Source organism: Lactococcus formosensis, assembly GCF_018403745.1.
Taxonomy (GTDB): Bacteria; Bacillota; Bacilli; order Lactobacillales; family Streptococcaceae; genus Lactococcus; species Lactococcus formosensis.
In genome coordinates this window covers 1-57,671 of sequence record NZ_BOVP01000009.1, presented here as the reverse complement: position 1 = coordinate 57,671, position 57,671 = coordinate 1, and the positions used below count along the sequence as shown (strand labels likewise).

Sequence of the window (57,671 nt, the reverse complement as noted above, 5' to 3'; positions counted from 1 at the left end):
TTCTTGTGGCATTTGAACATGAATTTTGACTTGCTTTTGACTTTTTGCAGGAACAGTCACTTCTTTTTCTGTTGTCGCAATATCTTTAAAGCCTGTCTTTAAGCTACTGTCACGTTTCGTCTTCGTATCGTTATATTCCACAATACCATTTTGATTGGTAATGGCAGTATTAGGATTCACTTCAACCGTCACTTCCTTAGAAGTATCATTGCGCATCTCCACCATTAAATCCTGAGATTGTCCTGGTTTCATACGTAGATCAAAATAAGATTGAGATTTATCCACTTGATTTTCTGGAAGTACTGCCTGAACAGAAAATTTCATTTCTGCCGCAGATACTGTCCTAAAACCAGAGAAAAGAAGAACTATACCTATAAAAAAGAGAAATAAACTTTTCTTTTTCACTCTCTTCTCCTTATTACGCTGGTGTATCTGTCAATGTCCAAGTGAGGCTAGTTTTATACTCCCCTTGAACTTTTTTGGTTTTACCAGGTACTGACAATGAAACACTTGATTTTCCTTCTTCTTCATCTGCACCAAAACGGTTCAACCATGTCCCTGTCCCTTGGTCTTCTTTCGCATCCAATACATCTGAAGAAACTCCCGGCGTCAAAGAAATCCCTTGGTTAGCGGTTGGTTCAATCCCGTCATTTGGTGTAGACAAGCTCGCATGATCCAATTTAAGTACCGCTCCAGCTAATTCATCTTCACCACTTTTAAACTGTCCATCTTGGGTCACAGTTAAATGCCATCCAGCATTAGAACCACGTTTATCTGTCACTTGAACAAAGTTTGGACGACTAATTTCTGTACCATCTGATGCAATAATATTATCCAATTGAGCATAATATGTCATATCTGTCCCTGTAGTTTTTTGTTCACCAAAGCGTAGATTAGAAACATAATCAATACTCAATGGACCTGATGTTGGTTTTTCATGATCCCCTGGGTCTGTTGGAGTAATTGGCTTTTCAGGGTCTGGATCCATAGGATCAATAGGATTTACTGGTGCATCATCTGTTACATAAGAGATTGTCCCTACAGATTTCATTGATGCGCCATCTGCTTCCACAGGCTCCTCTGCCAAAGCACGAGAAGCACCAAATGCAAATCCTGTTAAAAGTACTGTTGTAGCCAAAGCTGTGTATGCTGTTTTTTTCATAATTTTTTCCTTTTCCTTATCAATCTATGCATTCCATTACGCTGGTGTATCTGTTAACACCCATGTTAAATCAGTCGTGTATTTCCCATCTTTTACCTTTTCAGAAACTCCGGGAACGCTCAATGAAATACTCTTATCTCCGTTGCTTTCGTTACCAAAACCATCTAACCATGTGCCCATCCCTTGATCTTGTTGGGCAGTCATGACATCTTGGGCTGCGCCTGCAGCACCGTCTGCACCTGGAATTAAAGTAATCTCAGAGTTTGCGGTAGGAGCAGTTGCTTGGTTATCAGGTGTTGTTTTTACAATAGGATTGATAATTTTAATTTCTGCACCTTTGAGTGCCTTGGCACTCTCGCCTTGTTTTGTTGTAAATTGTGTCCCTTGTTGGACTTGCAATTTCCAGCCCGCATTTGTACCACGTTTATCTGAGACTTGGACCCAGTTGGGTTTATCTATTGTTTGACCTTCTTCTGCACCTTTAATTTTATCAAAGACCGCATAATATGTTTCATCCTTAGCAGAAATCTTTTGTTCACCAAAGTGGAAACTTGACGCATAGTCAAGACTTAATGGTCCATTCGTAGGCTCAATTGGATCAACCGGATTTACTGGATCCTTTGGATCTGTCGGATCTAATGGATTTGTTGGATCTGTATCTTCCACAAAACTTACATCCCCTGTAGTATTCACAGAATTATCATCTGCGTGAACAACAGATGCAAAATTTAACATTGAACTACTTGAAAGTAAGACTACTCCTGCCATAAGTAAGTGATTCATTTTCATTATGTTTTCTCCTAATATTCTTTTTTTATTTTTTTTGTTGTAAGAGTTATTAAGCTTGTGCTTAAGAATAAGAGCCCAAGCATTTGCCAAGCTTGACTACTTGATTCCCCTGTTTTAGGGAGAATAGTCTTTCCAGTATAAACTGGAAAAGAGGTATTTCCACTGGGAATGAGGGGATCTACTTCTGGGGGGAAGTAAGATTGATCAAAATGAATAGATGCTTGGCTTTCCATATTGGCGGTTATATCCGCATGCACAATTTGATTGTTTCCTACCATGTAAAGGGCAACAATACTAAAGAACAATCCTTTTTTTAAAATCCTTTTCAAATTTTTCACCTCCTTTCTCTTATACAGGTGCATCAATCAGTTTCCAATTAATAACACCTGTATATTTCCCAACTTTTACAGTCCCTGGGGCAACTTGAAGGAGAAGACCTTCTTGAGTGGGCCATAAAACATCGTATAAATCATCAGTTTCAGTACTTGTGCCATCAAATACGTTCATTTCACTACTCGAGGTAATCCATTGATCCGATTGATTGCCCTTACGGAAAAGCAGTATATCATCTTTTAAAGGTTGTCCTGAACTGTCTTTAAATTGATCCACAAGTTGTGCAGTAACACGCCAGTTGCGTTTACTCAACCGTGTGTCTTCTACAATGATTTTCCAATTTGGATCTTTTCTTGAGATGGTTTCTGTATGAGATGATATTTTAGTTTCATTGAAACTGAGTTCACTTGGAACATCATAAAAGCGAAGAACATCAGATGTATAGGTATAAGTAACGGCTTGAGGTTGATCTGTGAACTTTCCTGTTGTAGGGCCTTCCACTTTTTTGAAAGTGTAGCCAGGGATGTCTTTTTGTTCTATTGTATAAGATTGTCCCATAGGGCCACTGCTATGAACATCTTCTGAAATTTTATTGTTATAGGTATCTATATATTTTGTAGTAACTGCTTGAGGGATATTTGCAGTATACGTATTTTGAGAGGATTCTTCTGTTTGATCCCCATACTCACTAAATTCTACGTAATAACCTTGCACAGAATTAAACGGTCTAGGAGGCTGATAATAATCGTGCATATCATTCCACAGATCGTTCAAATTAGCAAACTGGAGCACACCCTCTTGTCCATTTGTATTATTGGGCTCTTCTGACTTAAAATGATTATACACCCCAGGTACCGGTCCCTTTATTGGATCATATGTTTTAGTATTATAAAATACTGTACCAGCCTCTGGGCCATCTAGCCAATACCACTGTTCTCCTTGTTTATAATCAACATTCTCATGTTCAAATAATGTATTTTCACTAATTACCTGTTCATCATTAATTCGATTCCCATTTGAAAAAACGTAGTGTGTACCTCCTAAGTATCCTGGTTCTTTTGCGATTGAATTATAAATGAAGTCTTGTTCTTCTTGTGAGGTAATCGTAGCTAAATATCCTGTTAACCCTTTATAAGTGGTTTGTTTTGCTTGATTATATGATTTTTGAAATGTGACAATTTCATCTTGCAGATAAGGTACAAATAAATAATAATGGTGTTTCCCTGAAGGATCAACCCAATTAGATATTTTGTTCTGCTCAACTGTAATAGATACCGCACCCGGGGCTTTGTATTCTGTATTCGTCATAAATCTTAAGGTAGACAAGAAATTTTTAACAGCTGTTGTAGAAGCACCAGGATTAATGATAATACTGTATCCTGAAGAATTAAGATTCAATTCCCATCCCTCTGGCATCATAGCCTCATTTATATTACTAGACATCCCATTTGGAATTCCAATACTAAGTGAACCATATCCTTCAGAATTATCATCTAATATAATATTTTGTATAGAAAACTCTGTTCCTTCATTATTTTCAGGAGAAAGGGTATAAGAAAAATTATAACTTTTAGACGCTAAAACTTTATTTCGTTCAACTGAAGTAGTCTCACTCACATCTGTATCTAAATTTTTAATATCATCTTCTGTCCCGGATAACTCTGGAGTATCATTATTATCTTCTGTCCCAGACTCTTCTTGACTTTCTTCATTCTCGTTTTCTGGAGAAGAGGTTTGTTGGTCTTCCTCCTCTGTACTCACATGGGGCGCTTCACTTGAGGAAGGGGGCGTTACTTTAACCGTAACTGAACATGGTGAAGAAGTAACCGGCTCACCTTCACGTACAGTACGTGCGGTGAAATCATAACTCCCCTCTTCCTTAGCCTCAAGTTGTAACGTGACTTGTTTCTCTTGTCCCTCCACCCAGTCAATAACCAACTGATTATTGACTGTATCCTGTGTCACACCAATACTCGAATTGGAATTCGACTGATAAGTGACGCCTTCTGGAAGAGGAACAACTATTTTGGTATCCTCTTGATTACTGTCTGTCACTGTTAAAGCGATTGATTTGTCCTCTGTCTCTGCTTGAAGAACAAGATCAGAGACAACCGTATCCCCTGCCATAATTTTAGGAATAACAAGACTTGATAGTGTGATAAGAAGTCCTAAAACCGTGAGGACACTCAAAATAGTAAAGCTTATTTTTCTCTTCCTAAGCCATTGTTTTAATTCCATTTTCATTTTATTAATACTTTCCCTTTCACTTCTTTTTGATCCACAAAGCCATAATTACGGCTATCTGTGGAGTGGGAACGATTATCACCCAAAACAAATAGTTTTCCTTCAGGTACTGTTTCTCTTCCACTTATTTCTTTCAAAGTAAAGTCCTCCGTGACTGGTTCTGTATAATTCGTAGACGATAAACGATTATTCACATAAAGCTTCCCTTGCGTCGCATATACTGTATCCCCTGGTAAAGCAATTATTCTTTTCACAAACTCTTTATTGGCCATCTGAGGGACATTAAATGCAATAATATCTTGGCGCTTTAATGTACTGGGATGTTTCTCTAAGACAATAATTGCCTTGTCATTTAATAGAGGTTTCATTGAATTACCTTCTATCGTACGTATGCCATAAAATTGCAAAAGAACAAATAAAAGAAGAACAATAAAAGTGACTATCCCGCCAGCTAAGCACATCATTTTTAACCGAGGCCTTTTCTTTTTTTCTTTTCTTTTTTCGTGTTTATTTTTATTTTTTTGATATGAAAGTTGTTCTTTATCTTGATCTGATACTTGCTCACTACTTGTTTTTTTTACTTTTTCCTGTAGACTCCTCAAGCGTTGCAAAATAATATCTGTATCTTTTTCTTTTATGTCAGATTCAAGCACTTCATCTTCTTCATTTTTTTTTACTTGTTTGTCAAAAGAAGGATGAAATTCATATGAAAGGTTTCTCTTATATTTATTGAACACCTCTTCAACTTTCATACGAAAAGTTGGAATGAGGTTGGAAGCATGATAGCCCATTTCTTCCAAACAATCCGCCAAAACCCCATCTTCCTCTCCTTGTCTATGATTGTAAAAAGAAACGGGAATGAACTCAACTTTATAACGATGAAGCGGACTCTTCATTATCTTCGTCCAAATAATTTGAGGAAAAACACTTTCAAGTTCTTCTAAAAAATTTAATACAGGGAAGGTAGAAAAGTTTGAGGCTAGGTCAGTGTTTTGAAGCGTGAAGTAATATTTTTTATTTAAAAGAGAAACATCAAAATCATCATACAGTCTGCCTTGCTTTTTCATTAATTCTTGTAGGACTTGTGAGGGGCCAAAAGAATCTAACATAAACAGACATATTTCCTCTGCTTCTTTACGACTTTCTCCTCTATAAAGTTTAATCATTTTCTCTTACCTCATGAGCGAAAGATCGAATACAGTGAATATTATTGTTCAGAACTTCCAATAAGTACCTCTAAACTTTTAATCCATTCGTTAAGATCTTGATCAGCTTTCATTTTAAAATTCACAATATCTTCTCGTAAAAGTTGTCCTTCTTGTCTCATACTGTTAAGTGCAGCCTGTTTTTGATGTTCAAAAGTCTTGACCTCTTCCTTTGCTTTTTGAACAATATCATTAGCTACACGCTTAGCATCCAGCATAACCTCTGCCAAGTCTTTTTCAGAAAGTCCAATTGGATTCTGTTTCTCTAATTCTTGAATTTTCAATGTATTTTGTTTTAAGGTATTGATATAGTTGATTTCATTTTTTTCTAAATTCGCGTTCTTCAAACGCAATTGTTCATTTTCTTTTGCCAAAAATTCAAGCTTCTTTTTATTTTCTTCTACTTCTTGAATAATTCCACTCAATTCTGTTTCAAAACTACTCAAATCTCTTTGATTGGTTTCGCTATAGTTTCCCATGTTTTCTCCCTTTTTATATAATGTGACGTTATGACAATAAACTTTCCGAAAAATTATTATTTGTATTAAAAAAATTAGTCATTTGATTTATATCTTCAATACTATTATTACCACCAGAAGTAGTGAATGAACTGACAGCTGGATTTAATATGTTATCTGCCCAAAAAAGAGAAACTTGGAATAAGATTATATTTTTTCATCTATCATTAAATACCTTTTCTATATGTAATTTTCATACAACAATTTATTCTACATTATTATTCCCCATAAAGATATATATATTTTACGGCCACTGTTATACAGTTTTTGTATGCTTTTTTTATTTGGTATTTTATATTTTTATTTATATAATATATTTAGAGAAGTTTAAAGGAAAACATTATGGAAAATTTACTACCAAATTATTTACAAAGAGAATTAAGAATAATTTATTTTATCTTAGGAAAAGACTCTACAAGTATTTCCGAAATATCCAAAAAATTTTCTATTTCGAAACGACTTGTAAAACATTCCATTATTAATATTAATTCTCATTTTACAGATTTATTGCATAAAAAATTCTTTATCCAATCAAATAATTTAGGAATCATATCAATTAATCCTCACTATAAAAAAACTTCATTACTTGATGTCAATACTTTAAAACTAAAACTATTAAAAGAAAACTCTCTTTTTAAATTATGCTTAATATTAATTACAAATACCAGTATTTCTAGGGAAAAAATTATAAAGAACCTATATATTTCTGATATCTATTTAGATAAATTGATACATTCACTCAGAAAATATCTACTTACTTATAATATATTCATAAAATCTACAAAAAAAGTTTTTTATCTAACAGGAGAAGAAATATATATAAGAATTTTTTCTTACATTTTTTTATTTACTTCTTTTAATGAAATAGAATGGCCATTTGATAGTCTTTCAAAACCTTTTATAGAAGAAAAAATATCTGAACTAAATATTTCATCAGAGATTGTTTCCCAAAACAATCCCTCATTACTTTATTTATACTCAATATTTTATCTAAGAAATTCTAATGGAAGAATACTCAGTAGATATATTTCTATTGAAGAGGAATATATTTTAAATGATATCTATCAACTATTAAGTGAAGTTAATTTAGATAAAAAATTTAATTTAAATTTTTCAATCAATACTAATAGTGTAGAAATTAATTATTTTATTTTTTTACTACTACTTACTAGTTCTGATATTTTAACTTCTACTCTAAAGAAGAAATTAGGGAGTTTTTTCTTAAACTCAAATCATCCCTATTGTATATTAACTAAGAATATAATGACAATCAATCTCAATAAAGATATATCCCCTGAAATTACTTATTATGAAAAACAAATTGCCTATATTCTTACTATCACATTAATAGCTAGTTACATAATGGAAGAAGTAGCAATACATTTTATATATCTACTAACAATGGACCACATTCCATATTTAGATATAAAAGAAAAAAACACTGAATATTTTAGTCATTTTAAAGAAAGAAACAAAAATATAGCTATAGGTAAAAATCAATTATTTATTATTAGCAAATTATTCCAATCATCATTTTTTTCTCAAATAAAAACAAATCTACAAATTTTTATTAAAATCACTAAAGATATTTCTGCCAGTGAACATATCAATTACAAAATACATCAATTGTATAATAAAGAATCAATAAAATTTACTGAAAACTATGAAAAAGCAGATATCATAATCACAGACACCTTGGATTCAAGAATCGAAAGAACCAATATTTTTTATCTAGACTCTATTAATAATATAGATGCTTGGAATGAACTATTATCTCTTATTACAAAAGAATATTTAACAAAACAAAATATACTATTAAACAAAAAATAATCCTAGAATCATTTGTATATTTTAGTTTGTTGTTAAAATATACAAATATTTACTTCTTAAGATATATTGCAACTAATCTTTACACTTTTAGTCTAGATGATCATTATTTATTATCCCATTCTTTATTTCCAGAAATTATCATAGGTTCTACGAGTTAAGACTCCTGTTTCCATTGCTACTATAGTAACAGGAGAAAATCAAATAGTCTAGGTCAAACTATATACTTCAAACATATATACTAATATATGACAATAGTACAACTTCTAATCTTACTTTCCAATCTGTTAGAGCTTGGAGCTCATAAAATTAAACTAATGACTTTGAAATTTTCATTAGGGATTAAACAACTAGCAAGTTAGATATCTAATATTTGAACGAATATATAATTATATGATTTTTGTCCAAGTTTCACTAATATTAAAAATAAGTTAGGGGCTCTTAATTATAAGTATAAAAAAAATATATTGTTGACATATTATTATATTATAAGTATAATAGATGTGAACAATGTTCATATTGGAGGGGAGGTAAAATGAATAAAGCTGTAACTTCAAAAGAATTATTAGTATCTTATTGCAAGGAGATGGTTAGAGAAAATGGAATTTCGGAAATAAATATCCGTTCTTTAGCAAATAAAAGTCAAATATCTGTTGGTGCAGTATATAATTACTTTTCATCTAAAGAGGAACTTTTATCTGAGACAATTTGTAGTATTTGGTCAGAGATATTTCATTTTGAAACTGAAAGTTATGCATTTGATAGCCTTATAGAATGCTTTAATTCCTTGTTTTATAGTATAGAAAAGGGAAAAGAACTCTATCCTAATTTTTTTACGGAACATACATTGGTTCAAACACAAAAAATTAATGAGGATACTATGACTTTTGACTACTGGGGACATATCAAACAAAGTTTGGTAGATACGTTGAAGAATGATAAAAGCGTTAGGGAAGATGTTTTTAACAATATTCTTACTCCTCAATATTATATTGATTATATTTTTGTACTATTTCTGCAAGTCATTGTAGAATCTATGCCTAAAGAAGGTTTTTTTAAATTAGTAAGTAACTCTATTTACTAATTTATTTTTACAACAATATGAACGTTGTTCACATAATATTAAGAAAGGAACACTATGGTAAGAAAAAAAAGCTTATTGGGCTTAGCGAGTCTAGTATGGATGATAGCGGGTTTCAACGTTTTTAAAATAGGAATTGATACTTATATAAATTATATAAGTGTAATAAATATTATATTATCTTTTCTTGTTTTTGGTGTGTTTTGGTATATGGTTTTTTATAAACTAGTTGTGAAACATACATTGAGAATAAAAAATTTTCAACAACCTAAACAGTATTTTTGGAAATTTTTTGATATGAAATCTTTTATTATAATGGCAGTAATGATGACTGGAGGTGTTACGATAAGGATTTTTCATTTACTTCCTGAACAGTTTATTGCTGTATTTTACAGTGGATTAGGAGCAGCCTTATTTCTAGCAGGTTCACTTTTTGGATATAACTACTTAACAAACGAAAGAGAGAATTAAAATGAAAAGAGTTATGAATTTATCAATTGTATATTTCATATTGGCAATGGTAAGCGGAGTATTTTATAGAGAATTTACTAAGTCTTATGAGTTTATGGGACACACAACCCTAAGTGTACTACATACACATATACTTGTCTTAGGAACTGCTGTTTTTCTTTTCATTGCTTTACTGTTTAAAGTAACAACTTTAGAAGAAAACACATTATATAAAAAGTTTTATATTTTATATAATATTTCCTTTCCTTTACTAATTATAATGATGGGAGTGCGAGGTAGTTTACAAGTACTTGGAACTACGGTTAGCAAAGGATTAAATGGTATGATCTCTGGAATTTCAGGAATTAGTCATATTGGTATCACTATCGCATTTTTAATGTTACTTATCGTGATAAAAAAAGAATTAGTTAAAGACTGAATGGGAGGAGTATATGTCTCAATTATTAATTTTAGCAATATTTTCAATGATTTTTGCTTTAATATTTTACACTACAGGGGTTTTCGCAGAAAGAAAGCAAGGGAAACTTAAAGTATGGCATGCAGTAATTTTTATTTGTGGTCTAATATTTGATACTTTAGGCACAAACCTCATGAGCAAAATATCAGGAAATACCTTCGCTTTCAACTTACATGGTATCACTGGACTGACAGCATTGATATTAATGGCATTTCATGCACTATTTGCTATTATCGTATTGCTCAAAAAAGATGATAATGCACAACAAGATTTTCATAAGTTCAGTATATTCGTCTGGGCTATTTGGCTTATTCCATTTATCATCGGTATTTTTATCGGCATGTCTTAATAAGATCAACTATAATTCAAAAAATACCTACCAGAGTAACCTCTGATGGGTATTTTTATTAACTAGTAGATAAAAAATGACAACAAAAAACTCGAAACTGTTAAGTTATGAGCTGATATATATTTTATTTTCCATTTAAAACTTACACGTGATTTTACTTTCAGCTTTAATTTCTTCAAGTAAAAAATAAGTAGACTTAAAATTTACAGTTTATCAAAAAAAGAGCCTCTTTATCAGCTCCTATATTTTCTATTATATTCTTCAACCAATGGCTCTCTTTTTTTAGAGGCTAGTTTTACAAACCAGTTTTTTATTTTTAATCTATATTTGAACCATTTTTTATTGGTGTTAAAGTTAATTGATTTAATTTTTCTGGGTTTTCCGATTTTATGCCATTTGCTGTAATATGTATTATTAAAACTATCTGTTATTTTTACCCTTAATTTCCCTGAAAAATAACCTTGGTCTATTGAAGATTTCAAATTCCAACCAACGTTATCATCCTCATAAACTTCATTTCTTAAGTCAAAAAAAACTTCCAGAGGTTTAAATGGTTCAATTTTGTTTGTTAGATATCTGTAATTAGATTTTTCAGTATCTTTAATCATTTCATAATAAAAAGGATTCCTAATAAGCTCATATCCTGATGAAAGAGGAAATTCAACATTTTCATTGGAGTGTGATGTGATTTTATCATAATAACTAGGCTTTTTTTCTAGTGAAATATCATACTCTTCTAAATTACGATCGGATTTATTAATAATTTTAAAAGATAAAGAAGTTAATTCCGTGTATTTTGAGTTGACAAGTAGACTAGGAATTCCCATTGTAGAATAAAGATTTATTTCCAAAATATATCTATTCCGATATGAAACTGTTTTTCTTAATTCTTTCATAGTGAGCCACACAGCTCCAATTGTGCCTATCGCACTCAAGGTTTCCCAAGATAAACTAGACAATACATCATTAATAATATTCATACGTAATATTATAACAAAGTTCTATACATTAATATCCGTTTACACTCCTTGGCTAAAAGTCATTCTTTCAACATAGTTCTAAATAAAATCAATGCCCAATGTTGTTGACCGTATACAATCCTTATTATACAAGAAGGTGAAATTGAGGCTTTGAAGTATACTCTGGTGGACGCAATTTGCCGTAGTTCTCGTGATATATTCCTTCTAATCGTATATATTGACATAAGGTAACGTAACGTGATATTATATAAGTAACGAAAGTTTATAGAAAAAAGCGACAGGAATTGGCCTTCCTATCGCTTGATAAGTCTTCAGAGATTCGTATAATTAGTGCTTACCTTTTATGGTTTGCACTTTTTTTGATGCAGTAAGCTTTTGCACAAGAAATTTTATATTTCCCATATGCAATGTAAAACTTACTTAATGCACCAAGTATAATCGCAATAGCACAAGCTATTGTAATCATCACGAAACTCTTCCTTTACAGTAATAGACATAGGACTCTATACCTCCTGTCTTCAGTTTAATTGAGAGAATAGTCCCCATATTTACTCTGTAAAACTTATCAGGAGCTTCATAGTAGCGAACTGTCCACTCCATGAACTAATTATACCATAGAGAATATGAGACTTGCAGTTAAATTCCGCCTTTTTTTCATCAAAAATATTAAATGTACACAGTAATTCCAAAAAAAGTCAAAACTGTTAAGTTTTTTCACACTAATTATATCAAAAAGTGATTGAACACTTAAATATACACCGCTCGATATTTGAATAAGATGAATAAATTAGTAGGCCGTCATAACATAATTATTTATTTCTTGCCATATTTTTAATGTTATAATGTACAGGTATAATATTTCAAATAATAAATCACTAGAACAGAAGGTATGTATGGAACAGAATCTAGATAAACTATTAGATAAAATAATAATTGAAGAGGGTAAACGCTATACATCAATTACCGTCAATAATACTGTATACCGTGATCCTTCATATTTTAAATATATAAAGGAAATGTATTTTAAAAGTTGGGAAGGCCCAATTAATCCAAATAATGTTTTTATTCCATATATTCTTGTATGTCTTGAAGGAATATTAAGACAAATAATTTCTATTGATAAAACTATAACTAAAAAGCCAGTCTATCCTAGGCATATACTCGACAGACTTACTAATGATATGGACTCTCCCTTAGTAAATGTTAAACCAGACATTGTCTATAGTTATTGGTATCCAGATGAAAAAGAACCGGACAAATATACCTGGAAAGCTGAGAGCCTTTCGAATAATCAACTAGAATATGTTTCAAACTATTTAAAGCTTAACAAAGAAAAATTTTTAGTAGTAGAAAGAGACAAAACTAAATTCCTATCTAATTTAGGAGAAATATTAGATACAATATACACCAGATATTATAAACCTAATCCCAAAACTAAAAAAGTCTACAGAAACATCATAATGCATGCAAACAAATCATTATTATTAGAAGACGATTCTATGTTCTCAATAATTTTAGATGATTACTGTAAATTAATTAGCAGCATCTGGGGAGATGAAATTATGCATTATGAAAAGGAAAAAGAAAAAACACCCTTTATGTTTAATCCTGAAAAAATTAAAGAATAAAAAACTTCTCCAAAATTGGAGAAGAAAATCGAATTGTGTACTTGAAGTATACCAAAAAAATCCCAACAAATGTTGAGATTTACCTAAAGAATAGAGTTCTATTATAACATAGAGAATATAAGGCTTGCAGCCAATATAAGTGTATTATAAAAGTTTACCCTGCTAGGAGTTCCATTTCTCTTAAGTGAGACATTTTTCTCCTTGCATCGACTCTTCTTTTTTCCTTTGGGATAAACTTTCTAATATTCTCACTATCATAGCCTAACTGCACTCTTTTTTCATCAAAAATAATAGGTGTACACAGTAATTCTAGATGATTTTGTAAAAAAGAGAGTGCGGACTCTAATGATAATTCTTCGAGATTCTTTACAAGCCACTGGTATTTAGGGTCTGTCTTTTTCTTACGACCATATAATGCGGACAGACCCTCTTCTTCTAAGCTCAATATTTGGATCAAAATATCACGAGTGAGGTTGAAAGGTTGACGGCTGATGTTGATTTCTTCATAATTAATGTCATGAGTATCTAGCCACCGTCTCGCACTCCGACAAGATGTACTGCTATTCTTTGTGATTATCGTTACCATTCTCTTCTTCCTCCTGCTCTTCTATAAACTTCTTCTGTGCTTCAGATAACTCTCCTGTCGCAAAAGCGCCCCACTTCATCATCCCTCGGTCATGATAAGTTCTGATGGCTTCATATTCACTATATGAACGATCTACTGTCATATGCTCTCACCTCCTGCTGCAGCGTGTCCGCCTATCATTTTATGTCTCTCTAGTACTCTTGAACCTGAAGATAATGCACTTGCTTTTTGTATGGCTGTGAAGTCAAACTTCTCTCTGATTTCATCTACAGCTCGCTGCAGCGCTTCTTGTTTGCTCACTTGCTTATCATCTTCAAGCATGGTTTCAAAGAGTGTCAGTTGCTTTATATTCTCGTCTGATAAGTGAAAGCCCCCTATCCCTATTTCTCGTACCGGTCCACCCTGGTACTTTGAAGAGAACATTCTTAAGGCTTCATTTTGAATCACTAACGTGCTTTGTGTAGGGTCTATTTTACAGGACACTTTAATTGATGGCGCATTGCTTTGATAAGAGTGTCTGACCCATAGAGAAAGCCCTCCTGCCAGCTTCTTTCCCTTACGTAATCGAATGGCCAAGTGTTCTGCCATTTCCTTTATCACAAGCACGATCTCTTCTCTTCTTTCATAATCCCTTGGTAAAATCTGACTGTTGCTGTAACTCTCAGATTTTTTTATGTGCCTGTCACGTACATTGGTTTCATCAATTCCGTTGGCATGAAAGAATTGCTGAAGCCCAACCACTCCCATTTTCCTTTTGATAAGTTGAGGGTTGGCATGTGCCAGGTCTTTTATCGAATAAATACCAAGCTTATTTAATGTCCGCTCTGTGGCCTTGCCTATTCCCCAAAAGTCAGTCATCTTTGGGATTGTCCATATCTTATCAGGGACATCTTCATAACGGATAAGGGCTCTCATGTTTTTGTTGTGTTTAGCGTAATTATCCATTGCAATCTTAGCTAGTAGCGGATTATCTCCCATTCCTACAGTAATATATAAACCAGTACGTGCAAGAACTTCCCTCTGCAGCTTTTGTGCCAGTCTATCCATTTGTACATACTTGTCTTTTATATCTGGGTAGAAAAGATTTAAGGACTCTGTGACATCCATAAAGGATTCGTCAATGGAGTAGGAGTGAATTTCTTCAAAGGAAGTATAGCCTGACAGTATCTTTTGCATACGTATATTTTCTTCAATGTACAAGGCCATTTGAGGGGGAACAATGTGCGTACGTTTTGCCCAACTCTCTATAAAAGCAACATATTCAAGCGTTGGTTCTGTACGTTGTCCATGAATATCTGTATGCTTTTCATACCACTTTTGATAATTGAACTTTCTTGACTCAATTAAAAAAGGCAAATCACGTGCCCGACTCACATTTGATTTACCGAATACTTCTTTAAATTTTGGGCTTGATGCCAGGATAAGACCGTATGAATTGTCTGACCTGCTCATGACACATAAAGAAGTTGTTAGGGGGTGTAACTTCCTTTGAACACATTCAATGGATGCATAGTTTGATTTGACGTCCTCAAAGAAGATAGCCCTGCGTGGCTCTTTATCATAATCAATCCTCATCTTGTTTACTCTACATCTGTATAATTTCACCATCATAGAGTTCAGCTAAATAACTTGCGACTTCCTCTATCCAAGTCATAGCAAAGCTACTACTCCAAATAGGAACTGACAGATCGTCCTCTCTATTTTTATCTTTTTTAAAATTTAAATATTGTCCTTCTTCATTTTTAACTGCAAATTTAATAGCGATTCCTCCTATCTGTCTTTTAATATTATTGTTCTATTTATAAGTTACTTCAGTATCTTCGTAAAACATCTTCATTAACTCTTCACCATCATCAATCATCATTTTTACCTTTTGATTAAACTGGTCTTTGAACATCGGATATACTTCTAAAAACTTCAGCATTGCTTCATGTGTTCGAATAATTAATGGGATACCTTTTCGTGGTAAACCTTTTTGCATTCTATAAAATAAGTCTATATCTAAAATAAATTGAGCAATGGATATATCTCTAACAAAAGGGTCAACTTGTTGTAAAACGGTACGTTCACTAGAGCAAATACAAAACTGATTCTTCTTTTTTCCAGTTGTATAATAAATGCCTGTCGGATATTCTCCCACAAACTTATACATTCCCTTTGTTTCCTTTTCCATGAGCTTTAAAAGCATAACAAGTAAATCTTTTGAATCTTGAAATGATCTATCTTCTAAATATTTGTTACCCATTATAGTCCTCCACTCAAACCCTTTTATTGATTGTATCAATATTATATATCTATTTTTTATATTTTACAAGAAATAATATTGATAATTTCAATATTTAAGGTATTACATACACACGCAAGTATATACACACATACACATACCTACATAAACATATAATTGATAACCTTTTGTGTTTATGCATATACAAAAAACCATATACATATATGTGTATATGGTTAAACGTATAAATGTATTGTTATACTTAAATATCTAAACTTGTTATTATATGCATATAATAACAAACACATGATTATGTTAGTACACATTTAAAAGTATGCGTATGTTTATATGTGTATACTCTTATCCATTATACTCATCTATGTATTTTTTGAAAATACGATTGGCTATTTCATTACGACTTTTTGTCTCTTTTTTTGCAATATCATCCAAACCTTTTAGTACTGATGGATAAACTAAAAGTTGAACTCTTTCACTTTTTGTCTCTGCTGCAGTTTGAGTTTCTGCTAATTTTCTTTCTAGTTCTTGAATTTTCTTTTCATAATCAATGTTGTTTGTATCTTCTTTAGTTACAGTGCTATTTTCTTTTTTCTCTTCTAAATTACCTAAAAAGGCAAGTGCAGGATTATCAGTTGTAGTTTTTCCAAAATTCTTTTTTGTTGCCATTGTTATTATCCTTCCAAATATTCTTCAATAAATTTTCTAATATCATTCGTTACATTAGCATTGGGAGCATACTCAAATATACTTTTTTTCATTGCCTGAGCTTCAGCAAGTGCTACTGCATTTCTAATAGATTGGTTAAATATCTTTGTATCGAAAATACTAGTAAGTTCATCTAGTTGTTCTCTAATACCTTTACTTAGTAGCAAACGACTATCATAAAATCCGAGAAGAAAACCTGCAATTTTTAAATTCTTATTTGTATATTTCTGAACTGGTTTTATACTATTCGATAGTAAACCAATTCCATTTAAGCTATATGAATCTGCTTTAACAGGTATAATACAATCATCAGAAGCAGTTAATGCATTCATAATTATTGTAGGAGAAGCAGGAGGAGTATCCAAAATTATAAAATCATACTGATCTTCAATTTCCTTTAAGGCTTCAGCAAGACGATAAGGTTGATCTGGTTTTCCTTGTAGTTCAAAGTCAATTTGCATCATGTCTGGAACTGAAGGTATAAAATCAATATTACCAACAGTATAAATTATATCTTTGATATTTTTCTTTTGCATAAATACATCATAAATACTATTTTCAATATTTAAGATGCCATCTGGCATAAGAGTATAAGTAGTGTTTTGTTGTTGGTCTAAATCTATTAGTAATACTCTATAGCCTAACTCCGCAAGACCAGAAGCAGTAAATTGAGAGTCTGTACTTTTGGCAACTCCCCCTTTAAAATTTACAAATGATGTCTTTCTTGCCATTCTTTTCTCCTTTTATATTGTATATACATATAATTATACACATAGTTATATGTGTTGTCAAGTGATGTGTATATTAATTTAAACACATGTGAATATACACATAGTTATATGTGTATGTCCATGTAAAAACTCCCTATATTACTAGGGAGTTGTGAGATTTTTATATTCTTAAATAAGAAGGACTAGTTTAAGTTTTTAAAGCTATCACTTCCCATTCCAAGGCCCGTCCATAGGGATTGTAGGTATATCTGGTTTTTTTAAATCCTGAATAATTTGATACTGCTCTTTAAAATAACTTAAATAAGCCCTGTATTCAGAGTATCTATTACCAAAAAGAACTGAAGGTTTTAAATTACTCAATACTTCTGTATTATCACGCCATTCAAAAGCTTTCATTTCTTCAACTTGCATGAGTTCTTCTACAGGTACACCATTTTCAAGAAGAGATAGGATTGGTTTAATTAGGTTTATATCTTCAACATCAAAACATATACTTTCTGAATTTTTAGGTATAAGCTGATATATATTTTTTTCTGAGTTAAATTCAAAACGTATGCTATGTAAATAATTTAAGTAGCTTAAAACCATTTTTGCATCCTCAACAAAAGGACTCTTTTTCCCTTTAGGTGTACTCTTAACAGCAGAAGTAAGCTTATTTTTATAGGCCAAATCTCCGTTAAATGGTGTAAATGTAAACTCAATCGAATGAATTTTTCTTCCAGAGAAATAATAAATATAATCAAGATTTTTTATAATTTGTTCTCCATCTGGAGTAGTTAATTCTTGAATTTCTTTAATTGCTTTATCTAAATATTTTTTACGGTTTTTTCTTAAATCAAATAACTCATTTTGATCACGATGAACTTCCTCTTCAGTCTTTAATATTTTGAGTACTTTCTTATCAAAGTCATCAATACGCATTTTAGTACCTTTAGGGAAACTTCTAAATTCACTAATATAGCGGTAAATTCTCTTAGAGTATTTTGACGGAAGGTTGTTATTGATTTCCCTATCATACTGAAGATGCTTAACTCTACTCCAGTCCTTAGAATTAATTAAATCATAGACATGAAGCGGTTCGTCAATAATATTCCCTTGTGCATCAATCTGTTGAGGGCTTATCTCTGCATTTGATATTGTTAACTTAACTTCTCTCTTTGAACCATCGAAATCAATTACACTAAAAATATTTATAGTTTTCCAAGACTTAGGAGTGCCATCCTCATTTGTTTCTCGTACTTGGTAATAAGCAAAGTTTTTCAAAGCATCATTAAGGTGATACATAGCTTCTTGAAGTTTTTTGCCGTTATATAAACTTCTCTTTCCACTCTTTCTCTTAAACCATAGCCCTCCAAGTTCAGCCAATTCTTGATAAGTAAAAGTTACAGGTTCACCTTCTTTATAGCGGTCTCGAAGTTCGCCTAAGATAGCAAATGTCATATTTTCACTGGTAGCATTAATGTCCTCAGTTGAAAACATTTCTGGTAGCTGACGGCTATATTTTATTTCTTGTCTAAACTTTTTATTTTCTTCTAGTTCGTTTAATAAGTCCATGTTACTAATCAGTATCTCCTTTTAATCAAATCAAAAACGTATAGGTAATTCGTATAAAAAGTGTATTTGCAGTACACCTACAAATTTTAATCGTAAAAAAAGTGCACTTTTTTGTGCCTTATATAGAAAAAAGCAAAAAAAATATTTATTTTTACGAAATAATTTAGTTAGAGTACAACTTTTTTACGATTTAAAAGTTATTTTTAACTAATATACACTTTTTTTACGGACTTGTCTAGAAAAAAAGTGCAACTTTTTTACGATTTAAAATTATATTATTGATAAATACACTTTTTTTACGTTTAAATGCAACTTTTTTACGGCATAAGCAACTTTTTTACGGACAAGTACAACTTTTTTACGACTAGTGTGCAACTTTTTTACTCCTGTATGCAACTTTTTTACGACTAGGGTACAACTTTTTTACTCCTGTATGCAACTTTTTTACTCCTGTATGCAACCTTTTTACGACTGTATGCAACTTTTTTACGATTAAAAACCTTATAAATCGCATGGTTGAGCCTTAAAAATCGCCCTTAACTGTAACTGTAACTGTAACTTATATAATATAACTATAACTTATTATTCTTAATAAGAGTAACTGTTGTATTTCTCAAAAAAAAATTAAAAGGAGCTTTTGCTCCTATTTTTTTATTTTTCTATTGGAGTAAAATGGTCTACAACTTTCCCAATAATTCTAGGATTCTCACTTAAGGGAATATATTTATCAGGAAAAATTAAATTTCCATCTCCATCAATAGAATCATTTAAAGAATGAAGCACCAAATACTTATCTTCAATTCTGACTGATTTTATATACGCTTGACCACGTTCAACATCATCAACTGCACATATCTGACCAGGAAAATCAAGATAATTTTGATATTTAATCAAGGCAACTTCTCCATAATGGAAATCAGGCTCCATAGAATCACCCTTAATCCAAACAGCTTTATCATAAGCAATGTCTTGATCCCAATATACAGTTTCTTTATTTTGAGAAGAAGTATAACCTTCGCCATTTCCTGCAGATAAAGCTTGTTCCTCTTCAACCTGGTAGGGAATCAATGTATTACGGAAATGTATAACTTTAGTTTCCTTTTGCTGCTCTTCTAACTGATTAGACACAAAATTTATTGCTATTTCTTTTCTGTGATTATCTAATTGCTGATATTTGGGCAGAATTTCTGTATCTGTAATATATTCAACTGTAGTATTAAAAATTTTAGCCAATCTGTCTAAATCTTTTTTGTCTCGGATTTCTACTTTTCCATTTTCCCACCGTTGGTAGACTTGGTATCGAATTCCTAACTTTTCAGCTACTTGCTTTTGGCTTAGTTTAGCATTTTTTCTCAGCTCTTTTAGCCTAGAATAAACAGTCATAGTACTCCTTTCAAAAAAAATCGTTCTTCCTATGTTGACATACAACTTTCAAAGTGGTATTATATAACCATAGGTAAAAAAGACAATATATTTGACAATATGACAATATATAAAAAACACCTTTATCATTTTTAACAAAAGTTAAAGAATGAAGGTGTCTGTCTCTTAAATTCTCATTTGAAGTGTTGAAGAACAATTTAAGTGAAAGACCTAAATTAAATAACGTCAATACGTGCCTTGATGCACCTTGCAAATGAAAAAATAAGCAATGTAAGATACTGCTATTATACCATTTGTTAAGAGGGAAATCAACGGCTGTGTTTTTGCATGCTTGGTTTCTCTAAGTCATGCAAGCGTTAAATTCTTAACGCTTTTTTTGCGGATAAGGCATTCTAAATTTTAAACGGTGAATATGAATTTAGAGTGAAAGAGGTTCAAGTCCTCTTGTCCGCTTTATGTGGTTGCTGCCTGCTTAGGCAAGTGGCTGCATTTACTGCTTTGTATAATAGCTTTTTGCGGTTTATATCTCTCCACGCAAACCCTTTTGAAGAGAGAGTAGGTTCGACTCCTGCCAAAGCAATTAAAATCCAATATTCATTTCATAAGGCATTCTGAGCTTTATGGAAATTGTTTAATTCAAAAGGGGGAATTGAGGATGAATATAAAGTCTAAAGATTTTGTTTTAATGCCAAGGCATTTAAGAAAATTCAATGGATCAACGATTGAAATGTTTGGAGATGAAAAAGGACAATTAATATATCCTTATGTATTGGTATCTCGAAACGGAAAAAAATATCCAATGTCAATTGAGAACAGAAAAAATTTTAAACTCATTCATAAAGTCTACAAAGATAGAAAAGTAGTTGCTGAAAGAGTGCATCGTAAATCTGATTTGCGTTCTACAGGAAAGGCATAGTGATCAATGATATTATCAACGCTGGTTACAACTATTGCTTTAATTATATGGAAACTCAATTAAAGTCGAGTCGTATAAAACGAGGAGTTAATAAATCATATGAGAACGTATAAAGGCTTGAAAGAATGGAATAAATACCAACCATCGACGGATAAATCTTCAAATGTTGTGTCAGGAACACAAACAGAATTGAAGCAGAAAAGTTATTGTTCCCCTTATCTCCTAGTAAAAAGTAGCCCAAAGCACCAAGGTTCATTATTAGCCAAAAGAATACTTAAAGAAGAATCTGACAAAAGAAATGGTAGTCAAAATAAAGATACCAAATCTCCCTACACCTCTTTATTAGCAGTAATTGTAATTCTGGTTATGTATCTTATTATGTTTGGACTTTTAACTATTAGATTACGGTTGGTTTGAATTTACCAAAGTGAATGTCACAAATTATAATATCACTCCTACAAAATAAATATTTTATAGAGAAGTGGGTTACCTTCTGAAAAGAAGTTGAGGTTCGATTCCTCATTTCTCAATATACCCTCTGCGTGAAAGCTGAAGCACAAGACTGTTGAAGCGTACGGTAACTGTCCTTTACAATTGAATACATGGGCTGGATGTAAGAACTCCAGTTTTCGGATTGGGTAGACTCTTGAGTGGAGAGTAAAAGGCCTGTCCGCCCCTCTATCAACGTAGCTACTAAAGGGAGTGTTATATAGTCTGGAACGTGAGGACTTGTCCTGTATAACACATCATTTACACTATGGGTGGCTCATTACCCAAAAATGAGAAGATAACAGAGAAAAAGGGAAGTTAATACTTAAGTGAGACCCTTCCGACTGAGGTAAGATAAACTTTACCAAGACTGTCTACCGTAAATGATGGGGAATGGAACCTCCTGCCTGCAAGGCGTGGGTATGCTACAACAAAGGTCGGCGACGCTGTAAAAGTACCTTTGAGTTTGGGGTCATCTAAAAACTCTGCGATTAATTTTATTAACGTCATTAAGACGACCAAAAACAAAAAAACTCAAAAATATTTTGTGGCGGAAAAGTAACGAATAGGAGTAAGAAATTTTATTAATGTATAAATCATTTCTTCGTAAAATAACAGATAAGTTCTTATTTCACAAAAAAGTAGAGGAAAGATACTTTCCAATAGCCCTGAAAGAAGTAGAAATTCCAGTGCAGCAATCAAACTTTGATAAAATAAAAGCTTTATTGAAAAAATCATCCAATCAAAACGCTATAATTGACGAAGCAATTGAAAGACAAATAGAAGAGCATCTGTCTTTTGCTAAAGTTCTTTTGCATAGTTCTACGGAAGAAAAAACAAATAAAATTGATTTAGAAATTTTTAATGCTGTAGTGGGTGATATTTTTACACTTAGTACTTCTAAAAATTATGAAGAAAAGTTGGATATTCTTTTTAAACTCTACATAAGAAGCGCTCTTTATGTAGAAAAGTATGATTTTAGTGATTTCAATAATATTAATTTAACAAATGAGAGTTTTGGGAGCAATTATGCTATTAGATGTATCCATAGAGGATTTATTATGTTTATTTACTCAGTGGAAGACGTAGAACTATAAGGTTATTTAGTGAAGTAAAAATAAAATAAAAAATCAAGAAGATCACTTATAATTTAGTGGTCTTTTTTATATAAAAAAAGAAAAGAGAATGTGATGACAAATGAGAAACCTAACAAGCATGGCTTAATTGATGTAAAAAAACACTTTGCAACAAGCAATTGTCCGATATATGATGTAGTGTTGTACAGTAGTTTTAATGACTATCCGTATTCAGGCTTACTTTATTCCAAAATCAAGTTTGAAGATGTGAAGAAAATTCTTGCACAAGGGAATTTTAAGCCAACCCCCTTGAGCGAAGCTCTCTTTTATAAAAAATTCCAAGCAGATTAAGGAGGTCAAGTGTTGAAATTCTATCTAAAAATCAAAGATAAAATAAGAGAAGTGATTGAAACTCCCTTTTTCCTTTGCGATTTGGGGGACATTGACTTTGAACTCTAAAATACTAAAGAGGGTGTTCATTATTGGAGTTAGCACTCAAATAGGGTTTATAGGACTTGCTTTATTCTCTGATAATTTTAGAGGTGTTCTTTCAAATCTTTTAAAAAGCAATCTGATAATATCTGTATTTTTTTATTTAGTTTTATTCGTATTAAGAGCAATTGATATTATGCTGTTGATGATAGCTCCTTTTGCTTCTCTTTTATTTTTATTATCTAAAAATAAAAAAAGCAACTTAAAGAGTTGACGACGTCACCTCTTTATGCTATTATATAATTGTAGGAGGGAGATATCATTTGAGCATATTAATTATAATAGGCGATGTCATCTTAATGCTTACTTCTAATCTTGTGTTTTTTGAAGCAATAGATTTTGCGCATATAACTTATAAGCAAAACATTATCTTAAAAATTTTTATGGCAGCTTTTTCGCTGCTTTATAATATGACTTTGCTAATTTTTGTTTAAGAAAAAATAATGAGGTGTACTATGAACAGGAAGAGTGGTGTAGATGTTGGTGGTGTGACCGTTTTAGTCTTATGGTTGAGTACTTTCCTTTTTGGAGGAATAGTGTTTTTACTCTACTGGTTAGGTAAGGGGATATTTAATGTTTTAGCTTGGATCTTCATGTTCCCTGGAACAAGATATTCAGGAGATGTGGTAAAACACTCCAAAAGTGTTGTTGCAGAAAAAGAAGAAGCAGTTGAAATGGTTCAAGATGTTCAAGAAGATAATAAAACTCGTTTATCTCCTCAAGAAGCAGCATACGTCCTCGATCAAGTCACAAAAGGTTACAACGATCCAGGTCAGATTAACAAAAGTGTAATGGAAATTCTCAAAGAAGGAGAAATATAATGAATGTTGAAAAAAATGAAGCACTAAGAGTTTTAATTGAAAATAAATCAAAAAGGTTTGCACTAAGATTTTACTCAGCACAAGCGGTACATGGAGGAAATCCTGAAGATTTAGTTACTTTTGAGACAATAATTCCAAGAGGAACAATGGTGGCTACCTACACACATCTTCCAGAGATGAAAATGCCAGTTGATAAAATAATCCGTGAGGAATGGAAAAATATTGCATATATAAAAATGGAAGACGAAGTAATTTGTGAAAGAAGCCAATATGGCGCTCAAATGAGCCGTATAAGCCCTAAAGCGTTCGAGCAATCCCAATATGAGGAAGCAGTCGAAAGCGAGCTTACAGCACAAGCCAGAGGGCGAGAAGTTGTTCTCTCAGAAGATACGCAAGAAATGGCAGGTTCTATCATGAAAGGGTATGCTCAATATTACAAAGACTATCGTAAAGGTTTATCTGAAAACAATTGATGACATCACCTATTTCTCCTTTCTTATATGGTAAAATTGGAGTGAGGTAAAAAAACTATGCCAAGAAAATCAAAGTATGAAACACATATTGCTCCTTATCTTGAGGAAATAAAAAGCTGGCGTGCAGAACGCTTATCAATTGCGGCTATCGCAAAAAAGTTGTCTATTGGACTTGAAACTTTAAATCGAGCAAGAGCGACGCATCCAGAGCTTGAGGAAGCACTTAAAGCTCCTGAACTATCGGAAAAAGAATTATTTGAGCGAGGAAGAAAAGAACGTTTAAATCGAGCAAAATATTATAATTCAACGCTGTCATTTATTCGAAACCATGCGACAAAAGAAGAACGATATAAAATACTTGAACTTATACTTCAAAAGACAGTCAATGATGAGGAAATAGATTCTGTTAAGCAACTCATGAATAACTCTTTCAACAATAAAAATTAATCTCGAGAGTAAAGTTCAGTTTTTAAAGAAACAACTAGTTATAAGAATCTAATCAAGACAAAATAAATTTAAATAGAAATAGTTTAGGGAAAGAGGTTTTTCGTGTATTCAAGGAGATTAACTCAGAAAATAGCAGTTGAGGATGATAATGAAAATAAAGGTACATTAAAGTATTTTAGTATTTTTATGGGAAGTTTAGGTTTGTTAGCATTAGTAAGCATTTTACTTATTCAATTCTTTCTAACATTTGATCCATCCAATCCTACAATATTTATAAAAAATAACCCAATTGTTATTTTAATAACAGCTTTAATTTTTACTGGAGTTCAATTTCTACTTTATAAAATAATAAATATTTTAAAAATACCAACAAAAAAATTACATCAGTACCTTTTAGGTTTCACTTTACTTATTGGTGTACTAGTAACTGTAACTTTTGCATCTCCTCCTTATTCTGATGTCTGGAGTGTTATTAATGGTTTTTCAATCGATAATTGGATAACAGTACCTTATACTAATTACTATCCTAATAACATGGGTTTAGCATTGTTGTATCAGTTTATATTTAAAATTTTAGGAAGACAAGCATGGACAATTATGTATGGAGTAAATATTGCTTCTGTAATTGGGATGTTTTATGTTATACCTAGACTCACTTTAAAGTTAAGTGATGAGAGGTCTGAAAGGATTTGTATACAATTACTTTTCTTTGCTCTTCCATTTTCATTTATGACTACTTATCTATATAATGATTTAATCAGCTTGTTCCTTGCATTACAGTCCATTTACTTTCTTATCGAGTTTATGAAATCTGAAAAACTTAAAAATGGTAAGATAATTTTATCAGGAATTCTTTTAGGTTTAGCCTATGTTTTAAAAACTAATTCAATTATTTTTGCAATTGGAATATTTATATATATTGCTTTATATATTATTAAAAATAGAAAAATCACGTATAAATCGTTTTTATCTTTTCTGCCAATTATAATTTTGGTTATTATTAAAATTGTCTTTCAGTTTTCAATACCAATTTTAGTCACAGATTATAGAAAAGAAGAGGCTCAGCCTGCTATTTCTTGGATTGCAATGGCAATTGCAGATGAACATTCTATGAAGGGATATAAATTTAAAAAACCAGGAATGTTTAATGATTTTGAGAGCTGGACTTTTGCAGAATATAAAAAGGATAATAAAAATTCTACTAAACATGATTTTATAAAAGATAAAAATTCGCGAAAAAGTATTTATTCAAATTTTATAAAGGATAGAATATTGGATATGGGAAAACATCCCCAAGAAGCTTTAAAGTTTTATGCTCAAAAAGAAGTTGCTTCCTGGGGTGACGCTTCTTTTGGGAGTGAGAAGCTTTTAAAGGAGAGTTATGAGACCCAAAAGGATATTTATACTTCTTTACCTTTTGAAAATATTGCTAAAATTCAAGGTATCCAGTCTACATCAGCTAAACAATATATTAATAACAGAGAAAAATTTCAGAGTTCATCTGCAATAAAGAGTATAGATAATAAATTCTTCTTAAAATCAATAGAGAGACCATTTATAATACTAATATTAATGGGGGCTTTGATTTATATTGTGAAAAAATTTAAGAACTTTTCATTGGAGGACTTGCTCCTTCTTACAATCTTTATGGGTGGATTTATCTTCCATGAATTTATTTGGGAAACTCAACCTAGATATCTACTAGCGTATTTTACTTTATTAATTCCATTTTCTGCTATTGGAATTAATCAGTTGCTATCTATGAAAAAAAGGACAAGCTAATGAGCTCGTCTTTTTTTTATACTCCGTAAAAGATTACTACAGTCTTGTCCGAAATGACAGTAAACTATGTAGAATATAAAGCCAAGATTATAAAAAAGAAAGGAGTAACACTATAACTTATCGCTCAAAAGGCAATCTTAATTGTCTTTTTTATTTTGAATTAAAGGAGAAATACTATTCATGCAAGATTTTAAAAATCGCCTAGAGAATGCTCTGGGCGAAGCAAAATGTGGTCACTTTAAAATGTGGAAGTCAGGGAAAATTTGGCTTTTTGGAGGAGTAACGTTAATCGCTGTATCTGGGGCGACTTTCATTTCTTCAAATTTTAACGATGTACAACACGCAGTTCATGCTGATACCACTCTTCAACAAAAGGTGGGGCAAACAGATCATGTTCCATTTACAAATAATGATATTCCAGTCCCTGCTAGCGTAAAAACAAAAGCAGCAGTTTCGGCTTCGTACGGCTTCGTTAAATGGACAAAAGATACTAAATTGACACCATTATCTCAACAGAAAGTTATTCCAAAATCAGATATTGATACAACCTGGATGAGTTGGATGGGTTCAGATCATACAATTTATGAAATGAGAAAAGGCGACAAATTTTTACTTTCAAACGTTTCTAAGAATGATGATGGTGAGTTAGTTTCGGTAATTGTAACTGTTAAGGATTTAGGGCCATCGATTAACCCGCTGACTTCAATTGACAAGGTAAACAACCGTCCTACAGTTATTATTGAAGATGGTGGTGTAACAACAGTTACTGCAAAAAATGGTAAAACTTTAACATCTGATCATCCTATTCATTTATTTTACTCTTCTACCCCAGCTCCAATTCTTGATTACCAGTATGTAAAGGCGAATGACAATAGTAAAATTGTAGATATTACTGCTCAAACTACATTCTTTGATATTGATGCTGCTCAAGCAATGAAAACAGATTTGTTGCCTAAGAATTCCTCTGATTTATATTTACCAAAGACAGCTGATGGAAATGAATCTTTAACATATAATGCCTCGAAACAGATGCTATATGCTAACTATACTGATAACGTTGAAAATATCGGTGATGGTTCAGGATTCACTGGTCCAACAGGGAAAAAAATTGACAATTTTGGAGCAGGATACGCCCAATCTACGAGTTATTGGACAGGTAATCATTTTACTATGCAATTTATTAATAATGTATCCTTAGTTGATTCTAGTCTGAATAATGTTGTACCTTCACTTGATAAATTAATTGGTAAAAATAAAACATATCGCCAATTTTGGACTAGCAATCCTACTACACGTGCTACTTTCCGACATGAATTGTTCGGACAAACAACCTCAAATATGTTCCCACCGCAAGCACCTGCGGCACCTCAACCACCTGCAGATCCAAAACTTCCAGTTGCGCCAATTGCCCCAAATCCTGGAAATTATGACGTTCCTGTTCCAAAACTTCCAGCTCCTCCTACATTAGACGCTGTTAAAAATAATGTAGACCCTGTTAAAACAGTTACGGATGAAAAGGGTAAAGATGTTAACGGTCAATCTCTAAGCACAGATAAAAAATTCAATTACACCATTACCCAAGGTATTGATGGTAAAGGAAATGAATTTACAAACTATGTTGCTTATCAAAAGGCTGTGACACAATGGAAAACAGACTGTGAAAAATTAATTGCTGATTATCAAGCTGCAGTAAAAGATAAGCAAGGGCAGTGGGACTCAGACAATCAAAAAGTTCAAGACTATCTTGATGCATACAAACAATATGCTTCAAACTATGATAGTGTCGTAAAGAAATATAATGATGACTATGCTTTATTTGCTAAAAAGTATGCTAATTATAAAGCACTTTGGGCAGATTATGATAAAGCTTATCAAGAATATAAAAAATCTGGGGGAACAGAAGAAGAAATTGCTCTTGTCCCTCAAGCAAAAAAAGCAACAATTCCAGATAAGACCCCACAAACTGATATTACAATGCCTGATCGTCCAGTTGCTTCTAAGATTGTGATGCCTGATGTTCCAAGCACGAATGCAGACGATTATATCTACACCAAGGCTGCCATAAAGGATTCCATCGATCTTTCAAAAGTGGTTCTTCCTGAAGGCACTTCAACGATGAAAGTTGTCGATAAAGACGGTAAAGAGATTAAAGCCACAATCACACGTGAGGATAAGGACGGTAAAGCAAACCTTGTCGCAACACTGGACACCTCTTACGTACAATCAGATGCTTTCTACAATAACAGCTTCAGCTTGATTATTGGGGATGTCCTCTTCAATATTGATGACCAATCCAAACAAGACAGTGAAATGAAAGCAACCAACGTTGCCACTTCTGAAGTACCAACGCCAGATGATGAAGACCCTAAAGATACGAATGAAGTTGATGTTGACCCTGAGTATAGCGATCCAAGTATTGTGAAAGAGCAGTCCTTTGATGGCAAGAACTGGACGAAAGACCCTCTTAACCTGCCTGAACATGATAAGTCATGGCAGGAACGTATCACACACCAATTGTCCAACCATGCCGACTATAAAACAATCACACTTAAAGATAAGTGGGAAACGGTTAAACGCTATGAGAGCATGAAAGTAACCAACTTTGAGGGTAAAGAAGTTGAAGGTACAACAGAATTCTTAAATGCTGCAGGTAAAGATGTTTCAAAAGAGTTTAAAGCAGGCACATTACAAAAAGACGGTAAAAAAGAGCAAGTGACTATTCTTTTCCACGTGAAAAATCCTGAGCAGTTTACACGTGCACAAGGTGACGAGCTTAAACTTTATATGACCTTCACAGGAGTAACAACCAAAGGTGCATCTGGTCAAGAAGAAGTGAATTATCTTGATAAAGACGACTCCATCAAGCTCCCTGATACAGCAAGTACAGAGTGGACAGACAAGACCCCAGATGATGGCGACAAGGGTAAAGGAAGCCAAACTTCAAACACTGTCATTGATATTCTTCCAAAACTTGATCCTAACTTGCGCAAATTTGTTGTGACCAAACAAGAGGGTAAGCATGAAGCAGCTTTGGGCTCTAAAAGTAAGTATAAGCCAGATTACCTTAAAGATGCCATCATAACAGACGGCGACACTCTCGTTGCTCAAAAGGAGATTAAGAATGGGGAACAAGTGACTTGGGCTATTGTAGGTACGCCTGGTAACCAAGGGCTTATGACACAAGTTGTCGATACGCTGCCTAAAGAGTTTTCATTTGATCCAAATTCTAAGGACGCATTTACAGCATACGTACTCAAAAATGACGGTACCCTAGGTGAAGAGATTACTGATCACTTTGATTATCAAATTAAAGGTCGTGTTGCGACTGCGACACCTAAAGCTGCGACTGATTTCTTCTTTGTAGGAAGCTCTACAGACTCACGTTATGTCATTCTGGTCAATACAATTGCGAATGAGAACATTTCTGACGGTACAGAATTTGTCAATCATGCCAACCAAACGACAGTAAATCCGAAGACTCCTGACAACCCTAAAGATAACCCTTCTGATGCTAAGGTGGTTACTCCAAAACAAAAAGGAACATTGCCTTTAACAGGTTCTCAATCACGAGGAATTTTAACAGTACTCGGTTTAATCATGATGAGTATCGCAGGGTTCGCAGTTTGGCGTGGAAAAAGCTTCAAAAAGTCAGAAGATAACGAAGGCACTTCAGACTCTACAGCCAAATAAAAATTGTGACGATGAAAGATTGAGGAAGATAAGAAAAAATGAAAAAAAATAGGACAAAGCAACTCATGGTTGCGGCTATGCTTGGATTATCTGTTTTAGCAACACCCATTAAAGGCGTGTTTGCGGCCGATAATATCAGCGATAAAACGGCAAATGTGACCATTAATAAACGTGTCTGGACGGATCAAACACCTCCTATGAAGCAAAACACAGGGGAAGAAATGACCGACTTTGGTGGAGAGCCACTGAATGGCGCTGAATTTACCGTTTATGATGTGACGGACAAATACTATGAGTTATCTAAAGGAAGCGATGCTAAGACGGCCTCTGAAGCTATTCAAGCCGATGCAACCACAAGTGTTCCATCTTATGCAAAAGTCATTAATTCCCAAGTCACAAGTGGTCAAGGTCAAGCTCACTTTAATAATTTAGGAATTAAGAATACTTCAAATCGTTACAATGTTTACTTGTTCTTAGAAACAAAAACACCCAATGATGTGACGATTACTAAGAAATCAGCGCCAATTGTTTTGGCCATGCCTATTTATAAAATGGATGACAAACAAGAATTTACAGATGAACTCAACACAGATATTCAACTTTATCCTAAAAATGAAACAGCTACAGATAAAAAAGAATTTACGAATGTGGGTTCATTTGACCAAGTAAAAGTAGGCGATCAAACTTTTGCGAATGTTACCACTGGTGATATTTTAAATTACAAGTTGACCGTTAATATTCCTGCAAATATTGGGGATGCTAGTGCGGTCACAAGCTTCAAAATTCATGACAAACCGTCTAGTGGTTTAGCTCTTAAAGGCAAAACAGTCAAAGTAGGAAACCTCAAAGAGGGCGATGATTATACGATTGCTTATGCAAATGGTGGCTTCACAGTCGACTTGAAGTTGACAAGCGATAAAGTAAAAGCTTTAGCCGGTCAAGCATTGGTTCTCAATTACGATATGCAATTGACTGCAGAAGTAAATCCTGATGAACTTCAAAACAATAAAGCCAGTGTTCAAATCAACGATGCACCGGAACAAGAAATTACTCCTCCAATGCCAGTAGGTACAGGTGGCTATAAATTCATTAAAAAAGATGCTCAAACTGGAAAAACACTTGCTGGTGCAGAATTTGTCATCTCAGATAAAACACAACAACATTTTGCACAATTTGCTTCTCAAAAGAACTCCAAAGGCGAATACGTCTTTGAAGCTTGGGTAGACAGTAAAGATGCCGCAAGTCGCATGATTTCGGACGACAAAGGCTCTATGAAGGTTATTGGATTAGTCAATGGCGATTATGTTTTAAACGAAGTGAAAGCACCCTCTTCTCACTATGTGCTATTGAAAGACGGTACAATCACATTCACAGTTGAACATGGTAAATATGGGACTTCAACTTTAGATGTTAAAAATACGCCAAAAGGCCTTCTTCCTTCAACAGGTAGTAAAGGTTCAGGGGTCTTCTTGATTATTGGACTTGGACTTATGGCTGTGGCTGCAGTCTTGTTCAAAAAGCATAGTAAAAAAGCATAAAAAATAAGGCTCGGTCATTCTGGTCTTATTTTTGTTTCTACGCATATTTACAGTAAAAATAGGAAGTTTGAATGAAGAAACAAAAAAAGCAAAATAAAAAGCCTAAAAATAATAAGGGCAACTTACTTTTTAAGGGTATCATGTTGGTTCTCTTTTTGTCTGGTTTAATCACCTTTTCCTATCCGTTTTTAGCGGATGCTGTAAATGATATTCATGACCAGTTGACTATTGAAAAGTACCAAAAAGATTATTCTGAGTTGAATAAGCACCAAAAAGAAGAACGCTTAAAGAAAATGCAAGAGGATAATAAAAAACTTATTGAGAACAATAAGTTAACCAATATCCCTGGCATGGGTCTTGTGAAAGACCCTTTTGATGAAGCAACGAAAGATATACAAGACCCTGGGCAAAAATACTTTAAGGATCATATGATTGGGGCGGTTTTTATTCCAAAGATAAAGGTGAGTCAACCTGTATTTGATACAACCAACACGATGCTATTGGATAAGGGAGTGACACTCCTTCAGGGGACGTCCTTTCCTATTGGAGGAAAAGGAACACACGCCGTACTTACAGGACACAGTGGCTTACCTGATAAGAAGATATTTACTGATTTGGAGAAACTTCAAAAAGGCGATATGTTCTATATCAATGTCTCAGGTAAAAAATTAGCTTACCGTATCAAAAGTTTTAAAAAAGTATTGCCAGATAATATTGATGATTTAACGATAGAAGATAATCTTGATCAGGTCACTTTAGTCACTTGTACCCCTTACATGGTCAATACGCACCGCTTACTTGTCACAGGGGTACGTGTTCCATACAATGAGGACGAAGCAAGGAAGAGTCAAAAATCTATTAAAGACTATCAAACTTATCGGATGATTATATTTGGAGTTCTTGTATTTTTGATTGGATCATTTACAATTTACAAAATTCTTAGTGCTGTAATTGGTCGCTTTAAGCAACAAGGATAGTATAAATACTGCATGAGCAGTGGGTGGGAGGGTAGGATAGAAAGGAATTTAGTGGATGAACAAACTGAAGTTTGGCGAAGCCAAAAAGAACTAGGTAGAAACACTATTAGAGGTGTGAGGGAAGCTTTACGTTTTTATCATAACTATGTTGAGAATAAAAGTCGAGAAGAACAACTTAAAAGTCGTGAAGAAGATGAGAAGGCACGAAAAGAATTTCAAGAAGAGTTCAAAAGACCAGGAGAGAAAAGTTACGACTTTATGCTAGAGTCTGGCCGTAGTATTGACTATCATGCTTTAGATGAAAATATTGATATTAGTAAGTTGAAGGACTATCTAAATAATGAAAAGCTTCAATATTGCATTCGAACGTCTTCTTTAGATGGTGGTAAGGAAATTGTTTACTTTACCAAAGATACTCCACGTGTTAAGGCTGTGATTGAAAAATCTTTAGAAGAAATCTTGAAGAAAAGTCCTAAAGAGCAAGTCCGTCAAGCAGCTTACAATCAAAAGCAATTAGGATTTTCTCCAACAGATGATGTTGACCCTGACACTTTTTATCGTGATACGACTATTTATCAAGGTACAACCGAACATCGACTTGAGATGGAAGGCTTTGATAATATCCCACGAGAAAAAATGGATATGGGATTGGCATTAGATAAAGAAGTAAGTATCATTAAACTTAAGGAGTTTTTGAGCGAATATGACCTTAAAGCTACGTTTTATGAAGAAAATGGTATGACGAAAATAGCTTTATTGCTTAAAAAGGATAATTTAGAACAACAAAAGGCTTCAATCAAAGAAGCTTTTTTTGCACTTGAAAAAAATCCTGATCGAGTAAAACAAAATGTTCCCCTCTTAAAAGAGCGTTTTGAAAAAGCCAAAGCTCAACATCAAAAAATGGCAAAAGAAAAAGCAATGGAGAAAACTAAAAATAAAGCCAAAGAGACGACCAAGGATATTGTGCGAGGGAGAGGACGATGAAAAAATTAAGGAAATATTTGCCCCTGACCCTTATTGCTCTATTTGTTGCTTATCTTCTTAATCGAGCAGTTGATATTTTTTCTAAAACACCTGGTCAACTTTACGATGATAGACTTCCAAACTTTAAAGAGAATTTCTTGCCAACATTAAAGGCTAACCCATTTTCAATTAGTTTGGATATAGCTCCTTTAATTGCTTCAGCAATCTTTCTTGGTTTTATCTTGTTGCTTATTGCTTCGAAAGATACACGAACCTATCGTCGAGGAGAAGAATTTGGTTCTTCAAAAGAAGGAACACTAGAAGATATTAAGCCATTTGCAGACAAAGATTTCAACAAAAATATTATCTTAGGACAAGATGCTTTACTTAGCATTTATAACAACTATAAAGATGTAGAGCTTCAGAGGAATAAAAATGTATTCCTAGTAGGAGGTCCAGGTTCTTGGAAATCATCGAGTTACAATATCCCTAATATTGCTCAAATGAATGCTTCATACATTATTACAGACCCTAAAGGGGAACTTAGAAATACAACGGCTAAGATGCTTGAGGATAATGGTTATGATGTGAAAGTGCTAGATTTAAAAACACTGCAAAATACTGATCAATTTAATCCATTTGCGTATATTCATACGGAAGAGATGTTGGAAGATGTCATTGAAGTAATCATTAATGCATCAAATGGGGAGCTAGAAAAACAAGGAGAACCATTCTGGGATAATTCAGAAAAGCTTCTCTTGTCCGCTTTGTTCTCATATTTGTATTACTGTTACAAAGGCTACAATGGGAAACCAGGTTCAGGAGAAATGCCTTGTTTAGCGGATATTGCAGAGCTAGTACGTTACCTTGACACAGAAGATGAAGATGTAAAAAGTCCGGTAGAAATTATGTTTGATGATTTCGAAGAATACTATGGTTCAGATAACCCTGCTGTATTGACTTTCCAACTCTTTAAAAACTATAAAGGTGATACTCGTGCTTCTGTAATTTCTATGCCCTCTGCACGTTTTAGAATGTTTAACTTGAAGAGTGTAAAAAGTCTTACAAGCAGAGATACGATGGAGTTGGATAAAGTGGGATTAAAAAAGACAGCTATATTTATTGTCCTTTCTGATTTGAATGGCACATATAATTTCTTAGCGAGTCTTTTCTTTATGCTTTCTTTCCAAATTTTAGAAGATGTCGCTGATTATGAACACGGAGGACGACTACCACTTCCAGTTCGGATGATAATGGAAGAATTTCCAAGTATTGGAAAAATACCTAATATCTTAAAAGCTATTGCAATCTTCCGTGGCCGTGGAGTAGGCTTTGAATTTACTGCACAAAATTTCGACCAACTGAAGCGTATTTACAAAGATACTTGGGAGGAAATTCTTGGTGCTTGTGAATCTCTTATTTACCTTAGCGGTTCTACAACTAAATTAACGAGTGAAACTTTTAGTGAACGTTCAGGTGACCAAACAATTGGGAAAACAAGTGAGGGACAATCATTTGGGGGTTCACAAAGTGGCTCTAAAAATACAGATGGTACTGGTCGAAAGGTATATATGAAAGATGAAGTTGAACAGTTAAGAAGACTTAATGCTTTAGTAAAAATATCTGGTATGCCAGTCGTTAAAGTTAAAAAATATAATGCACGTAAACACCCACGTGCTAAAGAATGGGGTGACAAGCCAGGAACTGAAAACTGGTATGAATATCAAAGATATTCAACGGAACTAGAGGAAATTGAGGCCAGTGTTGCCCAAAATCCTGAAAATGAAATGTTAGTCGTTACTGAAATTAGTAACTAAAAAAGAAAATGGAGAAATAAAATGAACAACTTAATTACAACTGCAACTACAAAAGTAACAATGCTCGCTTCAGCACCAACTGCTGCAAGTGCCGTAAAAGCAACCCAAGATAATGTCAAATGGGGCTTTGGTACAGCAGGTGTCATTCTTGCCTTAATTGGGCTTGCGATGCTCTTCTTCAGCTGGGATGATGGTCCTGCAGCTCGTCGTTCGCCAATCTTTATGCTTGTCGGTGGTTTAATTCTTGTCGGTATTGGTTTTGGTATTGCGGCTGCGATCACTACTCCCCCTGGAGCGTAAAGTGAAATAGAGAAAGGAGGGATATATGTTCTCTAGCTTTTCACAAAATTTAACTGACTATAATCCTGAAGCCTTTAATTGGATATTTACTACTTCAACTAAAGTTATGCTTCCAATTGCCTTTTATATAGGGCTTTTCTTTTTTATGATGAATGTCATAAATACAGTTGTGCCAAAGTCACAGGCAGGAGAACCTATAGTTTTAAAGGATGTTACCTTTAGTTTTGTAAGGTGGCTAGTTTCAATGGCACTTGCTTCAATGGGTGTGATGATATTTGTCTTTATCTTACAAATCTCAACAGGAGGGGTAAATCTTTTCAATCAACATGGGGGAACGGTAAATGAGAGTATCATGAACAGCTTGATCCCTAAAATCGAGTTTCCAAAAGACCCTCTCTCTTTCTTAGGCGAAATATTTGGTATGCTTACCAATCCAGGAGCACTTCTTTCGAAGGCTGTCACAGGATTGATAATGTATGTATTTTGCTTGGTTGCACAACTCATTGCAATTGCTTCTGTCTATATCATCATCTATATTCGCTTTTTCCAACTCTATCTTCTAGCTTTTCTTTCGCCAATTCCTATGGCAAGTATCGCTTCTAAAGAGTATGAAAACATTGGGATTAGCTATATAAAAACTGGCTTTGCTTATGCTTTCCAAACTATAGTAATTTTAGCGGTTATGAAACTCTTTAGTTTCTTTGCAAGACCAACGATTGATATAAGTGGCTCATTATCATCAATAAGCGGTTTAAGTGCTTGGGGTGGTGCATTTGGTAGCCTTGTTTATGCCATTGCTTATATTGTTGTTATTTGGCAAACATTGAGTATATCTAAAAAATTATTTGGTGTAGGAGTATAGTATGGAAACAAGAATTTATAAAGACGGTTCAAAAACAGGAAAAACAACAAAACTTATCATTGCTCTTATAGGTATTGGTGGGATTGTAGGTGCTTCTGCTTATGGTCTAATGGAGTTGAATATTCCATTTTTACCGCTTCAAACTTTTACAATAGTCGGCGTATTTCTCGTTGGCTTTTTTACATTTGGAGAAATTAAAGGGATTCCAATGTGGCGATTCTTTTATTTAGCTATGCGCTACTCTGTGTCAGAAAATAAAAGAAAATTTGTATTAGAAAGTGAGGAAGAAGATGTCGTCAAAGTTAAAAAACAAAAAACAAAAAAATTCAGATTTAAAAAAGCAAAAGAAGAAAAATAAAATTTTATCTACTCAAAAATCCTTAGGTTTTGATGTTCTCGAAAAAAATGGAGTCATGAGTTTTGGAAATGACTTATATTCTAAAACTTATGATTTAGGAAGTGCTAACTATATTACAGCTTCTCATGATGAAAAGCTAAATATGTTCACAAGCTACTTTGATGCAATCAATGCCCTATCTAAAACAGAACATTTTCAACTGTCCATGGATTTTGAAAAAGTAAGTAAAGAAAAGTTTTTATCCAAAAATAAATACCCTTTAGTTGGAGCTGTAGGAGATGAAATTCGTGAAGATATAAATAGTCTGATCGAAGAAAAATATGATGATGGGAAGAACAACTATGCACTTTCTCGTTATATTACTATTGCGACAAAGAATACAGACCGTGCAAGAGGTATATTAAAACTTGATACAGCACAGGCTACTATGTCTACTGAACTTGGTAAAATAGATGTTTCATTACGTGAGCTAAGCGCTCTTGAGCGCTTTAATCTTTTGAATAATCATCTCAGACCAGATGCTAAAGAGTTAAAATCTTTCCCTGGTAAGAGCGAAGATGTAAAAAATTGGATTTCCCCACAAAGTATGATTTTCAAAAAGTCCTCATCTCTTATCGATGGACGAGTAGGAAAAACCTTCTTTATTCGTGAATTTCCTTATGAATTATCGGATGAATTTCTCAAGGATGTCTGTGAAGCAGGACTAGAGGGAACATTTACTATTCATGCTTCGCCAAATACCTTTGCGGATAGTAGAAAACGTATCTACAATCAAAAAACTGCGGTGGGTACAGCATTGTTGCCACAACAAAAGCGAGCTTCTGCAGAAGGATATTCTCAGAATATGGTCTCTCCTGGTTTATCTGAAGCATGGGATGACCTTTCAGAGCAAGAAGATTATATGAAGCGTACAAGTTCTAAAATCTATGATGCAAGTCTTATCTTACATATTCATGCAAAAACTGAAGATGAACTTATTGATGCCTGGAACAAAGTGATTGATGTTCAAGAAAAGCATAGTGTGGTTTTTGAACCTCTAACATATCTTCAAGAACAAGGGTATATTTCTACTCTTCCACTTGGTGTAAATTACTTAGAGCCGATTAAAGGATTTACACGTGGATTGATTACACCAAATATTGCGATTAATATTCCTTGGACATCTGTAGAGCTACAACACCCCACTGGGAAATACTTTGGTATCAACCTGTTGTCTAAGAACATCATTTCCATCGATCGCCGTGGGCGAACACTTCAAAATACTAATGGTTGGATTGTTGGTAAATCTGGGTCTGGTAAATCTGTGACAAGTAAGTTCATCATTGCTTCAGATTATTTAGAAAATGCCTATGATGAGTTCATCATTATTGACCCTGAAGGTGAGTATGTTGGCTTAGGAGAAAAATTAGGCGCACAAGTTGTCAAAATATCTCCTAAATCTAAGACCAATATTAATATTGTGGAACTCCCTGAGCATAAGGATGCCTTGGTTGATGAAGACGACCCAGTTGCATTGAAATCTGACTTCCTTACCGCAATGTTTTCAAATTTATTGCGTGATGGTCTTACAGAAATTCAAGAAACGATTGTGGACGAGGTTACTGTAGAAACGTTTGAGAGAGTGGAGAAACCTACACTTACAGATTGGTACAATGTCCTAGGGGATACAGTTGAGTGTTACCAAGCTACAACAGATATTGATCCAATACGGCTTATGGATAGCCAATCACTACATTCTACACTAGCAAAATATGTCACAGGAAGTTACGATATTTTTGCTCATAAAACGAATGTTAACTTGAATAACCGTATGGTCATTTACGATGTAAGCCAACTTAAAAACAAAATGAAAAAGTTTGGTTTTATGGCCGTAATCGACCAAATTCAAAACCGAGTTATTGATGCCAAAAAGCGTGGAGTTAAAATCTGGGTATACGGTGATGAATTGCAAACTGTTGTCGCAAGAACATCGCCTCCTATTCTTCGTGAGAAGTTTGCGGATATGTGGGCTCGTTTGCGTAAATATGGGGCAACAGTAACTGGTATCTCACAAAATATCAACTTGATTTTAGATACAGAAGAAGGAGAGTCAATGTTCTTTAACTCAGAGTTCTTCGTCATCTTACGTCAAAGTGGTAGAGCCTTTAAGACTATTGTTGACAGGTTTGAGTTAACGAAAGAACTTTATCAGTATTTGAAAAAAGATGAAAAAGGTTCAGGTCTTGTAATTGCAGGGGATACAAAAGTGCCTTTCAATAATCCAATTAATGAAGGCACTCTACTGTTTGACTTGGTCAATACCGATGCAAAAAACAAATAAAATAGAAAGAGAGGTGATGAATGAGCAAGGACAATAAAGTTGATTACTACAGTTCTAAGGAGAAGAGCCATGAAGTAGTAAAAAAATCAGTACATGTTAAGGAGTCACCAATTTCTAGAAACAAGTACCAGGATAAAGTCAGTGCAGTTTCTGATAAAAAAGAAGTACTAAAAAAAGTTTCGAAAGTTAATTCGAGAGCAAAAAAAATAAGTCAATCTGATAAAACATCCTCGAACTCTTCAAAATCAACAGGAAGTATCAAAAAAAATAAGCTAAATTCTTCTACAAATTTAGAGAAGAGTTCTTCAACTGAAGAGGTTAAGAAAAGCAGAGAAGGGTCTGTGCGCAAGACTCAGGATAATACTTCCTCAATTGATAATAAAATAAAATCAAGCAAGGAAAAAATTAAGTTAACCAAAAACCCTCATCAACGGTTTTTAAGTGCTACTTCAAGAAAAGAACTTTTAAAGAAGCAGAGTTTAAATCGCTCTAAAAAGAACGTCTTCACTTCTCTTTCTGGTTCAAAAGGAGAATTAGGCGAGCATAATGAGCAGACAGAGTGGACTGATAAGGGAAGTGAAGCCGTTCAAAAATCAAAGACTATTGTAAATCAAGGAAAAAAAATTCTTGATAATAGGAACGATAATCTTATCAAGTCCTTTGGGCAAACTTTTAAGAAAAACTTCCGTAAAGAGAAGTTTTTTTTAAATACCAAGAAGGCTCAAAATGTGGCAAGTACCAAGAGTTCAACGGCGAGTGCAAGTGTCGCTCAGAATGGCACTAAGGCGGTAAGCAAGTGGAGTTCAACTTATATTAAAGAACTCCTAAGTCAAGCTTTTTCTCCAAAGGTATTAGCCTTAAAGTTTAGTGTGGTTGGGGGTTGGATTGGACTTGCGGTTATTTTCATCATGATGCTAATTTTCTTCATTGGTGGATTAGCTAATTCTTCATCTCAAGCAGCAAAACAAGCTGAAGAGTTCAATCCTGACTCATCTATCGCAGAACGTGCACAAACGGTTTACAACGAAATCAAGAAAGTTGACCCAAATGCAACTACACAAGGTATCTCAGCTTTTCTAGGAAATTGGGATGTAGAGAGTAGTATTAATCCGAAGCGTGCTGAAGGTGACTATTTAGCACCACCAGTTGGAGCGAAGGACGACAAAGACCCTGCGTGGGACAGTGAGAAGTGGTTAACAATGGGTGGCCCTGATATTTATAATGGTGGTTTCCCCAATATTCTCCATCGAGGACTTGGTTTAGGCCAATGGACAGATACTTCAGATGGCTCAACAAGAAATACAATGCTACGTGACTATGCAAAAAGTCAGAAAAAGAAGTGGTACAGCCTACCTCTTCAAATAAATTTTGCGATGTCTGCCGATACTCCCTATGACAGGGCGCTCTTTAAGGCTATTGTAGAGTCAGACCAATCCGTAGAAGCTCTAGCGGATCAGGTCGCAACACTTTGGGAAAGAAACAATGGCGACAAAATGGCTCAACGTAAAGAGCAATCTCGAAAATGGTTTAACTATTTCAAAAATGGAGGTGGTTCAGGTTCTTCAAGTGCAAATATTCCCCCAGAGTATGTCGGAAAACTCAAATTCCCTAATCCCTCAAGCCAGTGTTCTACCTCAGGTTATCCAGGGAATGCTTATGCGGCAGGACAATGTACATGGTACGTGTACAACAGGTTCTATCAATTAGGAAAAACAATCCCTGCATATCTAGGAAATGGTGGACAGTGGGGTGCAAGTGCTTCGGCTCAAGGTTATAACACGACAAGTACACCAAAAGCAGGATATGCAGCTTCATTCCCTGCAGGAGTTGCAGGTGCTGCAGCACCTTATGGGCACGTTGCTTTTGTGGAGTATGTCAACTCTGACGGTAGCTTCCTGGTATCAGAAATGAATATGAACGGTGGCTTATATAAGATTACTTATCGTGTCATTTCTTCACCTGCAGGAGTGAACTTCATTGACTTTAAATTGTAAAAAGAAAGGTACAAATGGTAAATAAAACTAAAGCAAGCCTATTAATTACAGGCTTAGTAGGGGGAGTAGCCCTTCTTATTTTTGGGATGGTCATGTTCTTTAGTAGCTTGAGTAGTCCTAAAAGTAAAACTGAAGCTAAACCAACGACTTCTCAATCTTCAAGTAATCAAAAAAATGAAGAAAACAAACAAGAAGAAAAAAATAAAGAAGATCCACAGGGTCTTTTAAAATTGGATAATGCGAACATTGAAACATTTCTCAAAAAATACTTAACCTATCAGTATTTAGGAGATAACCGAAATCAATACAGGCCTTATATGACCATAGACTTATTTGATGCTGTTGTCGCACAGGAAGAAAAGCCTGTGAACCAGGCACAAAAAGAGCTTATCGTAAATCAAAAATTCGATAATGCGAAGATTTACATTGATGAAAAAGACGAAAGTGCAATTTGCCAGGTCAACTTTACAAATGACAATTTGCAACAAAAGCCAACGGTTTCAGACCCTAGCCCTAAAAGCTTTACAATGCCAAATAACCAAGAGCTGAAGTTATCTTTCATCAAAGAGGGTAATCATTACCTCGTGAGTGCTATTACATATCGTGCAGCACAGGAAACAAATGAAATGAATTAAAAAATTTTAAGTGGAGACTATATGAAATTAGAAGAAAGAATAGCATCTCGTCGGAAGAAAATTGATGATTATCTTTCTAAAATCGAGAAAAATGAAGCTAAAATAGCAGACTATAAAAGTAAAGTGGAACAACTTGAATTAGAAATTGAGCAGATTACGAATGAGGAAATGAATGATACTATTTCTCAAATTGATGCTGAACCACTTGAATTTATTGCCTTGATAAAAGAAATGAAGAGACAGCAACTAAACCCTAAGGATACCCTTGAGATTTTGAAAGATTTTGGGGGAGCTGAAACACAAGAAGCAAATACAACAGAATATGGAGACTAACACATGGCTAAAGGACTAAAAGCACTAAATATTTTTAACAACAAACGTACATTTACTCTTCCAGAAAGTGTAGGACTTTCAGAGGAAGAAAAAAATCGTATTATTACTTCACCAAAATTTGATGATTTTGTGATAAATATTGAAAGTTTGAATTTTATTTTCTTACGTGATGAAAGGGAAGTACAAGCAAACGTATATATTCGAACTGAAAAAGAGGTTCTTTACGGCCAAACATTGAAGTTTCCTTATCCGAAGTCAACAAACTTCACTGAACTTCTTGAAAAATTCAATACGAAGAAACGTCGAGCAATTGATATCGAGGAGTTAGAACAACAAGACAACGTTGTCGTCGAAGATACAAAAGTTGAAAGTAAAGATGAAACATTTATTCATCCATCAGTTGTTGAAAAGACAAGTGAGACAATCGATGAAGGCAGTTCGAGCAATTCTACTTTAGATGAAGCAAAAGTATCTACTGAAGAGCTAGAAGAAGCCTTTGGAAACGAAGAGATAGTAGAAGAAGTTGAAGTCCAAGAAGAGAACGAAGAAGATGTCGAAGAAGAGCAAATGACAGAACTTAAAGAATGCGAAAACTGTGGGTTTGAAAATGACATTAATGCAAAATTCTGCTCCGAATGTGGCGCAAATCTTTTAAATATCGAACAAGATACAAGTAAGACAGACCACGAAGAAGTGCTTCAAACTGTTTCTGAACAAGCTGAACAGGGAACAGCTATCGTTGGTCAAACATCAGAATATCAATCTTCTTTAGATGATATGCAGCAGCTTTTAAAAGTTAAAGATGGTCTTAAGAATAGATCACAAATCGAAAAAGATGTAGCCCTTGAGTTTGAAAGTAAAAAAGCTGCAGCAATTAAAGCTGCAGACGACAAAGTAGAAGAAGAAAAGCGTAAAGAACTTGAAATACTCAATCGCACGTTCAAAGAAAAACAGGAAGTAGCACGTACAAATGCTCTTGAAGTTTTATCTGTAGATGAAAAAAATGAAGTTAATTCACGAGTTAATGCTATGAAAAATTATCTTAAACAAATCTATGAAACAGGTCTTCGTAGTATTGATGAGGGAATTAACATGAAGTCAGCAAATGAATAGGAGAAAATATGGATTTAAAAGAAACTACTGCTAAGGTACAAAATTTTATTAATACATTACGCTATCAATCGTTCGGTAGTAAACTAGAATTTTTGCGCTTTAACTCCTACCACCATGGCCGTCCTATGAGTGAAGTTCTACAAATCTATGTACAGAATCCAGAAGCTAGGCTTCTGGGTTCTTTTGATTTTTGGAAGAATTTATCTGACGAGTCAAGTGTAGAATTTGGGCAAAAATCAAGCGTCCGACTATATGATGAGCGAGATAAGACAAAAGAAGTCCTCTATGACCTCGCACAAACAACTTTAAAACATGATGCAGACCTTACTTTACTTCCTTTAAGAACAGAAATTTCCAGTGAGCTACTGTTCAATACCCTTGCATCTCTCTCCGGTGATTCTTTTACACTTGATGATTATACTTCAGATAAATATTTTGAAGAGTCACTTACAAAAATTAATAAATTTTTTGAGCCATTTCGACAAGGCTTATCAAAGTTTACGAATGAAGAAATAGACACGGCTTTAGAAATTGCCAGGTATAATCTTTTTGAAGAATTTGGTATCTATCTCAGTGAAGAAATAGAGTATAGCACTATTGAAAATAAGGTAACCAATAGCATTTCAAAATTTAGTCATGATCGGTTTCTACCTGTCTATTCTTTAGCAAATAATATTTCTAAAGAGTTAACACACCAGGTACAAAATATATACGAAGACGTTCAAATTGAACTGAATAAAATTAAGGAAAATCAGCAACACTTCAATAATCAAATGGAAGAATTGAATGTTGATATTGATTTTTCAAGCCCTTCAAAAGAGGTTATCCAGACTGAGAATATAAAGACCGTTGAAACTAGTGGAAGTACACCTCAGATTGAAGAAGATAGTTTATCGGAAGCCGATATTGAGGTCATACGTGAGCGAGAAATTACACGAGAACTAAAGCGTGGCTCAGGTATTGCAGAGGGTAAATTTCGCATTTCATATGGTTTTACATCTACACTAAGTAAGTCGGAACGTGCAAAATTACTCAAAGATGAATATGGTATTGGGGGTCATGCAAGTCCTGATGATTATTATATGAGCATGTTTAATGGAAAGGGAATTGAACTCTCTTCACGTACTCTTAACGATGAAGTACTCTATTCTTGGGCAGAGGTAGCAGATAGAATAGACCTGCTTATCAACTCTAATGAATACTTCATCAATGATGAAGCGAAACGCTATGAAGAATGGTTAGAGAAAAATATAACTCCTGTTTCTGAAATAGAAGCTGCAGAACTAGCTCCTTTACCAGGAGAGGAAGAGGGGCTACTTACTTTAGATAAAGAGTTTTTAGAGTCTGTCATAACACGTTATGAGTTTTCGGACAACTTTATAATCAAGCAAGACGATTATAGTACTGACCTTGTCAAACAGAATCTTTGGGGAGACGAGGTCGTTCTTTCACTTGATGGAGAATTAGATGTATCTGGTGCTGTAGATGAATTAACAGGAATTAATGATTTTGATAAAAAAATCCGTCAATTTTATCTTGAATTTAAGAACCAAGACCAAGAAAAAAAGATTGAAAAGCCAATAGATACCCTAAAACAAGAAACGTCCAACCTAGCTCTTTTTAATAAGCCATTTGAAGATTGGGAGGAACGAGATGAGCTTGATCCTATGGAAGATTTCATGGGTATGTTGATGTCTGGTGAGGATGAGCTTACTGTTATTGTTGATGGTACGGATGTCTGTCATTATAAAATTAGTGATAGTGAAGATGGCCAACAAGTCATACTTGAAATGACTCACGATAAGAGTCCTGATACTCGTTACCTTGTATATGAAAATGGTAAATTCATAAAAAATACTTTTGGGGATGATATACCTGATAGTCGATTAGTCAATCCAATAGGTTTAGAGGACTTGGAACAAAGGCTAGAAGAAAATAAGCTTAAACAACAAAATCGAAATTTTGAGTCAGAGCAAATACAAGAAATCTCCTTATTTGATAGCTTCGACTCTGATAAAGTGGCACCAAGTCAAGAGTCTACGGAAGTATCAACACAAACACCTGCAGCACCTTTGGCTTCCTCTAATAACACCCCTTCACAATCTAAAACCAATTTTGAGTTCCCCTTCGATACACAAAAATTGGCTTCTTTTTACCCTGGTAGTACCGAGGATAAAATTAAGGCAAATATTGAAGCCATACGACTTGTAAAACTGCTTGAGCAAGAAGGTAGAATGGCCACTCCTGCAGAACAAGAAATTCTCGCTCAATATGTGGGTTGGGGCGGTCTTGCAAACAACTTCTTTGATGAAAGCAATCCAAAATATGCAGCACTACGTGGAGAGCTAAAATCTCTAGTCACAGGTCAAGAATACAGCAATATGTTGCAATCCAGTTTAACCGCCTACTACACCAGTCCTGAAGTGATACAAGCTATATATAGTCAACTTCATGCTATCGGTTTTGACGGTGGTAGAATACTTGACCCCTCTATGGGTACTGGAAATTTCTTTGCATCGATGCCTGGTCATTTAAAAGAAAAATCTGAGTTATTTGGTGTTGAGTTGGATAATATCACTGGTTTAATTGCTCAAAATCTCCAACAAAGTGCCGATATTCAAATTAAAGGCTTCCAGGATACAAGATTTAATGACAATGCCTTAGACCTTGTCATAACCAATGTTCCTTTTGGTCAAATAATGATTGGCGACGAGAAATATTCAAGAAACTATGCCATTCATGACTACTTCATTAAAAAGTCTCTTGATCTCGTCCATGAGGGCGGTTTGGTTGCGGTTATTACCTCTACTGGAACAATGGATAAAAAGGATAACCGTTTTAGAGAAGAGCTGGCAAAACAAGCAAATTTGGTCTCTGCAGTTCGCCTGCCAAATGACGCTTTTAAAGATATTGCCGGTACAGATGTTTCAAGTGATATTTTAATCTTCCAAAAAACTAAAACCCCTGAGCTAGAGCCTACATGGCTTCATACACAGCTTATTCATGATGATAAAGGCAATAAGGTCACAGTCAATCGTTATTTCCATGAACAATCTCAATTTGTTCTTGGTCAAGTTGGTATAAAATCATTTAATGGGGGTGTGCTTACGGTTTACCGTGATTTTAAGGAAGAAGAGTATATCCCTAAACTTACTGAAGCCTTAGAATTGCAACAGGATACAAGCTATTACTCAAACAATAAATCTGAACAGATTATTGAGGGTGTCATTCTTGATGAATATTCCCTTCCTGAAACGCTTCTCTCTCAGCAAGAACCTTTCACACTCTTTGTACATCAGAAAAAGCCCTATTTCTATGATGGTAAACGTGTCACTCCTCACCGCAAACAATCAAGTGTTATGCTTAAAAAGGGGGAAACACGTAAAGGACAACTTGAACGTTATAGAAAAGTTGAAGAGAGAATATTTGATACAAAAGTAAAATATAAACCCATTTATTCTAGTCAAGGCTATTTTGATAGTTGGTCAAACTTTATCCCTATTGGTGTAGGCAGTGCATTTGACCTGAAAGATATACCTGCGAATGTGCTTGAAAAACTGGATAGCGGCATACAAACAGTGACACAAGGCGATTATAGATATACCTATACCAAAGAAGAAGAAAAAAACACCCTCAAAATTGAGGAAGTTGTCAGTCGACAATATTTTTACTCCGTTGATTATTCTCCAAAAGAAGTCGAAGCAATTGAAAAAATGATTGATCTTCGTCATTCTCTACAAGCTCTTTTGAATATCCAACATAAGCCAGATTATTCTAAAGAAGAATATGAGCAATTGAGAGTAGCGTTTAACAATAAATATGATACTTTTGTTGCGAAACATGGTTATATTTCTGACTCTAAAAATCGCCAAATTATGAGGGAAGATGACTACTATCAATTCTTAGCTTCTGTTGAAGAGGAAGCAGAGAATGAAGTAACGAAAGAGCCGATTCTCATTAAGAGTCCTGTGTTCTTTGAACCTACAATACAGCCAGAACAGGAAGCTGTTACGGTTGAAACAGCACACGATGCCTTACTTTCATCTTTGAATAGAAAAGGACAACTTGATTTTGACTATATGTCAGATATTTATGGGAAAAATATCGAGGAAATTATAGATGAATTGGGTGAAAACATTTTCTATATTGGCGATGGTGAATATGTTACTCGTGAGGACTATCTGTCTGGGGATGTAAAAACTAAACTTGCTGAAGCTCAAAACAACCAAGAGTTTAATATTGAGGACAGAGATTGGTCAGTAAATATCAATGCTCTTGAAAAAGTAATTCCAAAAGACCTTTATCTTTCTGATATTACTTATAAATACGGTTCTCGGTTTATCCCTGTTGAAATCTATGAAGAGTTCCTAAGCGACATCATGGACACACAAGCAATTGTTGCTTTTGATAAGCAAACAGATAGCTACAAGGTTAGTCTTGAAAGTCCTTATAAATTTGCGCCGACTAACACCTATGGCTTCAAAAAATATAATGGCGAAAAACTAGCATCAACCTTACTTAATCAAAGAGAAGCAAAAATATATAAGCCTGATCCAAATGATGATAGTAAGCGAGTCATTGATGAATATGCAACATCAATCATTGAAGATAAAGGAAATCTTCTCAAAGATAACTTCAAATCTTGGGTAGGCGCACATCCTGAAGTAAGTGAAAAAATTGTTGATATTTATAATGAAAAATTCAACCGTTTCGTCATTAAACACTATGACGGTCAGTCTTTAACTGTCAATGGTTTAGCTAAACAGTTCACTTTGCGCCCTCACCAAAAGAATGCAGCTATGCGTATTATTCAAGATGGAAGAGCAGGACTTGCACATGAGGTAGGGTCTGGTAAGACCTTAACCATGCTCGCATCTTGTATGAAGCTTCAAGAGCTTGGGACAATCAATAAGCCTTTATTTGTCATTCCTAAGCCCCTTATCTTGCAATTTGCAAAAGAAATTTACAAGTATTTCCCTGAAAGCAAAGTACTTGTTGCACGTACTGAAGATTTCCAAAAGGAAAATCGTAAAAAATTCATTAGCCGAATTGCAAATGGTAAATACAATGCAATAGTTATTGCAGACTCTCAGTTTGAGAAGGTTTCTATGAGTAAAGAGTACCAGGAAAACTACCTTAAAAATCAGCTATTCGAAGCACGAGAACACTTAGAAAATCTTGACAAAGAAAATAAGTTTACAGTGAAAAAAGTTGAAAAAACAATTGAGAGTCTAAAAGAACGTATTAAAAAGCTTCAGAAGAAAGATACTGATACTTTTATCAGCTTTGAAGATTTAGGCATTGATATGCTCTACGTGGACGAGGCTCATGGCTATAAAAACCTTGCGCCATTTTCTCAATTGGAAAATGTTAAAGGGATTGCGACTACACGAAGTCAGAAAGCAATGGATATGCAACAAAAAGTGCAATATCTGCAGTCTATCTACAATAACCGCCGTGTCGTATTCTCAACAGGCACACCAATGTCAAACTCTGTTGTAGAGCTTTATACGATGACAAAATTTGTTGCGCCTGACATTCTTGAACAGTTTGATGTTTCAAGTTTTGATACCTGGGTAAGTAGCTTTGGTATTATTGAAAACAACTTTGAATTAACCGCTGCGGGAGCATTCAAAGTCAATCGTCGCTTTACAAAATTTGGTAATGTGCCTGAATTGATGAATACTTTCCGAAGTACCTGGGATGTTCAAACACAAGATATGCTTAATTTGCCTGTTCCTGAAGCACAAGTTATCTCACATGAAAGTGAAGTAACTGAAGCTCAAAGTAGATACATTGAGAGTCTACTTGATCGAGCAGCAGCAATCGAAGCAGGAGCTGTTAAACCTTTTGAGGACAACATGCTTAAGATTGTCGGAGAGAGTAAGAAAATCGCTCTTGATATGCGTATATTGGACGACCAAAGGTATTCAAGTAGCGACTCTGATAAGATAAATCAAGTCGTAGATAATGCGACGAAAGTTTACTTTGAAAATCAAGAGAATAGCGGTACACAGCTTATCTTCTGTGACCAATCTGTCCCCCTGAAGTATAGAAATAGTCAAAGTAGAAACAGAGATGATTCTATCAATCATTTCTCAGCTTATGATGAAATCAAAAATCTTCTCATCAAGAATGGTATTCCTGAAAAAGAAATAGCTTTTATCCATGAAGCTACGGATAAGACGAAGGAAGCCTTAATGAAGGATATGCGAACTGGGAACAAGCGAATTCTTCTAGGGAGTACCACTAAAGCTGGTACAGGTTTAAATATTCAAGACAAGCTCATTGCTGTACACCATATTGACCTTCCTTGGCGTCCCTCAGACCTTACACAGCGTAACGGTCGTATTATTCGACAAGGTAATGAGAACGATAAAGTTCAAGTTCACTACTACATCACAAAAGGCTCAATGGATGCTTACCTCTGGCAAACCTTAGAAAATAAAGCTAAGGTCATTAACCAAATCATGCTTGGCGATACGAAGATACGTGAAATGGAAGAATTAACAAGCGACCAGATCAATATGTCTAAGTTTAAAGCAATCGCAGAAGCTGACCCTGTAAGACAAGAGTACATGGAAACAGAGATGAAACTTCAAACCCTAGAACGTTCGAGAGAACGCTTTTTTGATAGTCAAATCTCTAATCTGAAGCGTGTCAAAAAAGAAAAAGAGCAGTTGCCACTTTTTGAAAACCGTCTAATAGCGACTCAGTCAGATATAAATACTGTTCAAGAAAATAAAGATAATCCTTTTGCGATCACTATTTTCTATAAAGAGAATAAGCGTACATTTACTGAAGAGGATAAAAAATCCGACGTGGGGGAATTTTTTGCTAAACAAATCAGAAATAATACGCTTGCCTACAATGTCGCAAAAGCAATGGGTACTTCAGATAAAAAAATCACACATATTGCGAATTATCGTAATTTCCAAATCTTACACAATCCAGGACTTGGGGATGGTAATGAAAATGAGCGCATCATCATTAAAGGAGAAGCACAATACTCCACGTGGGTAAATCCTCAAGCCCCAACTGGTATTATCACTCGAATTGACAACTTCTTAGAAGAAGGACTTGTCCGTGACTACTCACGTACTGAAGAAGAGGTCGAGAAAATTAAGTCCTCAATTTCTTATATTGAATCCAATCAAGATTCTACTTTCTCAAAAGAAGAAGAATATCAAGAAGTAAAAGCGAGATGTGAGGAACTTCGAGACAGTTTAGAGCATAATAAAGAGCTGAAAAATCAAGAAAAAGAGAATGAAAAATCTCTTAGTATATAAAAGGAGAAAGAAAATGCCTTATATTTGGGTTGAAGAAGAACCAAAAAATGAAGATGGTTTAAAAGACCTTCATGTTCCAACTTATACAAGTGACGGTTCTGAGTTTCATCATATTTCTGGTATTGCAGACAGTAATCATATTCAACTACTGAAAGAATTTGAAAAAATGGATATAGATAAAAATAAAATACTCATTATCATTGATCCGCAATTCTTTGGTTATCGAAACAGCTTAAAAAATTTATCTTGTAAAGTACAAATAATGGGTAAAGATAATTCAATCATCGAGCATAAAAAAGTAAAAGTTAAACATCCTTTCCCAAATAAACTGTATGCAAGGTCTGTGCTATTTAAAGGGAGCAAACAGTTTAATTTTGGGCAAGTATTTGAAATCAATTCAATAAAAGAATTAGAAAATATATCCCATATTGAAATTGAATGGATAGCTTCAGAGATTTCAAATTACACATTCAAAGATGGAGAAAAATCAACCCCTATCCATACAGTAGCAACGAAAACTACCATTTTACCACAGTTTACTTTATCTTCTGTACGTCCAACAGCAGATAGTTACGATGACAAAGGAAGAATTATTGAGGAAAAATTTAAACATGAATATATTGATGAAAAGCAACCTCGTTGGTATTTCCTAAAAGTTGCTGAAGAAATGTATGAAGGTGATATTGATTATGACGTTCAAAGTTTTGTTGAGGATGATGGGGTAATGTTGCTTAAAACAAGAAATATCCAAGAGCAGTTATTACCTGACAACTCGTTTTTTATGCATTAATGAAAATGTTGCTACAAATACGAGACTATTTTAGTTACTCATCAATACATAATAACAATACATGAAAGGAAAAATATGTCAGAAGATAAACATGATGCACGTAAGCAGCTCGAAATTAATGCCAAGAAAAAAGACATCATGGCAGTTGCCCAAGCCTTTGGTATGACAGTTAACAAAGCAGGAAACAGTTATCAAGGTGAATTTCAAGGGCATAACACCTTTACAATTTATCCTGGTACAAATAGTTTTCTTTGGCATGGAAAAGGACTGAACAACAAAATGAGCGTTGTTGATTTAGTTTCTGTTTTGAAGTTTGGTGCGACAACAAAAGAAGAAATTGACGCTGCTTTTCCAAAAAGTGTCGTCGAACTCAATCGAGTAGAACTTGCGGAATTTGTTCCTGGTAAAATACCTGAACAAAAAACATTCAAATATTTTTATGAAGAAAGTCCAAACATGGAACTTGCAATTGGTTATCTTGAATCAAGAGGAATTTCAAGAGAAACCATTGACTACTTCATTAACTTAGATATGATTGCCCAAGCGGAGTGGCGCACTGAGCTTGACGATGGCACATACTTTTACGAACCAGTTGTTATCTTTAAAAATTTAGATAACAAAGGTCGTGTAATTGGTGGAAGTGCGCAAGGAATCGAAGTGCACCCTGAAATACCAGGACACACACATAAGAGCGGACACTTGAAACGTGTCCTGACAAATTCTGGAAGCAACAGCGGACTAAAAGTTACAATAGGAACGCCCAAAAATGTAGTTCCTATCGAAGCCCCAATTGATCTATTGTCTTATTTTGATTTGAACAAAGATAAATTACAAGACACCACCTTGGTTGCTGCAGATGGATATAAACCTGATGCTTATTGGAAAGCAATGGCAGAAGTTATGGTATCCTCTCCACTCATTTCAGAAAAAATTCTTAATGATAAAGAGTGGGGTGTAAAACATTTAATGGAACACCCTGATCAACTTCATTTCAATTATCAATCGTTTATTTCTCTAAGTGATGAAAAGACCGGACAATTTATTTTTGCTTTTGATGATGATGAACAAGGACAATCTTTTATAGAAAAATTCAAAAAAGACAACCCTGATGTCATTCAAAAAGTCAGAGTTGAAGTGCCAACTCAGGGAAAAGATTGGAACGAACAACTCCAAAATCAAAAGAAAAAGACCGAACCCTCGGTATCTGATTTAGGATTTGTTGAGCCACCGTTTGAAGAAGAGCAATCCTTCACTTCTCCTGAAGAGACTTACCCTGAACCACCACACAAACAGGAATTTGAAAATTACAGCCAAACAAAGTTTGTAAAAATTTATGCATCTAAAGTTGATAGCAAAGGACAATACAACAAGGTTGCACAAATTTTTGAATTAGATAAGCTCACTAATATTTCAGATTTGAAAACCGATTTAAGTGGTCGAGTTACTTTAGATGTTGTTGGTGTATTAACTATAGATGATAAAAAAGTTGACTTTCAAGAAGCAAAATACAGTATTGACAAGCACCTCAAAAACAATCGTTTTGTTCTCTCTTATAACTTTGCAAAAGAAAATATTCTTCGTCCGAGTAAAGAAGAAATTCAAAAATATAATAAGCAAAAGGGAAAGTTTAAAACGTTCAACACAAAAGAAACTTCTAAACAACATCCTACACCAAATGAAAATAATAAAAATTATGCAAACAGCACATCCTCTAAAGCAACAAATGTGAAAGAAGATTACTCGAAATCTCTTCGAGAAGCACTCACAGCTCGTGATGCGAAATCTGTAAATGCAGCTCTTAGCCATGATGTATTAAACTATAAATCCTCTGAAAAGTTCAGAGATTTTTTAAATGTTCTATCTTCAATGCCTGACCTCAGTGAAAAAAATATACGTCTAGTTTTAGCACAAAATCCTCAAGCAAAGTATGTAAAAGAATTTAATACCTGGTCAAATGATTTTCATAGAAAAATTAAATATCAATCTAAAGCAATCAAAATCTTTGTCCCTTCTCCTCAACCACAATGGGATAAAAACGAGAACATGAAATTAGATGAGAACAAGCAACCTTTATTATCCAAAAGTAAAGAACAGCTTGTATCTGTCTTTGACATCAGTCAAACAGAAAATTTCTCTCATTCAAAAAATTTAGATAAAGATATACTGCCAGAAATTTCTCCAAAAATTTCTCGAGAAAAAGCAATAAGAATTTTCCAAGAACTCTCCAAACTTTCTCAAATTGCAATACATTTTACACCTGTACCTTTTGAAAAAGATGACAAATCTATTCATTTTGAACATTCTTGGTACTCAAAAGAAAGAGAAGTGCTATACATTCAAAAAGGACTTTCTCCTGAAAAAGCACTCCAAGCATTGGTTCAAGAATTAGCTTATCAAAAATATTTTGAACCCTCACTCTCTCCTGAATTACAAAAACTTGAAGTCTTATCCATGTCTTATGTCATGTTACGACAAGTAGGATTAGAAACAGATTTAGATATTCAAAGTTTAACTTCCTCACTAAATGCTGACCAAATCACACAAACATTTGAACATCTACAAGCGAATGCTGAAGGTTTTTCTGAAGAATACAAACAACTCTTTCAGTCAAAAGTTAAGACAAAAAATAAAACAATGACGACCAAAGACAAGATGGAAAAGTTAAGTTTCAAAGAAAGAATGACTATGGCTAAACAATCTCACAACGATCAAGTCAAGGAAAAATCATCTTCAAAAAAAGTTCAGGGAGTGCAACAAGCCAAAGTGATGTAAAACAAAGTGAGCTTGCTGCGCTCCATGCAAATCATTAGAAAAGGAGAAATCAGTGAACCAAGAATTAAACATTGCTTATATTTTTTCGTGCATCATGGATGATAAAAATGATTTAACCTTACCTGTTGCAAGTAAAAAAATAAAAAGTTTCCTCACTAAAAGTCAAGAAAACATTGATAAATCTGAACGTGAGGAATGGGAAAAAGTTGAAAATGAATTAATCGAAATGGATATTGATACTTTTGAAAACTGGAAAAAAATTGCTGTAAGCACATTTAGAAATAAACAGAAAAATAATTAAGAATAAAACAGGGGCTTGGGGATTTCCCCAAATCAATATAAAGGTCAAGATAGGTCAGAGTTGCAGTTGTGCAATTCTGATTTATCCTGAACTTTTATTTTTTCGCAAGTGTGTACACACTTGCTATGCCCGCAAGAGCTACGCTCTTCCCTTGGGGGTTGGTTTTGACTGGGTTTTTATTCCCTTGCTTTATTCAAAATTATTTAAGAAGAGAGGAACTCTATTAATGAAAAAAGCTGATAGGACACGTAAAAAGAATATTCATTTTATGACAACTCCTGAAGAAAAAAAGCTCCTATTGCAAAATATGGAGAAAGCAGGTTATAAGACATTAGGAAGTTACTTACTTCGCATGGGCTTGAATGGTTATGTGGTCAATATAAACTTTTCTGAAATGAAATCGACATTAGCTGAGTTAGGTGCTGTTCGTTCGGAGTTAAATAAGATTGGGAATAATATTAACCAAGTCGCAAAACACGTAAACCAAAGTCACGAGATCGATGTTATGGATTTCTATCTTTTGGAAGAAGAAATGAAAGCTATGAGGAAACAAATGGAAAAAGTTGAAAAACAAATTATTACTGAGTTCAATAAAAAATTAAATACTTTGGAGGAGAACTGATGGTTGTTGTTCCTTTTCCAAAACAAATTAAATCCGAAAAAGCTCTAAAAAGTGCTGTTAAATATATTTTAAATCCTCAAAAAACTGAGGAACAAATCTTAACCAGTGGATACCATATTGGTAACTTGAATTATGCGGATGTTGAGATGGGCTACACAAGATTACTTGCACGTAAGATGGTCGGACGACAAAATAAACAAGTTTTAGCGCATCACCTGGTACAATCTTTTCGTCCTGAAGATGGACTCTCTGCAGAGGAAATTCATAAGATAGGAAAAGAATGGGTCGAGCAATTAACTGGTGGGAAACATGAATATATTATTGCAACACACATTGATAAAGACCATATTCATAACCACATTATTTTTAATGCGACTTCGAATGTTGACTTCAAAAATTTTCGATGGCAAAAAAACACATTACAAGTTGCACGTGAACTCTCTGATAAAATTTCACTTAAGCACGGTGCTATCCAAGAAAATGTGTTACCTTATCAAAAGTCCTATCACTCTTATCAAAAGTACCTTGCAAAAAATCCTGTGCGTCCAGAGTTGAAAAGTCGATTGAACTTTTTATTAAAGCACTCTTTGAGTCTAGAAGATTTTAAGCAGAAAGCATTAGCATTAAATGTGGCTGTCGACTTTTCTGGGAAGTATACGACTTACACTCTCAAAGATTTTGAGCAAAAGCGTCCTGTCCGTGATAGCTCTTTAATTTCAAAAAAAGACCAAGCAAAGATGGACGCCCACCCAGAAAAAAGAATTTTCTCAAAAGAAAATATCGAAAAGCGATGTCTCCAAAATCAAAACAAGAACATCAAAGCCTTTTCAAAAAATGAAATTTATTCCGAATACCAAAAACAACAAGCCTGGTACAAAGAAAACAACAACATCAAATTAGTCTTAGAAGAATGGCAAGTGGATCAAGAAGTCGATACAGGGATTTATATTTTTGTACAAGCAGGACATCGTGAAGGGACAATAAAAATCCCTCATACTGCAGTTGACAGAAATGAAGATGGAAAACTTGAAATTCATTTGAACAGCTATTCTAAATTTACTTTTATGGATGCAAAATATCCTGCGGAAAGTAAAATTTTATGGGGACATCAAGTCATCTCTCAGCTTTCCCACGAAACCGATAATGTACCAATATATAATAGCAAGGCAATGAATAACGTGCATAATCTTTTTGACGCTATGAATTTACTTGCACGACATGGCGTTTCTGGTCGTGAGTCATTCAATCATTTGGGCGAAGATTTCATTGCAGAGATGAGAGAAATTGAAGGCTCTCTAGAAAAACTAGATAACCTTATTCAAGAAAAATCAGATCACGTTAAATTCAATACGCACGATAAAGTTCAGGTTGAGCAACTTAAAAATCTTCAAACGGAGCGAAAAGAATTGCAAGAAGCCTACTCTAAAATCACAGATGACTTAGAACTTTATGACAATATTCAAAACTTTAGCCAAGTACAAGATAAAGAACGCACAGAAGAAAGGAAGGTAACACCTCATGCAAAACGATGAAATTGAACGTCGACGCCAAAGAGAAAATTTTTATGAAAAAGACTATGCGAGTATTCCTCGTGAACAGCTTTTTGATTTCTTAAATGAAAAAGTAGCATTCTCTTTTTCTCAAACACAAGCCGTGGGGTTCCCTTATTGGGAATATCAGGCACTACATGAAAAAGGGTATTGTTTGGGTCAACTTGTCTTTAAAGAGTGGGGACAAAAAATGAGTTTAGTAACTTACTTTGATTTGTCCTCTGGTTTTTTTGGCAATGGTAAGTTTATAACTTTTAGAAATTCGGCTTCTCAATATATGCCAAAGTATGGACATATTGATTTATCTGAAGCAGAAATTGGTAATGTTTTTATACTGCAGCTTAACCAAAAAGAAAGAGGTTCTTCCTTTATAGAAGAAATATGGAAAATCCCTGAAGGAGAAAATATCGGAAAATTATTAGAAAAAATTCTTTCAGAAAAAATTTAGTAAGAGTCTTTCATATAGATAAAAATTATTGATAGTACGTAAACAAAAAAGCAACTGTAGACCCTCTTTGGGTTTGCGGTTGCTTTTTTTATAGGTATATTAATCTTCTATTTCTTCTTCATATAATGCTATGATTGATGACACTTCCATTCCATAAATTTCATCATAGTATTCTCTAACTGGTTCTGTTGCAAAGTTTTAAATCTACTATCAAATAAGGTAGAATAATAGAAAAAGATAGCAGGAGGAATGACGATG

Annotated in this window: 53 protein-coding genes and 1 pseudogene (1 of these 54 running past the window's edge); 36 read left to right on the top strand and 18 right to left on the bottom strand. The window is 34.0% G+C overall.

Translation table 11 applies throughout. The annotated features are described in order from the left end of the window. The 7 genes in view from KJS37_RS09460 to KJS37_RS09430 are tightly spaced (at most 41 nt apart) and all read right to left on the bottom strand, a layout consistent with a single transcriptional unit that may run on beyond the window. On the bottom strand, positions 1 to 405 hold the 5' end (the start) of the coding sequence (locus tag KJS37_RS09460; RefSeq protein WP_198943959.1) for a WxLIP family cell surface protein. The gene continues 624 nt to the left of window position 1, outside the view; the window shows 405 of its 1,029 coding nt (coding positions 1-405); the start codon lies at positions 403 to 405; its stop codon lies beyond the left edge, outside the window. 13 nt (positions 406 to 418) lie between these two features. Next, the gene (locus tag KJS37_RS09455) at positions 419 to 1,162 is read right to left on the bottom strand and encodes a WxL domain-containing protein (RefSeq protein WP_213497106.1); all 744 of its coding nucleotides are present in this window, start codon (positions 1,160 to 1,162) and stop codon (positions 419 to 421) included. 36 nt (positions 1,163 to 1,198) lie between these two features. Further along, the gene (locus KJS37_RS09450; protein ID WP_213497104.1) at positions 1,199 to 1,951 is read right to left on the bottom strand and encodes a WxL domain-containing protein; all 753 of its coding nucleotides are present in this window, start codon (positions 1,949 to 1,951) and stop codon (positions 1,199 to 1,201) included. Between the two features lie 11 nt (positions 1,952 to 1,962). Continuing rightward, positions 1,963 to 2,289, bottom strand: a complete 327-nt coding sequence (locus tag KJS37_RS09445; protein WP_213497102.1) for an LPXTG cell wall anchor domain-containing protein — start codon at positions 2,287 to 2,289, stop codon at positions 1,963 to 1,965. 10 nt (positions 2,290 to 2,299) lie between these two features. Then, on the bottom strand, positions 2,300 to 4,528 hold the full coding sequence (locus tag KJS37_RS09440) for a MucBP domain-containing protein (RefSeq protein ID WP_213497100.1): 2,229 nt from the start codon (positions 4,526 to 4,528) through the stop codon (positions 2,300 to 2,302). Beyond that, complete coding sequence (gene lepB, locus KJS37_RS09435) at positions 4,525 to 5,694, bottom strand: signal peptidase I (protein WP_213497098.1); 1,170 nt, start codon at positions 5,692 to 5,694, stop codon at positions 4,525 to 4,527. Before lepB ends, KJS37_RS09440 begins: the two co-directional genes overlap by 4 nt. A 41-nt stretch (positions 5,695 to 5,735) precedes the next feature. Then, positions 5,736 to 6,212, bottom strand: a complete 477-nt coding sequence (locus KJS37_RS09430; protein WP_213497096.1) for a hypothetical protein — start codon at positions 6,210 to 6,212, stop codon at positions 5,736 to 5,738. Positions 6,213 to 6,593: 381 nt separating this feature from the next. On the opposite strand from KJS37_RS09430, the gene KJS37_RS09425 reads away from it, so the two are divergent. The 6 genes and pseudogenes from KJS37_RS09425 to KJS37_RS09400 all read left to right on the top strand — a co-directional run bounded on the left by KJS37_RS09425 (position 6,594) and on the right by KJS37_RS09400 (position 10,436). After that, positions 6,594 to 8,081 (top strand): helix-turn-helix domain-containing protein, encoded by a 1,488-nt coding sequence (locus KJS37_RS09425; RefSeq protein ID WP_213497094.1) that lies wholly within the window; start codon positions 6,594 to 6,596, stop codon positions 8,079 to 8,081. A 245-nt stretch (positions 8,082 to 8,326) separates the two neighbouring features. Then, positions 8,327 to 8,440, top strand: a pseudogene (locus KJS37_RS09420) (IS982-like element ISLgar3 family transposase); the annotation flags it as partial. 173 nt (positions 8,441 to 8,613) lie between these two features. Continuing rightward, on the top strand, positions 8,614 to 9,162 hold the full coding sequence (locus tag KJS37_RS09415; RefSeq protein WP_213497092.1) for a TetR/AcrR family transcriptional regulator: 549 nt from the start codon (positions 8,614 to 8,616) through the stop codon (positions 9,160 to 9,162). A gap of 54 nt (positions 9,163 to 9,216) precedes the next feature. Beyond that, positions 9,217 to 9,630: a hypothetical protein gene (locus tag KJS37_RS09410; protein WP_198494373.1), complete on the top strand. Its 414-nt coding sequence runs from the start codon at positions 9,217 to 9,219 to the stop codon at positions 9,628 to 9,630. 1 nt (position 9,631) lies between these two features. Further along, on the top strand, positions 9,632 to 10,048 hold the full coding sequence (locus KJS37_RS09405) for a DUF2871 domain-containing protein (protein ID WP_213497091.1): 417 nt from the start codon (positions 9,632 to 9,634) through the stop codon (positions 10,046 to 10,048). Between the two features lie 13 nt (positions 10,049 to 10,061). Continuing rightward, entirely contained in the window at positions 10,062 to 10,436 is a 375-nt protein-coding gene (locus KJS37_RS09400) for an HsmA family protein (RefSeq protein WP_213497089.1), read from the top strand. Between the two features lie 233 nt (positions 10,437 to 10,669). Here the strand turns inward: KJS37_RS09400 and KJS37_RS09395 are convergent, their stop codons facing one another. Then, a complete protein-coding gene (locus KJS37_RS09395; protein WP_213497087.1) occupies positions 10,670 to 11,416 on the bottom strand; it encodes a hypothetical protein in 747 nt (248 codons plus the stop codon). Between the two features lie 334 nt (positions 11,417 to 11,750). Beyond that, entirely contained in the window at positions 11,751 to 11,882 is a 132-nt protein-coding gene (locus KJS37_RS10470; protein WP_276512727.1) for a hypothetical protein, read from the bottom strand. Between the two features lie 427 nt (positions 11,883 to 12,309). On the opposite strand from KJS37_RS10470, the gene KJS37_RS09390 reads away from it, so the two are divergent. Continuing rightward, positions 12,310 to 13,044 carry a hypothetical protein gene (locus KJS37_RS09390; RefSeq protein ID WP_213497085.1) on the top strand — a complete coding sequence of 245 codons (735 nt, stop codon included), beginning with the start codon at positions 12,310 to 12,312 and terminating at the stop codon, positions 13,042 to 13,044. 154 nt (positions 13,045 to 13,198) lie between these two features. Here KJS37_RS09390 and KJS37_RS09385 read toward each other — a convergent pair whose 3' ends face one another. From KJS37_RS09385 to KJS37_RS09350, 8 genes are all read right to left on the bottom strand, one after another. Next, positions 13,199 to 13,630, bottom strand: coding sequence for an ArsC/Spx/MgsR family protein (locus KJS37_RS09385; RefSeq protein ID WP_213497083.1), 432 nt, complete (start codon positions 13,628 to 13,630; stop codon positions 13,199 to 13,201). Continuing rightward, positions 13,605 to 13,772: a hypothetical protein gene (locus tag KJS37_RS09380; protein WP_014386630.1), complete on the bottom strand. Its 168-nt coding sequence runs from the start codon at positions 13,770 to 13,772 to the stop codon at positions 13,605 to 13,607. Before KJS37_RS09380 ends, KJS37_RS09385 begins: the two co-directional genes overlap by 26 nt. Further along, a complete protein-coding gene (locus KJS37_RS09375; protein ID WP_213497081.1) occupies positions 13,769 to 15,205 on the bottom strand; it encodes a Y-family DNA polymerase in 1,437 nt (478 codons plus the stop codon). Before KJS37_RS09375 ends, KJS37_RS09380 begins: the two co-directional genes overlap by 4 nt. 220 nt (positions 15,206 to 15,425) lie before the next feature. Then, a complete protein-coding gene (locus KJS37_RS09370; RefSeq protein WP_213497079.1) occupies positions 15,426 to 15,875 on the bottom strand; it encodes a hypothetical protein in 450 nt (149 codons plus the stop codon). Positions 15,876 to 16,214: 339 nt separating this feature from the next. Further along, complete coding sequence (locus KJS37_RS09365) at positions 16,215 to 16,538, bottom strand: hypothetical protein (protein WP_213497077.1); 324 nt, start codon at positions 16,536 to 16,538, stop codon at positions 16,215 to 16,217. A 5-nt stretch (positions 16,539 to 16,543) separates the two neighbouring features. Then, positions 16,544 to 17,308: a ParA family protein gene (locus tag KJS37_RS09360; protein WP_213497075.1), complete on the bottom strand. Its 765-nt coding sequence runs from the start codon at positions 17,306 to 17,308 to the stop codon at positions 16,544 to 16,546. Between the two features lie 204 nt (positions 17,309 to 17,512). Beyond that, on the bottom strand, positions 17,513 to 18,862 hold the full coding sequence (locus KJS37_RS09355) for a replication initiation protein (RefSeq protein ID WP_244851395.1): 1,350 nt from the start codon (positions 18,860 to 18,862) through the stop codon (positions 17,513 to 17,515). Positions 18,863 to 19,513: 651 nt separating this feature from the next. Then, positions 19,514 to 20,245 (bottom strand): LexA family transcriptional regulator, encoded by a 732-nt coding sequence (locus tag KJS37_RS09350; protein WP_107106050.1) that lies wholly within the window; start codon positions 20,243 to 20,245, stop codon positions 19,514 to 19,516. A gap of 655 nt (positions 20,246 to 20,900) precedes the next feature. Here KJS37_RS09350 and KJS37_RS09345 point away from each other — a divergent pair. Further along, entirely contained in the window at positions 20,901 to 21,161 is a 261-nt protein-coding gene (locus KJS37_RS09345; protein ID WP_213497073.1) for a hypothetical protein, read from the top strand. A 99-nt stretch (positions 21,162 to 21,260) separates the two neighbouring features. Beyond that, positions 21,261 to 21,578: a hypothetical protein gene (locus tag KJS37_RS09340; RefSeq protein WP_213497070.1), complete on the top strand. Its 318-nt coding sequence runs from the start codon at positions 21,261 to 21,263 to the stop codon at positions 21,576 to 21,578. Positions 21,579 to 21,968: 390 nt separating this feature from the next. Here the strand turns inward: KJS37_RS09340 and KJS37_RS09335 are convergent, their stop codons facing one another. After that, positions 21,969 to 22,160, bottom strand: coding sequence for a hypothetical protein (locus KJS37_RS09335; protein ID WP_213497068.1), 192 nt, complete (start codon positions 22,158 to 22,160; stop codon positions 21,969 to 21,971). A 77-nt stretch (positions 22,161 to 22,237) separates the two neighbouring features. Between KJS37_RS09335 and KJS37_RS09330 the strand changes: the two genes are divergently transcribed. The 27 genes from KJS37_RS09330 (at position 22,238) to KJS37_RS09200 (ending at position 57,413) form a co-directional block, all read left to right on the top strand. Next, the gene (locus KJS37_RS09330; RefSeq protein WP_213497066.1) at positions 22,238 to 22,747 is read left to right on the top strand and encodes a hypothetical protein; all 510 of its coding nucleotides are present in this window, start codon (positions 22,238 to 22,240) and stop codon (positions 22,745 to 22,747) included. Positions 22,748 to 22,840: 93 nt separating this feature from the next. Further along, positions 22,841 to 23,077, top strand: a complete 237-nt coding sequence (locus KJS37_RS09325) for a hypothetical protein (protein ID WP_213497064.1) — start codon at positions 22,841 to 22,843, stop codon at positions 23,075 to 23,077. Between the two features lie 55 nt (positions 23,078 to 23,132). Continuing rightward, positions 23,133 to 23,432 (top strand): hypothetical protein, encoded by a 300-nt coding sequence (locus KJS37_RS09320; protein WP_244851393.1) that lies wholly within the window; start codon positions 23,133 to 23,135, stop codon positions 23,430 to 23,432. A 241-nt stretch (positions 23,433 to 23,673) separates the two neighbouring features. Continuing rightward, complete coding sequence (locus KJS37_RS09315; RefSeq protein ID WP_213497062.1) at positions 23,674 to 24,039, top strand: hypothetical protein; 366 nt, start codon at positions 23,674 to 23,676, stop codon at positions 24,037 to 24,039. Beyond that, positions 24,039 to 24,512, top strand: a complete 474-nt coding sequence (locus tag KJS37_RS09310) for a hypothetical protein (RefSeq protein WP_213497060.1) — start codon at positions 24,039 to 24,041, stop codon at positions 24,510 to 24,512. Before KJS37_RS09315 ends, KJS37_RS09310 begins: the two co-directional genes overlap by 1 nt. A 57-nt stretch (positions 24,513 to 24,569) precedes the next feature. Continuing rightward, positions 24,570 to 24,959, top strand: coding sequence for a hypothetical protein (locus tag KJS37_RS09305; RefSeq protein ID WP_213497057.1), 390 nt, complete (start codon positions 24,570 to 24,572; stop codon positions 24,957 to 24,959). 102 nt (positions 24,960 to 25,061) lie between these two features. Then, the gene (locus KJS37_RS09300; RefSeq protein WP_213497055.1) at positions 25,062 to 26,741 is read left to right on the top strand and encodes a glycosyltransferase family 39 protein; all 1,680 of its coding nucleotides are present in this window, start codon (positions 25,062 to 25,064) and stop codon (positions 26,739 to 26,741) included. Between the two features lie 180 nt (positions 26,742 to 26,921). Then, positions 26,922 to 30,431 (top strand): KxYKxGKxW signal peptide domain-containing protein, encoded by a 3,510-nt coding sequence (locus KJS37_RS09295; RefSeq protein ID WP_213497118.1) that lies wholly within the window; start codon positions 26,922 to 26,924, stop codon positions 30,429 to 30,431. Between the two features lie 38 nt (positions 30,432 to 30,469). Next, the gene (locus KJS37_RS09290) at positions 30,470 to 31,969 is read left to right on the top strand and encodes a SpaH/EbpB family LPXTG-anchored major pilin (protein ID WP_213497053.1); all 1,500 of its coding nucleotides are present in this window, start codon (positions 30,470 to 30,472) and stop codon (positions 31,967 to 31,969) included. Between the two features lie 71 nt (positions 31,970 to 32,040). After that, positions 32,041 to 32,946: a class C sortase gene (locus KJS37_RS09285; RefSeq protein ID WP_244851391.1), complete on the top strand. Its 906-nt coding sequence runs from the start codon at positions 32,041 to 32,043 to the stop codon at positions 32,944 to 32,946. A 51-nt stretch (positions 32,947 to 32,997) separates the two neighbouring features. Continuing rightward, on the top strand, positions 32,998 to 33,930 hold the full coding sequence (locus KJS37_RS09280; protein ID WP_213497051.1) for a hypothetical protein: 933 nt from the start codon (positions 32,998 to 33,000) through the stop codon (positions 33,928 to 33,930). Next, positions 33,927 to 35,726 (top strand): VirD4-like conjugal transfer protein, CD1115 family, encoded by a 1,800-nt coding sequence (locus KJS37_RS09275; protein WP_213497049.1) that lies wholly within the window; start codon positions 33,927 to 33,929, stop codon positions 35,724 to 35,726. Before KJS37_RS09280 ends, KJS37_RS09275 begins: the two co-directional genes overlap by 4 nt. A gap of 21 nt (positions 35,727 to 35,747) precedes the next feature. Beyond that, the gene (locus KJS37_RS09270; protein WP_213497047.1) at positions 35,748 to 36,026 is read left to right on the top strand and encodes a hypothetical protein; all 279 of its coding nucleotides are present in this window, start codon (positions 35,748 to 35,750) and stop codon (positions 36,024 to 36,026) included. Positions 36,027 to 36,051: 25 nt separating this feature from the next. Further along, entirely contained in the window at positions 36,052 to 36,888 is an 837-nt protein-coding gene (locus KJS37_RS09265; RefSeq protein ID WP_081168677.1) for a hypothetical protein, read from the top strand. A gap of 1 nt (position 36,889) precedes the next feature. Further along, on the top strand, positions 36,890 to 37,246 hold the full coding sequence (locus KJS37_RS09260) for a hypothetical protein (RefSeq protein WP_107106070.1): 357 nt from the start codon (positions 36,890 to 36,892) through the stop codon (positions 37,244 to 37,246). After that, a complete protein-coding gene (locus KJS37_RS09255) occupies positions 37,179 to 39,566 on the top strand; it encodes a VirB4-like conjugal transfer ATPase, CD1110 family (protein ID WP_373306144.1) in 2,388 nt (795 codons plus the stop codon). The genes KJS37_RS09260 and KJS37_RS09255 overlap by 68 nt, the downstream gene beginning before the upstream one ends. 20 nt (positions 39,567 to 39,586) lie before the next feature. Then, positions 39,587 to 41,560: a phage tail tip lysozyme gene (locus KJS37_RS09250; protein ID WP_213497043.1), complete on the top strand. Its 1,974-nt coding sequence runs from the start codon at positions 39,587 to 39,589 to the stop codon at positions 41,558 to 41,560. 14 nt (positions 41,561 to 41,574) lie between these two features. Further along, positions 41,575 to 42,195: a hypothetical protein gene (locus tag KJS37_RS09245; protein ID WP_213497041.1), complete on the top strand. Its 621-nt coding sequence runs from the start codon at positions 41,575 to 41,577 to the stop codon at positions 42,193 to 42,195. Between the two features lie 21 nt (positions 42,196 to 42,216). Further along, positions 42,217 to 42,528 carry a hypothetical protein gene (locus KJS37_RS09240; RefSeq protein ID WP_213497039.1) on the top strand — a complete coding sequence of 104 codons (312 nt, stop codon included), beginning with the start codon at positions 42,217 to 42,219 and terminating at the stop codon, positions 42,526 to 42,528. A gap of 3 nt (positions 42,529 to 42,531) precedes the next feature. Further along, positions 42,532 to 43,641: a zinc ribbon domain-containing protein gene (locus KJS37_RS09235; protein ID WP_213497037.1), complete on the top strand. Its 1,110-nt coding sequence runs from the start codon at positions 42,532 to 42,534 to the stop codon at positions 43,639 to 43,641. An 8-nt stretch (positions 43,642 to 43,649) separates the two neighbouring features. Next, complete coding sequence (locus KJS37_RS09230; protein WP_213497035.1) at positions 43,650 to 50,930, top strand: helicase-like domain-containing protein; 7,281 nt, start codon at positions 43,650 to 43,652, stop codon at positions 50,928 to 50,930. Positions 50,931 to 50,943: 13 nt separating this feature from the next. Continuing rightward, the gene (locus KJS37_RS09225) at positions 50,944 to 51,720 is read left to right on the top strand and encodes a hypothetical protein (RefSeq protein ID WP_213497033.1); all 777 of its coding nucleotides are present in this window, start codon (positions 50,944 to 50,946) and stop codon (positions 51,718 to 51,720) included. 306 nt (positions 51,721 to 52,026) lie between these two features. Further along, positions 52,027 to 54,492 carry a toprim domain-containing protein gene (locus KJS37_RS09220; RefSeq protein WP_213497031.1) on the top strand — a complete coding sequence of 822 codons (2,466 nt, stop codon included), beginning with the start codon at positions 52,027 to 52,029 and terminating at the stop codon, positions 54,490 to 54,492. Positions 54,493 to 54,544: 52 nt separating this feature from the next. Then, entirely contained in the window at positions 54,545 to 54,793 is a 249-nt protein-coding gene (locus KJS37_RS09215) for a hypothetical protein (protein WP_213497029.1), read from the top strand. A 226-nt stretch (positions 54,794 to 55,019) separates the two neighbouring features. Next, positions 55,020 to 55,415 (top strand): plasmid mobilization protein, encoded by a 396-nt coding sequence (locus tag KJS37_RS09210; protein WP_213497027.1) that lies wholly within the window; start codon positions 55,020 to 55,022, stop codon positions 55,413 to 55,415. Further along, positions 55,415 to 56,947 carry a relaxase/mobilization nuclease domain-containing protein gene (locus KJS37_RS09205; protein WP_213497025.1) on the top strand — a complete coding sequence of 511 codons (1,533 nt, stop codon included), beginning with the start codon at positions 55,415 to 55,417 and terminating at the stop codon, positions 56,945 to 56,947. The genes KJS37_RS09210 and KJS37_RS09205 overlap by 1 nt, the downstream gene beginning before the upstream one ends. Next, a complete protein-coding gene (locus KJS37_RS09200; RefSeq protein ID WP_213497023.1) occupies positions 56,934 to 57,413 on the top strand; it encodes a hypothetical protein in 480 nt (159 codons plus the stop codon). The genes KJS37_RS09205 and KJS37_RS09200 overlap by 14 nt, the downstream gene beginning before the upstream one ends. Positions 57,414 to 57,671 lie beyond the last annotated feature (258 nt).

Excerpts from the sequence above, each read along its gene's own strand:
- KJS37_RS09455 (WP_213497106.1), bottom strand. The coding sequence starts at position 1,162 with ATGAAAAAAACAGCATACACAGCTTTGGCTACAACAGTACTTTTAACA.
- KJS37_RS09450 (WP_213497104.1), bottom strand. The coding sequence starts at position 1,951 with ATGAAAATGAATCACTTACTTATGGCAGGAGTAGTCTTACTTTCAAGT.
- KJS37_RS09440 (WP_213497100.1), bottom strand. The coding sequence starts at position 4,528 with ATGAAAATGGAATTAAAACAATGGCTTAGGAAGAGAAAAATAAGCTTT.
- lepB (WP_213497098.1), bottom strand. The coding sequence starts at position 5,694 with ATGATTAAACTTTATAGAGGAGAAAGTCGTAAAGAAGCAGAGGAAATA.
- KJS37_RS09430 (WP_213497096.1), bottom strand. The coding sequence starts at position 6,212 with ATGGGAAACTATAGCGAAACCAATCAAAGAGATTTGAGTAGTTTTGAA.
- KJS37_RS09425 (WP_213497094.1), top strand. The coding sequence starts at position 6,594 with ATGGAAAATTTACTACCAAATTATTTACAAAGAGAATTAAGAATAATT.
- KJS37_RS09415 (WP_213497092.1), top strand. The coding sequence starts at position 8,614 with ATGAATAAAGCTGTAACTTCAAAAGAATTATTAGTATCTTATTGCAAG.
- KJS37_RS09410 (WP_198494373.1), top strand. The coding sequence starts at position 9,217 with ATGGTAAGAAAAAAAAGCTTATTGGGCTTAGCGAGTCTAGTATGGATG.
- KJS37_RS09405 (WP_213497091.1), top strand. The coding sequence starts at position 9,632 with ATGAAAAGAGTTATGAATTTATCAATTGTATATTTCATATTGGCAATG.
- KJS37_RS09400 (WP_213497089.1), top strand. The coding sequence starts at position 10,062 with ATGTCTCAATTATTAATTTTAGCAATATTTTCAATGATTTTTGCTTTA.
- KJS37_RS09395 (WP_213497087.1), bottom strand. The coding sequence starts at position 11,416 with ATGAATATTATTAATGATGTATTGTCTAGTTTATCTTGGGAAACCTTG.
- KJS37_RS10470 (WP_276512727.1), bottom strand. The coding sequence starts at position 11,882 with ATGATTACAATAGCTTGTGCTATTGCGATTATACTTGGTGCATTAAGT.
- KJS37_RS09390 (WP_213497085.1), top strand. The coding sequence starts at position 12,310 with ATGGAACAGAATCTAGATAAACTATTAGATAAAATAATAATTGAAGAG.
- KJS37_RS09385 (WP_213497083.1), bottom strand. The coding sequence starts at position 13,630 with ATGGTAACGATAATCACAAAGAATAGCAGTACATCTTGTCGGAGTGCG.
- KJS37_RS09380 (WP_014386630.1), bottom strand. The coding sequence starts at position 13,772 with ATGACAGTAGATCGTTCATATAGTGAATATGAAGCCATCAGAACTTAT.
- KJS37_RS09375 (WP_213497081.1), bottom strand. The coding sequence starts at position 15,205 with ATGAGGATTGATTATGATAAAGAGCCACGCAGGGCTATCTTCTTTGAG.
- KJS37_RS09370 (WP_213497079.1), bottom strand. The coding sequence starts at position 15,875 with ATGGGTAACAAATATTTAGAAGATAGATCATTTCAAGATTCAAAAGAT.
- KJS37_RS09365 (WP_213497077.1), bottom strand. The coding sequence starts at position 16,538 with ATGGCAACAAAAAAGAATTTTGGAAAAACTACAACTGATAATCCTGCA.
- KJS37_RS09360 (WP_213497075.1), bottom strand. The coding sequence starts at position 17,308 with ATGGCAAGAAAGACATCATTTGTAAATTTTAAAGGGGGAGTTGCCAAA.
- KJS37_RS09355 (WP_244851395.1), bottom strand. The coding sequence starts at position 18,862 with ATGGACTTATTAAACGAACTAGAAGAAAATAAAAAGTTTAGACAAGAA.
- KJS37_RS09350 (WP_107106050.1), bottom strand. The coding sequence starts at position 20,245 with ATGACTGTTTATTCTAGGCTAAAAGAGCTGAGAAAAAATGCTAAACTA.
- KJS37_RS09345 (WP_213497073.1), top strand. The coding sequence starts at position 20,901 with ATGAATATAAAGTCTAAAGATTTTGTTTTAATGCCAAGGCATTTAAGA.
- KJS37_RS09340 (WP_213497070.1), top strand. The coding sequence starts at position 21,261 with ATGAGAACGTATAAAGGCTTGAAAGAATGGAATAAATACCAACCATCG.
- KJS37_RS09335 (WP_213497068.1), bottom strand. The coding sequence starts at position 22,160 with ATGACGTTAATAAAATTAATCGCAGAGTTTTTAGATGACCCCAAACTC.
- KJS37_RS09330 (WP_213497066.1), top strand. The coding sequence starts at position 22,238 with ATGTATAAATCATTTCTTCGTAAAATAACAGATAAGTTCTTATTTCAC.
- KJS37_RS09325 (WP_213497064.1), top strand. The coding sequence starts at position 22,841 with ATGACAAATGAGAAACCTAACAAGCATGGCTTAATTGATGTAAAAAAA.
- KJS37_RS09315 (WP_213497062.1), top strand. The coding sequence starts at position 23,674 with ATGAACAGGAAGAGTGGTGTAGATGTTGGTGGTGTGACCGTTTTAGTC.
- KJS37_RS09310 (WP_213497060.1), top strand. The coding sequence starts at position 24,039 with ATGAATGTTGAAAAAAATGAAGCACTAAGAGTTTTAATTGAAAATAAA.
- KJS37_RS09305 (WP_213497057.1), top strand. The coding sequence starts at position 24,570 with ATGCCAAGAAAATCAAAGTATGAAACACATATTGCTCCTTATCTTGAG.
- KJS37_RS09295 (WP_213497118.1), top strand. The coding sequence starts at position 26,922 with ATGCAAGATTTTAAAAATCGCCTAGAGAATGCTCTGGGCGAAGCAAAA.
- KJS37_RS09290 (WP_213497053.1), top strand. The coding sequence starts at position 30,470 with ATGAAAAAAAATAGGACAAAGCAACTCATGGTTGCGGCTATGCTTGGA.
- KJS37_RS09285 (WP_244851391.1), top strand. The coding sequence starts at position 32,041 with ATGAAGAAACAAAAAAAGCAAAATAAAAAGCCTAAAAATAATAAGGGC.
- KJS37_RS09275 (WP_213497049.1), top strand. The coding sequence starts at position 33,927 with ATGAAAAAATTAAGGAAATATTTGCCCCTGACCCTTATTGCTCTATTT.
- KJS37_RS09270 (WP_213497047.1), top strand. The coding sequence starts at position 35,748 with ATGAACAACTTAATTACAACTGCAACTACAAAAGTAACAATGCTCGCT.
- KJS37_RS09265 (WP_081168677.1), top strand. The coding sequence starts at position 36,052 with ATGTTCTCTAGCTTTTCACAAAATTTAACTGACTATAATCCTGAAGCC.
- KJS37_RS09260 (WP_107106070.1), top strand. The coding sequence starts at position 36,890 with ATGGAAACAAGAATTTATAAAGACGGTTCAAAAACAGGAAAAACAACA.
- KJS37_RS09255 (WP_373306144.1), top strand. The coding sequence starts at position 37,179 with ATGTCGTCAAAGTTAAAAAACAAAAAACAAAAAAATTCAGATTTAAAA.
- KJS37_RS09250 (WP_213497043.1), top strand. The coding sequence starts at position 39,587 with ATGAGCAAGGACAATAAAGTTGATTACTACAGTTCTAAGGAGAAGAGC.
- KJS37_RS09245 (WP_213497041.1), top strand. The coding sequence starts at position 41,575 with ATGGTAAATAAAACTAAAGCAAGCCTATTAATTACAGGCTTAGTAGGG.
- KJS37_RS09240 (WP_213497039.1), top strand. The coding sequence starts at position 42,217 with ATGAAATTAGAAGAAAGAATAGCATCTCGTCGGAAGAAAATTGATGAT.
- KJS37_RS09235 (WP_213497037.1), top strand. The coding sequence starts at position 42,532 with ATGGCTAAAGGACTAAAAGCACTAAATATTTTTAACAACAAACGTACA.
- KJS37_RS09230 (WP_213497035.1), top strand. The coding sequence starts at position 43,650 with ATGGATTTAAAAGAAACTACTGCTAAGGTACAAAATTTTATTAATACA.
- KJS37_RS09225 (WP_213497033.1), top strand. The coding sequence starts at position 50,944 with ATGCCTTATATTTGGGTTGAAGAAGAACCAAAAAATGAAGATGGTTTA.
- KJS37_RS09210 (WP_213497027.1), top strand. The coding sequence starts at position 55,020 with ATGAAAAAAGCTGATAGGACACGTAAAAAGAATATTCATTTTATGACA.
- KJS37_RS09205 (WP_213497025.1), top strand. The coding sequence starts at position 55,415 with ATGGTTGTTGTTCCTTTTCCAAAACAAATTAAATCCGAAAAAGCTCTA.
- KJS37_RS09200 (WP_213497023.1), top strand. The coding sequence starts at position 56,934 with ATGCAAAACGATGAAATTGAACGTCGACGCCAAAGAGAAAATTTTTAT.